The organism is Bradyrhizobium sp. WSM1417 (assembly GCF_000515415.1).
Taxonomy (GTDB): domain Bacteria; phylum Pseudomonadota; class Alphaproteobacteria; order Rhizobiales; family Xanthobacteraceae; genus Bradyrhizobium.
The window spans coordinates 3,783,828-3,839,154 of sequence record NZ_KI911783.1; the positions used below are offsets into that span (position 1 = coordinate 3,783,828).

Here is a 55,327-nt window from a genome sequence, read left to right on the forward strand (position 1 = left end):
CCGAAACGAGAACGTGTGACTCCTCGCACATTCTCTGTCACGCGCGCGGCGGTTCGGCGTGACTGATGACGCGCTTCACGCTCGGGAACGCGCGCCGCAACGCGCGTTCGATCGCGTCGACATGCTCGTGCACCCTGATCACGCTCATCGACGGCTCGGCGCGGCAGTGGAAATTGACGATCTCACCGGCGTCGGTGTTGCGGACGCGGACATTGTGGATGTCGTGAATCTCGCCGCCGGCGGCATACTCTGTCAGGGCGGCGGCGATGGCCTGCACCCGTTCCGACGCGGCGTCGACCCCGAACGGCAGTTCCGGTTCCAGCGGCTCGATGTGGACGTCGACCTCGACGTCCGCGCCGAACTCTTCCTGAATGTTGCATTCCAGCGTGTTGGCGACCTCATGGGCGGCGTCGAGCTGCATCCCGGCGTCGACCTCGAGGTCGATGCTGACGATCAGCTTGGCGCCGAGATCGTGCACGGTGACGTGGTGGATGGCGAGGCCCGAATTGTGGGCGATGACCATGATGCGGTCGCGCACGGTCTCGTTGTCGCGCGCCACGGGGACCGCGGTGAAGGTGAGGTCGGTATCGCCGAAGGCCTTCTCGACGGCTGCTTGCGCGTTGCGCTTGATGTCCTCGACCCGGTCGATGGGGTAAGTCCGCGGTACCTTTGCGATCGTGTCGATAAACGTGGTGGCACCGACCATGCGCACGCGGAGCCGCTCGATGTCGATCACACCCGGTACGCTGCGGATCGCGGCCGTGGCCGCCTCGTGCGCGCCTTCCGGAGCGCGGTCCACCAGGGTCTGCACGGTCGAGCCGGCCATGCGCAGGCCGAGCAGGGCGATCATCACGGCCACCGCGGCTGCGGCAGCCGCGTCGCCCCACCAGAAGCCGAGGCCGGCGAGGATCAGGCCCACGATCACGGCGAACGAGCCCATCACGTCGGAGGCGAAATGCAGCGCATCGGCGGCGAGCGCCTGGCTCCTGGTCTCCCGTGCGGCACGGTGCAGGGCACGGGCGCGCCAGAGATTGACGGCGATGTCGATCACCAGCACCACGAACGGCACGGCCGAAATGGTCGGCGGCGCGGTTCCCTCGCGCAGCCGGCTGTAGGACTCGACCAGGATGCCGCCGGCGAGCACGTAGAGCAGGGCGGTCACGCCCAATGCCGAGACGCTTTCGAGTTTGCCGTGGCCGTAATGATGCTCTTCATCCGCCGGCTTGTCGGACACCCGCACCACCGCCCAGGTGATGATGGTGGCGACCAGGTCGATCGAGGAATGCAGCGCCTCGGAAATCAGCGCCAGGGAGCCGATCGCGATGCCGACCGCGAACTTGGCCGCCGCCATGCCGCCACTGGCGAAGATCGAGATCGCTGCGACCGAGGTCTTGTTGTGCTGGGAGCTCATGGCGGGGGATTTAGCAGGCCACGGGTGAACATCAAGCGACGATCCACAGGCGTAGACGCTAGTGAGTTGCAGGAGCGGGATCCCCCTGGTTTTGTAGGGGGCAAAGGCGCGGAGCGCCGTGCCCACCATCTTTCGGGGACGCTGACGCATGCTGGGCACGCTTCGCTTTGCCCACCCGACTAGACTTGGGTCTTTGGCCCCAGGAATGTTACGGCAGCGTCACCACGATCTTGCCGAGGTGCTTGTTCGCCTCCATGTGGTCGAACGCCTTGTCGATGTCGTCGAAGGCAAACACCTTGTCGATCGGCAGCTGCAGTTTTCGCGACTCGACCGCGCCCCAGATGTCCTTGCGGACCTCCTCAAAAATCTCGCGGACCTCCTCGATGGTGCGGGTGCGGAAGGTGACGCCGACATAGTCGACGCGGCGGGCCGCGTGCAGGTCGAAGTTGAAATCGGCATGGGTGCCGCCGAGCCGGCCGACATTGACGATGCGGCCTTTTACTTCGTCGCGGCGAGGTTCTGGTTGGCGACCTTGCCGGAGACCTGGTCGACGATGAGGTCGACACCCTCGCCGTTGGTCGCCTTCAGCACTTCGTCGACCCATGTGGGATCGGAGGAATCGACCGCGAGGTCGGCGCCATACTCTTTCAGCCGGCCGCGGCGGGTGGCATCGGTCGAGGAGCCGATCACGAGTCTCGCGCCCTTGAGCTTCGCAATCTGCATCGCCATCAGGCCGACGCCGGAGCTTGCGCCCTGGATCAGCACGGCTTGCCCGGGCTGCACGCCGCCGATGGTGACGACGGCGTTGTGCATGGTCGCGAGCGCGACGGGTAGGGTGGCGGCTTCCTCGAAGTTCATGTTCGAGGGCGCGCGGAACAGCCGGCCGTGATCGGCCAGCGTGTATTCGGCAAACGCCGCGCCGCCCGAGCCCATGATACGGTCGCCGACCTTGACGCCCTTGGCATCCGGTCCGAGCGCGGCGACCTCGCCGGCCCATTCCATGCCGAGCACGGTGCCGGCGCCGCCGGCCGCACCATGGGCGTGGCCCTTGCGCATGCCGGTGTCGGCGCGATTGAGGCCACAGGCGCGGACCCGGACCAGCACCTGCGTGCCTTCAGGCTTTGGTAGAGCGACGTCGGAAATCGTAGCGCCACCAGGGCCGTAGACATAAGCCTTCATGTATTGCTCTCGCTTCTTGCAGTGATTATTCCGCAGCTTGCGCTGTCGGATGAACGATCATGCCTTCGAGCCGGCTGCGAATGATGGCCTCCGCTTCGCGCACGATGCGGGAGATCAGTTCGGCGCAGGTCGGGATGTCCTGGATCAGGCCCTGGACCTGACCCGCCGACCAGATGCCTTCGTCCGAGTTGCCGGTCGCGTAGACCATCTTGCCGCGCGCGCCCGCGACGAGCTCGCGAATGTCCTCGAACTTGGCGCCTTCCTTCTCCATCGCGACGACCTTGGTCGAGATCTCGTTCCTGGCGACGCGGGAGGTGTTGCGCATGGTGCGGAAGATCAGCTCGGTCTCGCGCTCGTCATTGGCGACGATCTTCTCCTTGATGAGCTGATGAATGGGGCTCTCTTTGGTCGCCATGAAGCGCGTGCCCATGTTGATGCCTTCGGCGCCCAGCGCCAGTGCGGCGACGAGGCCGCGGGCGTCGGCAAAGCCGCCGGAGGCGATCATCGGGATCTTGATCTTGTTGGCAGCGGCCGGGATCAGGATCAGGCCGGGGGTGTCGTCCTCGCCGGGATGGCCCGCGCATTCGAACCCGTCGATCGAGATGGCGTCGACGCCCATGCGCTCGGCCGAAAGCCCGTGGCGAACGCTGGTGCATTTGTGCACGACCTTGACACCGTGCTTCCTGAACTCGTCGACGTGCTCCTGCGGCTTGTTGCCGGCGGTTTCGACCACCTTGATGCCGCTCTCGATAATGGCGGCGCGGTATTCAGCATAAGGCGGCGGCTTGATCGCGGGCAGGATGGTGAGGTTGACGCCAAACGGCTTGTCGGTGAGATCGCGGCAGCGGGCGATCTCCTTCCTGAGGTCCTCCGGCGTCGGCTGGGTCAGCGCCGTGATGAAGCCGAGCGCTCCGGCATTGGCGACGGCGGCGACCAGCTCGGCGCGCCCGACCCATTGCATGCCGCCCTGGACGATCGGGTGCTCGACGCCGACGAGTTTGGTGAACCGTGTCTGCAGCATGATCTGTTTCCCCCGCCTGCGCGGCGCTCTGTTATCGTTTGATGGCGGCAGGATGCCGCCCGGGTCGGGAAAAGTCTATTGGGACGGCGTGCGGTGGAGGCGGGGCGATCATGCGGGGAATGGGGGGATTCCGCAGGATGGATAATTGAGGTGGTAGCACCGGGGTTGCGCGAGGGTGTTTGTGCGCCGCTGCTTCAATGGCGGAGGATGAGGAGCTTTCGGAGACCATCAACTTGCATTTCCGTCGCAAGGCATGCCTCCGCCCTCTCGCGGCGCATTCGCCCGAGCTTTGGCCGATCGCATCACCCTCGTCGTGACAAGGGCGCAGGGAAGGCCGGGCGCCGGCTGGCACCCGCAAGTCCGTGCGCCAAAGGAATGCACACGGGGTGGACCACAGGTTCGCCGGATCGCCCGGCCTTCCCTGCGCGATGGTTTTAACGTGTCCTTCGTGCTCTCCCCGGGGAGCGATGCACTTTTGCCCCCGTCGCCATGCAGATGACTGATGCGCGCGCCCGGTTGGACCGCCACATCACCGCAGGACTTGACGCACAGACCCCGGGCGTCAGGACCACACGACTTGTTCGTCCGCGCACGTCCTCGCTGGGACTTCGGGAGCTGGCGTGTGCTCGCACCCGAAACCATGCGAAGACGCTGTCGGCGCCGTGTCGTAGGCGCGAAAGCCTGTGCTCACGGTTTCCCGCCCTGCAAGGCTCGCCGCGCCCGACGCCGTCGCGTCCATCGCTGCCCAACCCGCGGTTCGTGACGATCGCGATCCGCCCCTTGTCCCGGGTCAGGGTATCGCGTACGTACGACAAATCCGAATTTCGGTAAAGTGGAATATTTTGGCGGACCGGGATTGACACGCGACGCGGGAATTTGCGCGGGTGTTTTGCCCGACGGGCAAGAAAGCTTCAGCTACTCCGCCGACAGCCGCACCATCTGGCGGCCGCCGTTCATTTCCTTGAGGCTGTTGACGAAGTTTTCGGGGCGCTGCCAGCGGTAGGGGACCTTCAATCCCATATACTCGGCGATGTCGCCGATGAAGCCGGTGCAATTGGTGGTCTCGGCATTCCAGATCGGCGAGCTCGCCTGCAATTTCTTGATATAGGCAAACACGCGTTTGGCGTCGGCTTCGTTCAGATAGACGCGGTAGTTCGCGGTCAGATAGTCCGGGTCGAGATCGCCATAGCTCGCGCCGGTCTCCGCCGGCACCCAGGTGAGGTGACCGAGCACATAGGCCCAGGTGTCGCCGGCCGGCGTGAGCCCTGCCACCTCGACGGCGCGCTCGCTGGTCTTGCCGTACCAGACGAAGGCGTGGCCCCAGCTCGCGGCCGTGCGGGCGCGGAAATCGACGTAGTACGGACCTTTCTCCGCGCGTGCGACCGCGCGTCGATTCGCTTGCGGCGCCAGCCGTGATGCGGTCTCGGTCGTGGCAAGCGCGTTTGCGTCGGCAACGCGCTTGTTCGATTCGTGGGCCGAGGCCGAGGGTGTCGTGCACGCGAGCATGGCCGCGAGCGCGAAGCCCGCGAGGATGCAGGGTCCCGATCGATCAGGTTTGTTCGTCACGCTATGCCTTCGACTGTCGGCCACTCACGCAGAGTCTACGCTTGTTTCTGCGTATTTCGCTGCGTGTCAGTAGCGCGCCGCGACGGGGCCGGGCGCCTTGCCGATCGGGGCCTTTCCAACCGGGCTCTTGCCAATCGGCATCTTGCCGATCGGCGCTTGCTCCGAATAGACGGGAACGGGCTGGCGGCGCGGCAGATCCGCAGCGTTCGCAGCCGTCACCAGAGCAAGCGTAGCACCCACGACAAATACAATCTTCTTCACAGTCATACCCCTAGAAGGTTTGGTCCAAACACGGCACCGCCGTGCCCCCAGACACGCCTCACAGAAGGGCGGCCGAATGCGACCACAGTGCGGCATCGGCGCGACATGTTGGCGGCATCTGCCGAGCGCGCCGAAATGTGATGTGTCTGAATGTTCGCCTTCGCGCCGCTCGTTGGTCAGTGATCGGCGCTGAGGCGGAAATGCATCTCGATCTTCGCCGGTGACGCATCGCCCGCCACGCGCCAGGGTGAAAAGCCAGGGGTGGGATCAGGATCGGAGGGGAGATCGATAGGCCAGCTTTGCGTCGGCGAACCCGGAAGCGTCAGGCTGACGGCGCGGTGACGCGTTTTGTACGTCAACGACGTGGAGGCAATGATCGCTTTGCGCTCGCCTTCATGCGCGCGCCAGTTCGGAGGCAAATCGGCATTGGCATAACCTGTCGCTTCCTCGACCTCGATGTGCACATCCTCCGCCTTGTCCGGCAGCGTCATGCCGGCGGGAAGGCGAAACTCGATGTGGAGCGTCATGTAGCCGTGACTGAGATAGGGCGAGCGGATGAGTTCGTACCAGCCCCAATAGCCAAGGATTGCCGCGATGAGCAGAACGGTGAGAGCAAAGGGCGCAGAGAGCCGCGTGGTGTGGTGAGGCGTAGTGTCGGAGGTTTCCGTGGGCGGCTGTGGCGTTGCATTCCGGACCAGGCCGAAGCGCACGAACAGCCAGATGCCGGCGATCAGGCCAACCACACTGCCGATCGGACCGATGTCGAAGAAGGCGCCCATGGCGATGCCGCCATCGCGGTCTGGCCCGGCCAGCGCGATCACCAGTGCGGCAAGGGCGGACCAGCCGGCGAGCGCGCCAAGCAGGGCGGAGAGGAGGCCGAGGATGAAGCGCATGTCCGGATTGGTCGCGCGGATCGGGATCGCGGTTCGAACCATCCCGACGGATCGGGTGCCTTCACCCGATCCGGTTCAGGCTGTTCCGGATCGTCGAGAAGATGCCGCCGATGTCTTTTCGCAAGCCGTCGAGCGCGTTGAAGTTGTCAAAGATGCGGGCGATGCGGTCTTCGACCTCGCGCTTGCTCTTGGTCAGCGCATCGACGCGCGAGGCGAGGGTGACGTCGCCGCTCGCCTCGATCTCGCCGACGGTTTTGGCGACGAGGTCGCGCGTGGTGCCGACGTCCGCGATCAGGGCCTCGATGCCGAACACGGGAGCCTTCAGCGGGACGAGGTCGGCCTGCGACTTCGACAGCTCCGTCTTGAAGGCGTTCAGCGTCGTCAGCGTCTCCTGTAACGCGCCGAGGCGCTGGCGCGACTGGAGAACAAAATCGTTCAGCGCATTCTGGCGGTCGGCAAGCGTTTTGCCGTCGGCGTCGGTCTCGACAGCGGCGAGGGAGCGGTCGAGCTGGGCCCGGCGCTGGCCGAGCTCTTCGAAGTCGAGCCCGATGCTTTTCAGGATGTGGAAGCTGTCGTCGATGCGGGCCAGGCGCTGCTCGATCTCGATCTTGTTCTTCGACAGCGTCTCGACGCGGGTGCCAAGCGGCGCTTCGCCGCCGGTTTCGAGCTCGTCGACGCTCTTGGCGAGGCGCTCATGACTGAGGCCCAGCTCGCCGATCAAGGCATTGAGGCCGGCGTCCGACGCGCGCAGCGGCACCAGCTCGGCGTGGGACTTCGCCAGATCTTCCTTGTACTGGTTCAGGGTCGCAAAGGTGTCCTGGACCGCGCCGACCCGCGACAGCAGCGTCGATACGTCGCGCGCGATGTCCTTGAGCCGGTCGGCGAGATTGTTCTTGCGGTCGTCGGTCTCGAGGTCGTGCAGTGAGCGTTCGATCTGGTTCTGGCGGTCGCGGATCTCGGTGAAAACCGGCTCGACCGCGCGGCGCTGCTCGGCGACCTTGCCGACCATGTCGCGCAGCTCCTGCTGGCGGCGGCGGATTTCGGCGAGCTGGTCGTGCATGTCGGTGGATTCGTTGCGGCCTCGCTGCAGCAGGGCGCGCTGCTCGGTCTCGCCCAGCTTGTCGTGGAGGGCGGAGACGGCCTCCCGGGGATCGCTCTCGATCAGGTGCTGGACGGTGGCGTCGAGGTGGTTCTGCAGGGCGTGGGCGACGACGACGTCCTCGCGGGTCTTCTTGAGGCGGTCGCGCAATGTGTCGAGGCGCCGGTCCTGGCGCGAGAGCCGCCAGGCGGAGGCACCGATCAGTGCCAGCGCCAGAGCCAGGATCGCGCCGGTCGCAATCCGCTGCGGGACAGGCAGGTCTCCGAACCAGGCAGGCAGGTGGCCGACATCGTAACCGAGCGCCTGCTGGGCGAAGATCGCGATGGCAGTGAGCAGAACAAACCAGGCAACCAGGAAAAACAGCCACATGGTGACTTCCTCACGCCGGCGCACATTATCGCCATAATTGCTATTGGAGAGCGGAACCGAGATCAAGGGCAGCGGGCGCTTACCAGAGGTTTCCGGCAGCGCGATCCACGGCTGAATGCGACAGCCGATCGGTGGAGGGCGGTGGAGGGTTGTCGGGGTTTCCCGAGGCGGGTGGGGCGCTGGCACCCTCCGCCGTCATTCCGGGGCGCGCGCAGTGCGAGCCCGGAATCAATTTATCTGCAGTCTCTGCCGCCGGTGGCTTCCGCCCGATGGATTCCGGGCTCGGCGCTACGCGCGCCCCGGAATGACGGATTGCGCTACAGCCGAAACTCGTTGGTCAGCTCGCCAATGCCGTCGATCGCGACGGTCACAATGTTCACCGGCTCTTTCATCACGCCGACGCCGACCGAGGTGCCGACGGCAATGAGGTCGCCGGGGAGCAGGGTCATGTCGTGGGAGATCCTGCTGACCAGCTCCTGCGCGGTGAAGATCATGTCCGATATCGGATAGTTCTGCCGCTCCGCGCCGTTGAGGATGGTGCGGACCACCAGCTTTGCCGGATCGAGACCGGTGGCGATGACGGGGCCGAACGGGCCGTAATCGTCGATGCCCTTGGCCCGCGCCCATTGCGGGAAAGTGGGATCGCTGGTCAGGATGTCGTTGGCAGTGATGTCGTTGACGCAGGTGTAGCCGAAGATGAAGCTGTCCGCTTCCGCCGGCGACACCCGGGCGCAGGTCTTGCCGATGACGATGCCGAGCTCGCCTTCGTACGTGGTCTTGCCATCGTAATAAGACGGACGGCGGATCACCGCGCCTGGCGTCGTGATGCTGGTGGTGGCCTTCAGGAGGTAGAGCGGCTGCGGCGGCTCGGGCTGGTTGAGCTTGGCCGCGAGCGCGTGAAAATTGTTCCAGAGCGCGACGATCTTGCTGGGCGCGCAGGGCGCGAGCAGTTCGACCTCCGACAGCGCCAGCGTCTTGCCGGTTGCCGCATGGCGGCCGAACATGTCGCCCTCATGCACGCTGATGCCTGACGAATTCAGCGTGCCGAAGCCGGTCGCACCGCTCTTGCGGAAGCGGAGCCATTGCTTGATCTCGCCAGCCATCACGCCACCGCCAGTGCGCGCGGATCCGATCGTGTCGAGATGCCGTCGTAGAGGCCGGCGATGCGGGCGCGCTGGGTCACCATCGCCAGCACTGAATCGAGCGCCGGGGTGGCGATGCCGGTGAGGCGGCCCATCTCCTGCACGACGGTGACGAGCGGGTCGATCTCCATCGGGCGGCCGCGCTCGAGATCCTGGAGCATCGAGGTCTTGTGCGCGCCGACCTTGCGGGCGCCTTCGATGCGGCGCTCGACATCGACTCGGAACTTGACGCCGAATGTTTCGGCGATGACTTGCGTCTCCATCATGATCGCGCGCGACAGCGCGCGGGTGGCCGGATCGGTGCAGATCACGTCGAGTGTTGCATGGGTGAGTGCGCTGATCGGGTTGAAGCAGACATTGCCCCACAGCTTGAGCCAGATCTCGTCGCGGATGCGGTCGAGCACCGGCGCTTTCAGCCCGGCTGCGACGAAGAGATCGGCGAGGCGTTGCACGTCCGGGGTGGTCTCGCCGGAAGGCTCGCCGAGCGGAAAGTTGTTGCCGTAGACGTGACGGATCACGCCGGGCGCCTCGATCTCGGTGGCGGGATAGACGATGCAGCCGATGGCGCGCTCGGCGCCGATTTCGCGCCACTGCCGTCCGCCGGGGTCGATGCTCTCCAGCGTCGAATTCTCGTACTGGCCGCCATGCTTGTAGAAGTACCAATAGGGGATGCCGTTGACGGCGGTGACGATGCGGGTGTGGGGGCCGAGCAGCGGCTGCATTGTCTCGATCACGCCGGTGATCGAGTGCGCCTTCAGCGTGATGATGATGTAGTCCTGCACGCCGAGCTCGGCCGGGTCATCTGTGCAGCGCGGATGCACGTTGTGCTTCTCCTCGCCCGCCAGCAGCGTCAGGCCGCGCTCGCGCATCGCGGCAAGGTGCGCGCCGCGTGCGACCAGGCTGACGTCCGCGCCCGCGCGCGCGAGCTGAACCCCGAGATATCCGCCGATTGCGCCGGCGCCGTAGATGCAGATCTTCATGGAATCCTCGCGAAGCAACGGAAGCCGGATTTCGGGACGAAAGATCCGGTCCGGCTCGGAAGGGTCCGAGCCGGGTCCGGTAGTCGCAGGGGAAGTGAGGCGCTTTAAGCTGCTTGCGGCGTGCCGTTGAGTGCTTCGTCGATGACGGCCGCGATGTCACGCATGCTGATGACCGAGACGAGGCTGTAATCGTCGATGACAGGCAGGTGCCGGATGTGATTCCGGTTCATCAGATGGCGGACGTGCTCGATCGTGTCGCTCGAGGTGCAGGACACGAGTTGCTGCACCGAGACGAGCTGCGAGACCTTGACGTTGACGGCATTGACGCCGTGCTCGGCGACCGCGCGCACGACGTCGCGCTCGGTGAACATGCCGACCGCGGTGTTACCCTCGGAGCGGACCACGTCCTTCACCACCAGTGCGCTGATATTGTTGGCGCGCATCAGCTTGGCGGCGATACCCACCGTTTCGTTCATTCGCACCGTGACAACGCGCGGTGTCTTCTTGCGCAGAATGTCTCCGACCAGCATTGCAACCTCCCTGGGTGAATGATGTGGCGAGTGTGGTATACATAATGCCAATCGTCAAGCATTCGGTTTGGCTGATCCGAAAATTCTTGCGGCAGCAATGCTGACATTTGTCGTGAGCCAAAAAGAAAGGGGCGCATCGCTGCGCCCCTGTCTCACCCGTGCAAGGTGCGTGTTCGTTATGCCGTCTCGGTCTTGGCGTTCCCCGTCGCGGCGTTGGCGCTCTCGGCTTCCTTGCCGAGGATGAAGGAGCGGCGCATCGGCTTGATCACGAACAGCGCCATCAGGGCCGCCGTCGCGTTCAGCGCCACCGCGACCACGAACACGGCCTTCCAGCCATACGTGGCCGAGATCACGCTTGCGAGCGGAACGAGCAGGGACGCCGTCCCCTTCGCCGTGTAGAGCATGCCGTTGTTGGTGGTCGCGAACTTCGAGCCGAAGGTGTCGCCGCAGGTCGCCGGGAATAACGAGTAGATCTCGCCGAACACGCCGAAATAGACCGCGGTGGCGAGCACGAAGACGACAGGCACGTGGCCATAGGCCGACAACGTCAGCAGCATCAGCGCGGCGGTGCCGAAGGCGATGAACATGGTGTGCTCGCGGCCGATCGTGTCGGAGACGAAGCCGAAGAAGGGCCGTCCGAAACCGTCGAAGATGCGGTCGAGCGAGATCGCGAACGTCAATGCGGCCATCTGGAAGCCGGCGAGCGTGACCGGCGTGTCGGCGATCTTGAAGTCGTGCGCGATCGGAGCGATCTGCGCCGCGGTCATCAGGCCGCCGGAGGCGACCATGACGAAAACGAGATACATCACCCAGAAAATAGGGGCGCGCAGCACCTGGGGCGGGGTGAAGTCGATCTTGGTCTGCGGCAGATTGAGCTGCTTCTTCTTCGGTGGGATCGAGATCCGCGGCGGCTGGATGAAGAAGGCGAGCACGAAGACGATCAGGCCCTGGCCGATGCCGAAGGTGAGGAACGCGTGCTGATAGCCGCTCGTTGCGATCATGGTCGCGATCGGCACGACGGTGAGGGCCGCGCCTGCACCGAAGCCGGCGGCGGTTGCACCGGCGGCCAGGCCCCGGCGATCGGGAAACCATTTCAGCGCGTTGCCGACGCAGGTGCCGTACACAGCGCCCGCGCCCATGCCGCCGATGATCGCGGCCGCGTAGAGCAAGGTGAGGCTATCGGCATAGGAGTTGAGAATCCAAGACAGCGCGATCATGACGCCGCCGAACATGATGACGATGCGCGGGCCGTATTTGTCGACGAACCAGGCCTCGATCGGCACCAGCCAGGTTTCGGTGACGACGAAGATGGTGAAGGCGAGCTGGATCGCGGCGCGTCCCCAATGGTGCGCGTGATCGATCGGATCGACGAACAGCGTCCAGCCGTATTGCAGGTTGGCGATCATCGCCATGCAGACGATGCCCATGACGAGCTGGAGCCAACGGAAACCTGTGCGAAGAGGCGCGGCCGTGACAGCGCCATCGGTGCTGGAAATCATCAAGAACCTCCCGAGCGCCTGTCTGGTTCGACACCGGCCGCAAGATGACCTGATGTCGCAATATTGTGGCTTATCGTCGCAAGCGCGATGGCGAGCTTGGTATACCATATTCCAGATTGCAAGCCTTTTCTCGGCGCGCCACCGACAAAATACGCGGGGTTCCGCTTGGGAACGGCGGACTCATGAAAACGTCGCGCAAAACGAAAACGCCCGGCCGTGGGGCCGGGCGTTTTGCACGAGAAGGCGCTTTTGGAGCGCGTCAGACGGTCGATTGCGCGACCACCACCTTGCGCCAGGGCTTGAGCACCGCGATCGCCAGCGCCGAGGCCAGGATGTTGGCGCCGGCCGCGATGATGAACACGTTGTCCCAACTGCCCGACGACTGCTGCATGTAGTTGCCGATCGGGACCAGCAGCGCGGCCGTACCCTTCGCGGTGTAGAGCAGGCCGGCATTGGTGGTCGCGAACTTGGCGCCGAATGTGTCGGTGCAGGTCGAGGGGAACAGCGAGTAGATCTCACCCCAGGCGAAGAACACGAAGCCCGAGAGCAGTACGAACCAGAGCGGATCGTGGCCCCAGAGGTAGAGCATCCAGATGCCGATACCTTCCATGCCGAAGGCGATGAACATCGTGTTCTCGCGGCCGATCATGTCGGAGATCCAGCCGAAGAACGGACGCGTCAGGCCATTGAGCACGCGGTCGATCGTGGCCGCGAAGGTCACCGCGGTCATGGTCACCGCCATCAGCGTGACCGGCACGTTGTCGATCTTCCAGTCGGCCGCGATCGGCTTCAAATTGGCCGTCACCATCAGGCCGCCGGCGCCGACGATCACGAACATGAAGTACATCAGCCAGAAGATTGGCTGACGCAGCACCTCGGTCGGCTGATAGTTGCGGCGGGTCTGTTGCAGATTGGCGTTCACGACCGCGTTCGGCACCTGGCCTGCTTTCGGCGCGAGCAGGAAGAAGGCGAGAATGCAGATAATGATGCCTTGTCCGAGGCCGAAATAGAGGAAGGTGGTCTGGAAACCGCTGTCCTTGATCATGGCCTGGATCGGCGCGACGGTCAGCGCGGAGCCTGCACCGAAGCCCGCTGCCGTGATGCCCGCGGCAAGACCGCGCTTGTCCGGAAACCACTTCAAGGCGTTGCCGACGCAGGTGCCGTAGACGCCGCCGGCGCCGATGCCTGCGATGATCATGCCGAGATAGTAGCCGTTGAGCGTGGTCGCCTGCGCGTTGATGGCCCAGCCGGCGGCACAGAGCACGCCGCCGACCAGCACGACGAGGCGCGGGCCGTATTTGTCGACGAACCATCCTTCGATCGGCACGAGCCAGGTCTCGAACAGCACGAACAGCGTAAAGGCCCATTGGATCGACGCGCGATCCCAGCCGAACTTCTTCTGGATGTCGGGGACGAAGAACGTCCAGCCGTATTGATAGTTGGCGATCATCACCATCGCCGCGACACCGACCGCCAATTGCGTCCAGCGATACGTGTCGCTAACGCGCGCGGCTGTCGGGGCGGTTGCTTGCACCATGTCCGTCATAAAGCCTCCCGTGGCGCCTCTCATTTTTCTGCGAGCGCTGGAACGGCATTCTTGTATGCATTATGCCAAGCTTCAAGCGCTGGTCCGGTCACCGTGCGCAAATGCCGCAGGACCTTGCCCGGTTGCGGCTGTGACTCAGGACAACACAAGTAGAAATGGCCCCGTGATCCGGGGCCATTCATCAAAAGTAGTATGCGGACTGATCTAAAACCGTCTCCCGCTGCGCGCGCGGGAGGCTGCCGGCCTATAGGCCGAAGCGCGGCAGGTCGCCGTTGTGATTCGAGATCTTGGCGCTCGCCATCAGGAGGCGGTCGATCGTGGCCATCAGGCGGGCGAACAGCGAGGCGGAGGGCGCGAGAGCGATGGAGGCGGTCTTGGACATCGGAAATCCCTTTCTTGAGACGGTCAGCAGTGCTGTCTCATTTCGAAAGGGAGTTTATGTATACCAGATGCCAATGTCTATGCATGTCATTGCATAGCAGCATTTAACTCTTCGCATTGCAGCATAATAATCCGTTAAATGGGCCGATTTGAGCGGGATATGCCCAAAACCGGCCGAAACTGAACCATTTGACCGTCGATGTCCAAAAACGGAGCCTTGGCAGCGGTAAACGAAGTCGCTAGTGGTCTGCCCCCTTCCAATCATCTGTCAGAGTGGTTCATGTCGAGCGCCTCGCCCGCCGTCTCGATCGGCATCGATTTTGGGACCAGCAACACGGTCGTGGCCCTTGCGGCGGACGACCGCCGGGTCGAGGCCATCCGCTTCGACCATGGCGGACAGCGCCACAGCGTCTTCGTATCGGCGCTCTGCTTCTGGGAGGACCGGCCGGGAGCCGGCGCCCAGGCCGAAGGCGGCCCGTGGGCGATCGAGCAGTTCCTCGAAGGCCGCCATGTCTACCGCTTCCTCCAGTCGTTCAAGACCTTCGCCGCGAGCTCCAGCTTCAACACCACCCAGGTGTTCCGGCAGCGCTACAAGTTCGAGGACATTTTGGCGGCGTTCCTGCGGACGCTGGCGCGCCATGGCGGCGATAAATTCGGCTTCGAGACGTCCACCGTCACGGTCGGTCGCCCCGTCCGCTTCGCCGGCGGCAATCCCGACGAGGCGCTGGCGATGCAACGTTACCGGGCCGCGTTCGAGCGCCTTGGGGCCGGTCACGCCCGCTACGTCTACGAGCCTGTCGGAGCCGCGTTCTCCTTCGCCCGCCGGCTGGAGCGCGATGCGACCGTGCTGGTCGCGGATTTCGGCGGCGGCACCAGCGATTTCTCGGTGATGCGGTTCTCGCGGGCCGGCGGCGCCTTGCGCGCCGAGCCGCTCGGCCATGCCGGCATCGGGATTGCGGGCGACACCTTCGATTACCGCATCGTCGATCACGTCGTCTCGCCGCGGCTGGGCAAGGGCTCGAGCTTCCGCTCATTCGACAAGGTGCTGCCGATCCCCACCGGCCACTACACCAATCTCGCGCGCTGGCATCAGCTCGCGATGATGAAGAGCAACGGCGACCTGCGCGAACTCCGAGAGCTAGCGCGCACCGCGGTGAAGCCGGCGCTGCTCGAGGATTTCATCACCATCGTCGATCTCGACCTCGGCTTTTCGTTGTACCGCGCGGTGTCCGACGCCAAAGTCGCGCTGTCGGCGCAGGATCAGGTGGACTTCCGTTTCAAAGGCGGTGGCGTCGACATCGGCTCGACCATCACACGGAAGAATTTCGAAGCCTGGATTGCCGACGATATCGCGAGGCTCGGGGCTACCGTCGACAAGGTGCTTGGCGAAGCCGGCATCACCGCGCGCGAGATCGAGAAGGTGTTCTTGACCGGCGGCACGTCCTTTGTGCCCGCCGTTCGAAAACTGTTCGCCGAGCGGTTCGGCAACGAACGGCTGATGTCGGGCGACCAGTTCGAGTCGATCGCCTACGGCCTTGCTTTGATCGGGCACAGCCCGGACCCCGACCGCTGGACCGCAAGCGGCGGGCTCCAGTCGAGGGCGGGCGCGTAGCCTACGGTTACGCGGCCGCCCCTAAGTCGCGTCCGGTCGCTATTGCTTGATCTCAGGCTCGACGAGCTTCGCCAGATTGCGCAGCGATTCCTGCCAGCCGAGATAACAAGCCTCCGGCGGGATGACGTCGGGGATGCCCGCCTGCGTGATATCCAGCTCGGTGCCGACGGATACTTTCTTCAGGATCACGGTGACTTGGATTTCGCCCGGTAGATTGGGGTCGTCGAACCTGTCGGTGTAACGGAGACGTTCGCCGGGGACGAGCTCGAGATATTCGCCGCCGAAGGCGTGGCTGTTGCCCGTCGTGAAGTTACGGAATGACATCTTGAACGTGCCCCCGACCGTCGGCTCGAAATGATGGACGGTGCAGGTGAAGCCGTTCGGCGGAAGCCATTTCGCCTGCGCATCCGCCTCCAGGAAGGCGCGATAGACTTTCTCCGGGCTGGTCGTGAGAACGCGGTGCAGGCGGACAGTGCTGGGCATGATCAGTCTTCCTCGTGAAGCGCCGGGCTCGACGTCAGCGTCTATTGCCCGTTCATGTGTAGATGACGGACGAGGTACCGCCGATCCGACGGGGCATCTCGAATTTTTTGATGGGTCCACGCATGTGGCGCTCGGCAGCGCTCCCAGAGCAGCTCGCCGGGGGCGAACGATGAGCGCCGAATAGCGCACGTCACGTACCTACCGCCGGGCTCCCGAGCCGTTAAATTCGGTCAAGCCTTGCAAATGGCGAGGATGAGGTATACGTTGAGGCTGTTCGTTCAGCCGCTGTGCCTTGTTGAATGCGCCCGCGGGCTCCTTTTCCATAGACATCGACGAATAGAATTTGTTCTGCGTGACTATCACGCGGAACCTGCGCGTATGCGCTTTGGAGAAGAAAATGACGACAGGTACTGTGAAGTGGTTTAACGGCCAGAAGGGCTTTGGATTCATTCAGCCGAACGACGGCGGCAACGATGTGTTCGTTCACATCAGCGCGGTCGAGCGGGCTGGTCTTGCAGGTCTCGCTGAAGGCCAAAAGGTCAACTTCGAGCTCAAGACCGACAAGATGCGGGGCAAGGTCAGCGCTGAGAATCTCTCGCTGGCCTAAAGCCTTGGTGCCGTTTCACGGATGTACTGAAACGGCCATGCCACCCGCTCGATCCCAGGATTGAGCGGGTTTTTGTCCGTTGCAGAGCAGGGTGAATAATGAGCGCCAAGAGACCGGCCGAACCGTCACCCGAAAGCATCGCGCGTTCTAACCGTCAGCGTTTGGCTGCTGAGGAAGGCGCCCGGGCGATGGTGGATGTTGGAAAGCAAGCCGTCGATGTTCGCAAGAACATGGCGCGGCTCCGAGAGCTGCGCGAAGCCAAGGAAGCGGCAGACGCCGCCCTTCAGGCTTCCTTGCCCGCAGCCACTCCGACGAAGCGCAAGAAGAAGGTGACGCCATAGCTGCCTTCCATTGCGCCGAAGACAGCTCGGTGAGGACCGATCACATGCCCAAGGGTGCGGGTCGTGCCTAGAATCAAGTCGGATGGCGGTGGCACCATCACTTTCTTTCTCGCGCTTGGCGCGGGCCGACAGATGTGCCGTCTTGCGACGACGTTCCTGACGCAGAAGCAGGCTTTCAGTTATCTTCGCAAGAACCGGACCGAGTTCGAGCGCATGGCGCGGGCGCAGCTCGCTTCTGGTGCAGTCGAAGACGGAATCGTCGTGCTCTCGATGCTGTAAGGCAGGCGCAGATCCGCGGTCGGAGTCTGGGACCCGACGCTCTTATTCGGAGCCGCTTCCCGGCTTCGCCTCCCGAGCCAATCGCTCCGCTTTCAGCCGCTCGCGATTCTCGTTGAAGGAGTTCTGGTCCTTCGCATAGTCATTGATCGGCTTCTGCGTTGTCGCAGGCTTGAACGCCTTGTTGGCTTCACGCTTGGCGCGATCAGAGGATTGATCTTTCGACATTTAAGCCCTCAATTTGATCAACGAGCGTGGTCCGGGCGAATGCCGGACGCGACGCCGCCCGTGCCTGAACTGAAAGGCCGACTTGCCACCTTCGGAAGCGAAGGCGACCAGTGCTTCAGCGTGGGGCAGGGTCTTTGCGAGGCGTGCTGCACTCGCCGTGGAGATGGCATGCTGGCATTTCCGGGCCTGCTCGCATTCCCGGGAGCACGCCGGTCGAGGGAGCAACGGCCGGCCACCGCGTCTGTTCCTCGCAGACCAATCTTTAATCCAGCCTTCGCGGCGCGGCAAGCGGGCCGATCGTGCGATGCAGCCCTTCCGCCTCAACAAAAAAGGCCGCCGAAGCCGGCGGCCTTTCGCGTCGTGAGATAAGCCCGCTTACTCGGCGGCCTGCTTTTGCGGCGGATCGAGTGCGCCGGACTTGTGGATATCGGCGACCTGATGGTCCGAGAAGCCAAGCACCGTGCGCAGGATCTCGTCCGTGTGCTCGCCGAGCAGCGGGGAGCGCTCCACCTCGCTCGGGGAGTCCGACAGCTTGATCGGGTTGCCGACCGAGATGTACTTGCCGCGGGTGGGGTGGTCGACCTCGACCACGGTGCCGGTCGCGCGCAGCGACTGGTCCTCGGCGATCTCCTTCATCGACAGGATCGGGCCGCAGGGGATGTCGTCCTTGTTGAGGATTTCCATCGCCTCGAACTTCGTCTTCGTCATCGTCCACTGTTCGATGCGGCCGAAGATCTCGTTGAGGCGCGGTAGGCGGACGGCCGGCTTGGCGTAGTTCGGATCGGTCTTCCAGGATGGCTCGCCGATCACGTCGCAGATCTTCTCCCAGACCGGGGCCTGGGTGATGAAGTAGATGTAGGCGTTGGGATCGGTCTCCCAGCCCTTGCACTTCAGGATGCGGCCGGGCTGGCCGCCGCCGGAATCGTTGCCGGCGCGCGGCACGGCATCGCCGAACGGAATGCCTTCGCCGAACTGGCTGTATTCCTTGAGCGGACCATGGGCGAGGCGCTGCTGGTCGCGCAGCTTGACGCGCGCGAGGTTGAGCACGCCGTCCTGCATCGCGGCCGTCACCTTCTGGCCCTTGCCGGAATGGGTACGCTGATAGAGTGCGGTGACGATGCCGAGCGCCAGATGCAGGCCGGTGCCGCTGTCGCCGATCTGCGCGCCGGTCACGAGCGGCAGGCCGTCGCGGAAGCCGGTAGTGGAGGCGGCGCCGCCGGTGCACTGTGCGACGTTCTCATAGACTTTGCAGTCTTCGTACGGTCCGGGACCGAAGCCCTTGATCGAGGCGACGATCATCTTCGGGTTGATCGCCTGGATCTTCTCCCAGGGGAAGCCCATGCGGTCGAGCACGCCGGGACCGAAGTTCTCGACCAGCACGTCGCACTTTTTGATCAGCTCGGTGAGGACTTCCTTGCCCTTGGGGTTCTTGGTGTCGAGCGTGATCGAGCGCTTGTTGTGGTTGAGCATGGTGAAATACAGGCTGTCCACGTTCGGGATGTCCTGCAGCTGGCCGCGGGTGATGTCACCGACACCTGGACGTTCCACCTTGATCACGTCGGCGCCGAACCATGCGAGCAACTGCGTGCAGGTCGGCCCGGACTGGACGTGGGTGAAGTCGAGAATGCGAACGCCCTCGAGCGCTTTTGTCATCGTGTTGCTCCGTACTCTGATCTACCCCTGCACCCGCAGGGACCTTATGGGTTGAAGGGGAGTGCTTACTTCTTCTTCTGCAGAACGCTCTGCGGATTGAGATTGCCGATGCGGCCGCTCTCGGAACCGGCGGCGGGATCGATCACGGCGTTGATGAGCGTCGGCTTGCCCGAAGCCATGGCTTCGTTGACGGCGCGCTTGAGCTCGTCCGGCGAGGTCGCGTTCACGCCGATGCCGCCGAAGGCTTCCATCATCTTGTCGTAGCGGGCGCCCTTGACGAACACGGTCGTCGCCGGATCGGCGTTGACGCTGTTGACGTCGGTACCGCGATAGATGCCGTCATTGTTGAAGATGACGACGCAGATCGGCAAATTGTAGCGGCAGATGGTCTCGACCTCCATGCCGGAGAAGCCGAAGGCCGAGTCGCCTTCGACCGCGAGTACGGGATGGCCGGTCTCGAGGGCCGCCGCGATCGCCTGGCCCATGCCGATGCCCATCACGCCCCAGGTGCCGACGTCGAGACGCTTGCGTGGGCGATACATGTCGATGACGCCGCGGGCGAGGTCGAGCGTGTTGGCGCCCTCGTTGACGAGGATCGCCTCGGGATGATCCTTGATGACGTTCTTCAGCACGCCGAGCGCGCCGTGATAGTCCATCGGCGATTTGTTGTTCATGAGCTTCGGCGCCATCTTGGCGACGTTCTCTTCGCGCTTGGTCGAAATCGCCTTGGTCCATTCGGCCGGCGGGGCGGTCCAGCCCGAAGCCATCGCCTGGTTGAAGGCGGAGACGACCGAGCCGATGTCGCCGACGACGGGCGCGACGATCTCGACGTTGGAGTCCATTTCCCTGGGCTCGATGTCGACCTGGATGAACTTCTTGGGCGCTTCGCCCCAGTTCTTGCCTTTGCCGTGCGAGAGCAGCCAGTTCAGCCGGGCGCCGATCAGCAGCACGACGTCGGATTCTTTCAGCACCGTCGAGCGGGCAGCGCCTGCGCACTGCGGATGGGTGTCGGAGAGGAGGCCCTTGGCCATGCTCATCGGCAGGAAGGGAATGCCGCTCTTCTCGACGAAGGTTTTGATCTCCTCGTCGGCCTGCGCGTAGGCCGCGCCCTTGCCGAGGATGATGAGCGGACGTTTTGCGCCCTTCAAAACATCAAGCGCGCGCTTGATCGAAGCGGGCGAGGGGATCTGCGCGGGAGCCGCGTCGATCACCTTGACCAGCGACTTCTGGCCGGCATCGGCGCTCATCACCTGACCGAACAGTTTTGCCGGCAGGTCGAGATAGACGCCGCCCGGACGACCGGAGACGGCGGCACGAATGGCGCGGGCAAGGCCGATGCCGATGTCCTGCGCGTGCAGCACGCGATAGGCTGCCTTGCACAGCGGCTTGGCGATCGCGAGCTGGTCCATCTCTTCGTAGTCGCCCTGCTGGAGGTCGACGATCTCGCGCTCGGAGGAGCCCGAGATCAGGATCATCGGGTAGCAGTTGGTGGTGGCGTGCGCGAGCGCGGTGAGACCGTTGAGGAAGCCGGGCGCGGAAACGGTGAGGCAGATGCCGGGTTTCTTGGTGAGGTAGCCGGCGATGCCCGCCGCATAACCGGCGTTCTGCTCGTGGCGGAACGAAATCATGCGAATACCGGCCGCCTGGGCCATGCGGCCCAAATCCGTGATCGGGATGCCCGGCACATTATAGATGGTGTTGATGCCGTTCAGCTTGAGCGCGTCGATGACGAGATGAAAACCATCCGTCAATTCCTGCTCGGTGCCCGGTGCTTCGGACTTGGTCGCGGTATTCAGCATGGGCCTTGTCTCCCTGGTCTCAAGATGCCGTTTCAGGCTTTAGGGGCGATGCCTCGCCCTTCTGGTGAACGTTGCTGGCTAGAAGAGTTCCTGACCATGCGCTTCGACGTAAGCGGCAAGGCCAAGGGTGTGATCACGGGCGCGCTTCTCGGCGAGCTCGGTATCGCGCGCCTCCAGGGCCTCGATCATGCCGAGATGCTCGGGGAGCGAAGTCGCGGTGCGGTCCTTGCGTCCGATGGTCAGTTGCCGATAGCCGCGCACGTGCAGCAGCAGGTCGTTGGTGAGATCGACCAGCACCGGTGATTCCGACAGCGAGATCAGCGCCTGGTGGAAGGCGATGTTGGCGCGCGAATATTCCTCGACGTGATCCTCGGGCAGGCGATCCTTGCCAAATTCCCTGAAGTAGTCGCGGAGCGCAGTGATGTCTTTCTTGCGCGCGGTAGCGGTGATGAGGCGGGCCGCCATGCTCTCCAACGCCGCCCAGGCGCGGATCATGTCGACGATCTCGCTCTTGGTCCTCCGCACCACCATGATGCCGCGGCGCGGAACCGTCTTCACGAAACCGTCCTGCTCGAGCATCGCGATGGCTTCGCGGATCGGCGTGCGGCTTACGCCCAGGCGTTCGGACAACGCGCGCTCGTCGAGCATCACCGGCTCGGGCGTCGAGTAGATGTCCATCTTGAGGATGGCTTCCTTCAAGGCGTCGTACGCCTTGTTCTTGAAGCTCGACTCCGGGGCAATACGAACGATTGCGATATCTGCCTCGGCCATGTTCGGCAACGCCTTGGTTGGTTTCCGCAGTGACACGACGAATCTCCTCCAGTGGGAGTCGTCTTTTACAGGATTATTAACGGGAAAGTTTTTGGCATACCAAATACCAGAATGTCAAGCTGCCTATTTTTTGCAGCGTTCTAAGGTGCGCTGCAGCTTGACAAGTTGGCTTCTGGCATACCAAATGCCATCGCCAGCCATTTTTGATCCAAGCCGGCGGAGTAACCTCGGCTTTATGCCACTCCGTTCCGCGACATGGAACAGAGCGCGGCGAATGGAAAGCATCACGGGCAGCCGCAACACGCGCGCGCTTTGAGAACGCAAGAACCAAGGTCAAGGGAGAAGCCACATGTCCAATTCCAAAGATGCCGTCCGCAAGGTGCTTGACCAGGTCAAGGCGGACAAGCGCACCAGCCTGACCGCGCCGGAAGGCAAGCTGGTCTGCGACGCCTACGGCATTGCGGTGCCGAAGGAGGGGGTGGCGAAGTCGGCCGGCGAGGCCGGCAAGATGGCCGCCTCGATGGGCTTCCCGGTGGTGATGAAGATCGTCTCGCCGGACATTCTCCACAAGACCGAAGCCGGCGGCGTCATCGTTGGCCTCAAGTCGGCCGAGGACGCCGAGAAGGCCTACGAGACGATCCTGTCGAATGCCAGGAAATACAAGTCCGATGCCAAGATCGAGGGTGTCCAGGTGCAGCAGATGCTGGCCGGCGGCACCGAAGTGATCGTCGGCTCGATCACCGACGCCTCGTTCGGCAAGCTGGTTGCCTTCGGTCTCGGCGGCGTGCTGGTCGAAGTCCTGAAGGACATTACGTTCCGCCTCGCGCCCGCGACCAAGCAAGATGCGCTGTCGATGCTCGACGGCATCCAGGCGCATGAAATTTTGAAGGGCGTTCGCGGCGGCGAGCCGGTGAACCGCACGGCGCTCGCCGATGTCATCGTCAAGGTCTCGCAGCTCGTCACCGATTTCCCCGAGATCGTCGAGCTCGATCTCAACCCGGTGTTCGCGACGGCCAAGGACGCGATCGCGGCCGACGTCCGCATCGTCGTCGACTTTGCTTACGTGCCCAAGCCGAAGCCGCGCCCGACCGAAGAGATCGTCGCGGCCATGAGCCGCATCATGCAGCCGAAGGCGGTTGCCGTGGTCGGCGCTTCGGCCGAAGACGGCAAGATCGGCAATTCCGTGATGAAGAACCTCATCAATGGCGGCTACAAGGGCGACATCTACCCGATCCATCCCAAGGCCGCCGAGATCCTCGGCTATAAGGCGTATAAGAGCGTCAAGGACGTGCCCGGTGTGATCGACACCGCGGTGTTCGCAATTCCCGCGAAGTTCGTGGCCGCGGCGCTCACCGAATGCGGCGAGAAGAAAATTCCCGGCGCGGTTCTGATCCCGTCGGGCTTCGCGGAAGCCGGCGCGCCGGAGCTCCAGGCCGAGATCGTCGAAGTCGGCAAGAAGTACGACATCCGCCTGATGGGACCGAACATCTACGGCTTCTATTATACGCCTGCCAACCTCTGCGCGACCTTCTGCACGGCCTATGATGTCAAGGGCCACGCGGCACTGTCTTCGCAATCGGGCGGTATCGGCATGGCCATCATCGGCTTCTCCCGTTCGGCCAAGATGGGCGTGTCGGCGATCGTCGGCCTCGGCAACAAGTCCGACATCGACGAGGACGATCTGCTCGCCTTCTTCGAGCAGGACCCGAACACGAATCTGATCGCGCAGCACTGCGAAGACCTCAAGGACGGCCGCGCGTTTGCTGAAGCCGCAAAGCGCGTCTCCAAGAAGAAGCCTGTCATCGTGCTCAAGGCCGGTCGCACCTCGGCCGGTGCGAAGGCGGCCTCGTCGCACACCGGCGCGCTCGCCGGCAACGACAAGATCTACGAGGATGTCCTGGCGCAGTCCGGCGTGATCCGCGCCCGTAGCTTGCGGCAGCTGCTCGAGTTCGCGCGGGGCGTGCCGGTGCTGCCGACGCCGAAGGGCGAGAACGTGCTGATCATCACTGGCGCCGGCGGCTCGGGCGTGCTGCTGTCGGACTCCTGCGTCGACAACGGCCTGTCGCTGATGGCGATGCCGGCGGATCTGGATGCGGCCTTCCGCAAATTCATCCCGCCGTTTGGCGCGGCCGGAAATCCCGTGGACATCACCGGTGGCGAGCCGCCGATCACCTACGTCAACACTGTGAAGCTCGGCCTGACGGACGAGCGCATCCATTCGCTGATCCTCGGCTACTGGCACACCATCGTCACGCCGCCAATGGTGTTCGCCCGCAACATGGTTGAGGTGAAGAAGGAGATGGAGGCCAAGGGCTTCGTGAAGCCGATCGTCGCCTCGCTCGCCGGCGACGTCGAGGTCGAGGAAGCCGCCGAATATCTCTACCAGAACGGCATTCCGGCCTATGCCTATTCGACCGAGCTGCCGGTCGAGGTCCTCGGCGCCAAGTACAAATGGGCGCGCGGAGCAGGGCTGCTCTGAGCTTGCGTTTGCCTCTCCCCGCTTGCGGGGAGAGGTCGAATTGCGAAGCAATTCGGGTGAGGGGGACTCTCCCCGAGTCTGACTGTCACCGCCCTTGCGGAGACTCCCCCTCACCCTAACCCTCTCCCCGCAAGCGGGGAGGGAAAAAAGAACAGGGCGAGGGAGAACAGTCAGGTCGCGATGAGCAGGAACGTGATCCGGCGTAAACCGCTCGAGCCCCGCTCGCCATCGGAGGCCGACAACGAGGTGCGCGACGGCGGCGTGCAATCCGTCGACCGCGCGCTGTCGATCCTCGAGACATTGTCCGAAGACGACGAAGGCTATCGCCTCAGCGATCTCGCTGTGCGCACCGGGCTCTCCGCCTCGACCGTGCACCGCCTGCTCGCGACGCTGGAAAGCCGCCGCTTCGTGCAGTTCGACCGCGCCGAATCCAAATGGCATGTCGGCGTGCGCAGCTTCACGGTGGGGGCGAGCTTTGCGCGGCGGCGCAATTTCAGCGCCCAGGCTATTCCTTATTTACGCAAGCTGCGTGATCTCACCCGCGAGACTGCCAATCTTGCCATGGTCGACGACGAGTTCATCATCGTGCTGACCCGCATGGAGAGCCGCGAGATCATGCGCTCGCTGACCCAAGTGGGCGGCCGCGTCCCGATGGTGACCTCCGGCGTCGGCAAGGCGGTGCTCGCGACCTATTCCGACGAGGACGTCGGCGCCGTCATCCGCCATCACGGCATGCCACGCCTGACCGAGAAATCCATCGTGCGACCGAGCGACCTGTTCAAGGAGCTCGAGAAAATTCGCAAGCAGGGCTACGCGCTGGATGATGAAGAGGCCTCCATGGGCCTGCGCTGCGTTGCCGCGGTGGTCTATAACGACTGCGCCGAGCCGCTTGCGGCGATTTCGGTGTCCGGCATGACCAGTCGGCTGACCGATCAGCGGTTACCGGAAATCGGGCAGATCGTCCGTGATGTTGCTGCCGAACTGACGGCTGCGCTCGGCGGGGCAGTTCCGACACCCCGCTGATCGGAAACCCGGGGTATGTCACTGGACAGTGTCGGCCGTTTTGGCTGATATGCGACCAAACGACACGATGCGGCAAACGTCCGCATGAGCCCGGAGACGTCCCATGTTTCAACTTCCCGCGCGCCTCGTCGGCGCAGCCGTCGCGCTGACCCTTGCGGCAGCCACGCCGGCCTTTGCCCAGCAGCTCGAGCTCAAGCTGATGGCGCCGGCGGCACCGGGCGGTGGTTGGGACCAGACCGCCCGCTCGATGCAGCAGGCGCTGGTCGCCGCCGGCGTTGCACGCAGCGTGCAGGTCACCAACGTTCCCGGCGCAGGCGGCAGCGTCGGCATCGCGCAGTTCGTCAACGGCGCCAAGGGTGACGGCAACCAGCTGATGGTCAACGGCTTCGTCATGGTGGGCGCGCTCGCCATGAACAAATCACCCGTCACGCTCGAGCAGGTGACGCCGATCGCCCGCCTCACCGAGGAAATCCAGGTGATCGTGGTGCCGGCGAATTCACCGATCAAGACCGCGCAGGATCTGGCCGCCGCGGTGAAGGCCGATATCGCCAAGGTAACCTTCGCCGGCGGCTCGGCCGGCGGCGTCGATCATGTGATGGCGGCATTGTTCGCCGGCGCCGTTGGCGCCGACGCGAAGAAGATCAATTACATCCCGTTCTCGGGCGGCGGGGAGTCGCTCGCCGCCATTCTCGGCGCGAAGGTCACTGCCGGCATTTCCGGTCTCAGCGAATATGACGGGCAGATCAAGTCCGGCAAGCTGCGCGCGATCGGCGTGACCTCGGAGAAGCGCATTCCAGGGAGCGACATCCCGACCTTCAAGGAGCAGGGCATCGACCTCGTGATCGCCAACTGGCGCTCGGTGGTCGCGCCTCCCGGAATCACGCCGGAGCAGCGCAAGACGCTGAGCGAGGCGGTCGAGAAGATGGTGAAGTCGGACGCCTGGAAAGACATCCTCAAGCAGAAGGGCTGGGAGGATGCCTATCTCGGCGGCGACGCCTTCGCCGACTTCCTGAAAAAGGAAACCGTGCGTGTCACCGACGTGCTGAGATCAGTCGGCCTGGTCAAGTCATGACCACAGGCGATCCGGTCCAGCCGCCGCGGCTTGTCGATCGCGCCGGCATCGTGATTGCCGCGCTGCTCGCAGGTCTTGCCGCGGTGCTGGTCTGGGACGCGCGCGGCCTGCAATCGACCACGATGTACGGGATGGGGCCGGAAGCCATGCCGGTCGTGATCGCCTCCGGCCTCGCGCTGCTCGCGATCGGCAATCTCGTCGACGCGCTGCGCGGTAGTCTGCCGGCGCGCGAGAGCGCCGATCCCGTGCCTGTGGTCTTGATCCTCGCCGGCCTTGCGCTGCTGATCGGCATCATTGGCTTCGGCGGCGGGTTCATCCTGGCGACGTCGGCGCTGTTCGTCACGACCTCGGCGGCATTTGGGCGCCGCGCGGTCCTGGTCGATTCCGCCATCGCCCTCGTGATGTCGACCCTCATTTACCTCGCGTTCGACCGGTTGTTGACGTTGAGCCTTCCCGCCGGCCCCCTGGAGCGACTGCTGTGATGGACACCTTCGCCGCGTTGGCGCATGGCATGGCGGTCGCCGTCCAGCCGATGAATCTTCTCTACGCCCTGATCGGCGTGTTCCTCGGCACCGCCGTGGGCGTGCTGCCCGGCATCGGCCCAGCGTTGACGGTCGCGCTGCTGCTGCCGGTCACGTACAAGCTCGATCCCGGCGGTTCGCTGATCATGTTTGCCGGCATCTATTACGGCGGCATGTATGGCGGATCGACCACGGCCATCCTGATCAACACGCCCGGCGAGAGCGCCTCGATGGCGACGGCGCTCGAAGGCAACAAGATGGCCAAGGCCGGCCGCGGCGGGCCGGCGCTCGCAACCTCTGCGATCGGGTCCTTCGTCGCGGGCACCATCGCCACCATCGGGCTTGCCTTTCTCGCGCCGTGGCTGGTCGATTTTGCCGTGCGCTTTGGCCCGGAGGATTATTTCGCGCTGATGTGCGTCGCCTTCGTCACGGTGTCGGCGACCTTCGGCGATTCCCCGATCCGCGGCCTGACCAGCCTGTTCATTGGTCTGACGTTGGGGCTCGTCGGCATCGACAAGCTGACGGGGCAGGCGCGGCTTGCGTTCGGCGTGCCCGAGCTGCTCGACGGCGTCGAGGTGACGACGCTCGCGGTCGGCCTGTTCGCGGTGGGCGAGGCACTCTACGTCGCATCGCGCCGTCACCACACCGAGGAGAAGCTCGAGCCGGTGCGCGGCTCGCTGTGGATGACCAAGGAAGACTGGAAGCGATCGTGGAAGCCGTGGCTGCGAGGCACCATGTTCGGCTTCCCGATCGGTGCGCTGCCTGCCGGCGGCGCGGAGATCCCGACCTTCCTGTCCTATTCCTGCGAGAAGCGGCTGACCAAATACCCCGAAGAATTCGGCAAGGGCGCGATCGAAGGCGTCGCAGGACCGGAGGCCGCCAACAACGCTTCGGCCGCGGGCACCTTGGTGCCGCTCCTGACGCTGGGATTGCCGACCTCCGCGACGGCCGCGATGATGCTGGCGGGCTTCCAGCAATACGGCCTCAACCCGGGGCCGCTGCTGTTCGCCGAGCGGCCCGACCTCGTGTGGGGCCTGATCGCGAGCCTGTTCATCGCCAATTGCATGCTGCTGGTGCTCAATCTGCCGCTGGTTGGCCTGTGGGTGCGGCTGCTGGCGATCCCGCAGCCGTGGCTCTATGCCGGCATCCTCGTGTTCGCGACCATGGGCACCATCGCCGCAAAGCCGTCGGTGGTCGAACTGTCGATGCTGGCCGGCTTCGGCGTGCTCGGCTTTCTGATGCGGCGGTTCGATTTTCCGATCGCGCCCGTCGTCGTCGGCCTGATTCTCGGCCCGATCGCCGAGAGCCAGCTGCGCCGCGCGCTCGCGATCAGTCTCGGCGATCCCATGACGCTGCTCCAGAGCCCGATCTCGGCGACGCTGCTTGCGCTGGCGTTGATCGCGCTGCTGGCACCTTTCGTGCTGAAAGGGATGGGACGATTCAAGGCGAACGAGGACTAGCCATCCCGACGCGAGCGTCTTCTAATGCTACGTTCATCTCGTGGGAAAAGTCATGCCGTCAGAGCTCCGTTCGCCCCGTCTCGCTGTCCTGATTGATGCCGACAATGCTTCGGCAAAGATCGCCGATGGACTGTTCGAGGAGATTGCAAAGATCGGCGAGGCCAGCGTTCGCCGCATCTACGGCGACTTCTCCAATGCCAGGTCGAGGGGCTGGGCCGACATCCTGTCGAAACACGCCATCATCCCGCAGCAGCAGTTCGCCTATACGACAGGGAAGAATGCGTCGGACATCACCCTGGTCATCGACGCGATGGACCTGCTTCACAGCGGCCGCTTCGACGGCTTTTGCCTGGTGTCGTCGGACAGCGATTTTACCCGTCTCGCCGCCCGGATCCGGGAGCAGGGCATCGATGTCTTTGGCTTCGGCGAACAGAAGACGCCCGAGAGTTTCCGGCAGGCCTGTCGAAGGTTCGTCTACACGGAGAACCTGCTGCCCGCGCCGGCGAACACCCAGGATGCCGCCTCGCGATCGAAATCGCTTCAGCCGCTTGATGCCGCAACCCCCATCATCAAGAAGGTCATCACCCAGATGGAGAGCGAGGACGGCTGGGTGACGCTCGGGGAGGTCGGTCGCCAGCTCGCCAATCTCGCGTCCGATTTCGATCCGAGAACGTTCGGCTTCCGCAAACTGAGTGACCTCGTGCGAAAGACGAATGCGTTCGAGATTGACGAGCAGAACGGGAGGTCGATGCGGATTCGCGTCAAGGCCGCTGCCGCACCGGCCCCGCGACGACGGAACTCGCGCAGACCCGCGAGGTCAGGGGCGGCAGGCGGTTCGCCGCCTAAGGCGTAAGCAGGGCGTGCCGTTATATTTGCGCTTGCCCGGTCCGGCGCGGAGCGTAACCATCGCAGGGTCATAACGCCACGCGAGGGTCCCGATGACCAAACTTACCCGCTTCGCCGTCGCACCGTTGCATTTGATGACCCGGCGTCTCGCCGATGTGGCCTCCGCGCGTGTCGCGCCGGATCTCGTCGTCACCGGCGCGCGGGTGCTCTCGACCTATTCGGAGCGTATCCACGCGAACCGCGAAATCTGGATCACCGGCGGCCGCATTGCTGCGGTGAAGCCGGCCGGTGCTGCGAAGAAAGTCTTTGGCAACGTGCCGGTTTACGACGCGGCCGGCGGCATCATTGCGCCCGGGCTGGTCGATCCGCACATCCACATTGAATCCTCGATGGTGACGGCCTGCGCCTATGCCGAAGCGGCCTTGCTCAACGGCACCACCACGATCTTCTGCGACAGCCACGAGATCGGCAACGTGATGGACGTCGCCGGCGTCGAAGCCATGCTGGAGGACGCGCGCGAGGCGCCGCTCTCGATCTTCCTGACGGTGCCGAGCACGGTGCCGGCCACCTCAGCCGCACTGGAGACTGCGGGCGGCGACCTCACGCCGGACAAGATCGCCGGTCTGTTCGACCGCTGGCCCGAAGCCGTCGCGCTCGGCGAGAAGATGGATTTCGTGCCTGTCACCATGGGCGACGAGCGCAGCCACGCCATCCTCGCCGCCGCCCTGAAGCGCGGGCGCCCGGTGTCCGGTCATGTCTATGGCCGCGAATTCGTTGCTGCCTATGCGGCCAGCGGCGTCACCGACACCCATGAGGCGATCGATCGCGACATCGCCGACGATCTGCTCGATGCCGGCGTCTGGGTGTTCTTGCGCGGGGGACCGCCGACCACGCCCTGGCACTCGCTGCCGCAGGCGATCCGGACCATCACCGAGCTCGGGGCCTCGCACAAGCGCACCGCGGTGTGCACTGACGATCGCGATGCCGACGATCTCCTGCTGTTTGGGCTCGATTGGGTGGTGCGCGAAGCCGTGAAGGCAGGGATGTCGCCGGAGCAGGCTTGGTCGATGGGCTCGCTGCATGGCGCGACGCGCTTCAACATGGACAGCGATATCGGCGGGCTCGGCGGGGGGCGCCGCGCCGATCTCGTGCTGATGGATGATAATCTCAAGCCGCAATCGACCTGGTACGGCGGCGAGCTGGTCGTGGAAAACCGCAAGATCACGCCGAAGCTCGATCAGGCGCTGTCGCAGCGCTATCAATACCCGCAGGCGGCCTACGCGACTGTGAAGCTGCCGGAGAAGCTGAAGCTGACGCCGGAGCTGCCGGCGAAGGCCTGCACTGTCAACGCCATCAAGACCGCGCTGCCCGGCATCACGCTGATCCATGAGAGGATCGCGATCGAGCCGGCCAAGGATTGGCCGGAATTGTTCGCGCGCTACGGCCTGTGCTTCGTCACGGTGGTCGAGCGCCATGGCAAATCGGCCGGCAATGTCGCCTACGGACTTTTGAAGGATTTTGGTCTCAAGCGCGGCGCGGTCGCCTCCAGCGTCGGGCACGACAGCCACAACATCATCGTTGCCGGCACCAACGAGGCCGACATGCAGGTCGCGGTCGCCGCCATCAAGGAGCAACAGGGCGCCGTCTGCCTCGTCGCTGAGGGCAAGGTGAGGGCGCTGGTGCCGCTGCCGATCGCCGGCCTGCTGTCCGACAAGCGCGTTACCGAAGTGGCCGAAGAGGTCAAGGCGCTGAAGAAGGAATGGGCGGAAGCCGGCTGCACCATCCCCTACATGGGCTTCAATTTGATTCCGCTATCGGTCATTCCGGAAATTCGTATCACCGACAAGGGTCTCGTGCTGGTGCCGCAGATGGAGCTGGCGCCGCTGTTCGAGTGAGCGCTTTCACGCGTGTCTCGATCTAACTGACTGAAGCTGCCGCGATTTTTCCGCGGCTGCCGCATCGTGGAAAATAAAATCGATCTCGTTGAGTGAAGCCCTCGCGGGCCTGATGATCTCACTCGCCAATGCAACTCAAGCGAGGTCCGATATGGCGAAGATGCGAGCCATCGATGCTGCCGTGCGAATTCTGGAGAAGGAAGGTATCTCGACTGCTTTTGGCGTTCCCGGGGCGGCGATCAATCCGCTTTACTCAGCGCTGAAGAAGCGCGGCTCGATCCGCCATATCCTGGCGCGGCATGTCGAGGGCGCCTCGCACATGGCCGAGGGCTATACGCGGGCCAAGGCCGGCAATATCGGCGTCTGCATCGGAACCTCAGGGCCCGCGGGCACCGACATGATCACCGGGCTCTATTCGGCGATCGCCGATTCCATCCCGATCCTCTGCATCACCGGGCAGGCGCCGCGCGCGCGGCTCTACAAGGAGGATTTCCAGGCCGTCGATATCGAGTCGATCGCAAAGCCCGTGACCAAATGGGCGGTGACCGTGCGCGAGCCGGCGCTGGTGCCCCGCGTGTTCAGCCAGGCGTTTCACGTGATGCGCTCGGGAAGGCCCGGCCCAGTCCTGATCGACATGCCGCTCGACGTGCAGCTCGCCGAAATCGAGTTCGACGACGAGACCTATGAGCCACTGCCCGTCTACAAGCCGACCGCGACCCGCAAGCAGGTCGAGAAGGCGCTGGAGATGCTCAATGCGGCCGAGCGTCCGCTGATCGTCGCGGGCGGCGGCGTGATCAATGCCGACGCCTCGGATCTGCTGGTGGAATTCGCCGAGATCGCCAACGTGCCGGTCGTGCCCACGCTGATGGGGTGGGGGGCCATCCCCGACGACCACGTGCTGATGGCCGGCATGGTCGGTCTTCAGACCAGCCATCGTTACGGCAATGCCACCATGCTCGAATCCGATTTCGTGCTCGGCATCGGCAACCGCTGGGCAAACCGCCACACCGGCTCGGTCGAAACCTACACCAAGGGACGCACCTTCGTGCATGTCGACATCGAGCCGACGCAAATCGGGCGCGTGTTCAATCCCGATCTCGGCATCGTCTCGGACGCGAAGGCGGCGCTCGAACTGTTCGTCGCCGTCGCCAGAGAGTGGCGCCGGTCAGGCAGGTTGCGCGAGCGCCAGGCGTGGCCCGCTTCCTGCCGCGACCGCAAGAAGACGATGTTGCGCAAGAGCCATTTCGATAACGTCCCGATCAAGCCCCAGCGCGTTTACGAGGAGATGACCAAGGCGTTTGGCCGTGACACCTGCTACGTCTCCGTGATCGGCCTGTCGCAGATCGCCGGCGCGCAGTTCCTGGGCGTCTACAAGCCGCGCAACTGGATCAATGCCGGGCAGGCGGGGCCGCTCGGCTGGACCCTACCTGCGGCTCTCGGCGTGCGCGCGGCGTGCCCGGATCGCGATATAGTCGCGCTCTCGGGCGACTACGACTTCCAGTTCCTGATCGAGGAGCTCGCGGTCGGAGCGCAATTCAACCTGCCCTACATCCACGTCGTTGTGAACAATTCCTATCTCGGCCTGATCCGCCAGGCCCAGCGTGGCTTCGACATGGACTATCACGTCCAGCTCTCCTTTGAGAACATCAACGCGCCGGAGCTCGGCGGCTACGGCGTCGATCACGTCGCCGTCGCCGAAGGGCTCGGCTGCAAGGCGATCCGCGTCACCGATCCCAAGGACGCGCAGGCCGCGTTCGCCACCGCACGCGAATGGATGGCGAAGTACCGCGTGCCCGTGATGGTCGAGTTCATCCTCGAACGCGTCACCAACATCGCGATGGGTACCGAGATCGACAACATCGTCGAGTTCGAGGAGGTGCTGGATCTGCCGCTCGACGAGGTCGCGACAGCGCGGCCGGGCGTGCTGCAGCCGGCGGAATAGGGAACAGCAACATGCCGAAATTCGCCGCCAACCTCACCATGCTCTTCAACGAGATGCCGTTCATGGACCGCTTCGCCGCGGCCAAAGCGGCGGGCTTTTCCGGGGTCGAGTACCTCTTCCCCTATGAATTCGAGAAGGCGCAGTTGCGCGAGCAGCTCGACAGCCATGGGCTGACGCAGGTGCTGCACAATCTGCCGGCCGGCAATTGGGCCGCGGGCGAGCGTGGCATCGCGATCCTGCCGGATCGTGTCAGCGAGTTCAGGGACGGCGTGTTTCGCGCCATCGAGTATGCCAAGGCGCTCGATTGCGAGCAGCTCAATTGCCTCGTCGGCATCGCGCCTGTCGATGCCGATCCGCGTGAGCTCAACGAAACGCTGGTCGGGAATCTGCGCTTTGCGGCGTCGACCCTGGCGCGGGAGAACATCAAGCTTCTGGTCGAGCCGATCAACACGCTCGACATCCCCGGCTTCTTCCTGAACGGCACCGAGCAAGCCGTGCAGTTGATCTCCGAGGTGCGCTCGAACAATCTGTTCATCCAGTACGATATCTACCACATGCAGATCATGGAGGGCGATCTCGCCCGTACCATGCAGGAATATCTCCCGCAGATTGCGCACATCCAGCTCGCCGACAATCCCGGCCGCCACGAGCCCGGCACGGGCGAGATCAATTATCCCTTCCTGTTCCGCCATCTCGACGCGATCGGCTATCGCGGCTGGATCGGTTGCGAATACAAGCCGCGCACCACGACGCTGGACGGCCTGTCCTGGCACGCGGCGCAGACTTTCGAGACCTGAGGAAACTTTGACATGATCGACATCGGCTTTATCGGACTTGGCACCATGGGACGGCCGATGGCCGGTCATCTTCTGGCCGCAGGCCATCGCGTTCTCCTGCACGATGTCGGGCCGGTCGCACCCGAGCTGATCGCCGCCGGCGGCGTTGCCTGCAAATCAAGCAAGGAGGTTGCGGAGGAGGCGGATGCGGTCATCATCATGGTGCCCGATACGCCGCATGTGGAGGCCGTGCTGTTTGGCAAGGACGGCGTCGCGGGCGGCATTTCCAAGGGCAAAATCGTGGTCGACATGAGCTCGATCTCGCCGCTGGCGACCAAGGAGTTTGCGAAGAAGATCGAGGCGCTCGGCGCGGATTATCTCGACGCACCGGTGTCAGGCGGGGAGGTCGGTGCCAAGGCGGCAAGCCTCACCATCATGGTCGGTGGCCCCGAGCGCGCCTTCAACACCATGAAGCCGATCTTCGACAGGATGGGAAAGAACGTCACCCGGGTCGGCGCCAATGGCGACGGCCAGACCACGAAGGTCGCCAACCAGATCATCGTCGCGTTGACGATCGAGGCGGTCAGCGAAGCGCTGCTGTTCGCGTCGAAAGCCGGTGCGGATCCGGCGCTGGTGCGGCAGGCCCTGATGGGCGGCTTTGCGTCTTCGCGGATTCTCGAAGTGCATGGCGAACGCATGGTGAAGCGCAATTTCGATCCCGGCTTCCGCATCGAGCTGCACCAGAAGGATCTCAACCTCGCGCTTGAAGGCGCCCGCGCGCTCGGCCTGTCGCTGCCGAGCACCGCAGTGGCGCAGCAACTGTTCTCGTCCTGCACTGCGCATGGCGGCAAGGGCTGGGATCATTCGGCGATGGTGCGCGCGCTGGAACTGATGGCGGGGCACGAGATCGCCGCGGCCTGAACTGTTACTGGGTAACAGTCTCCGTTGTGGTTCTGCCTAGATGGGGCGAGGGAACCGGAACAATGATCCGGCCCGGCGGTTGAAGGCGCACAACAATCACTGGAGACATAAGCACATGAAAACCCGTCTTGCGATTTCGTTGGCTGCCGCGTCGCTGCTGGCGTCGAGTGCGGCCTTTGCTCAGTCGACGACCGAAGAGGGCGCCAGGAACGGCGCACGCGCGGGCGGCGACATTGGCGGTCCGGTCGGTGCGATGGTCGGTGGTACCGTCGGTGCGGCCGTGGGCGCTGGCCTTGAAATCCCGAACGCGATCCTGGGCGGAATTCCGCGCGATGATTCCGTCGTGGTCCACGAGCGCGTTGTGGTCGGCGAGCCACTGCCGCCGACCGTGGTGCTGCGGCCCGTCCCGAACTACACCGAATACCGTTATGCGGTCGTAAACGATCGCCGCGTGATCGTGGAGCCGCGCACGCGCCGCGTTGTCAAGATCATCGACTGATCGATCGCAGCGAGAGCTTTGAAGAGACGGGCCCTGCGGAGCATCACTCCGCGGGGCCTTGGCTCGTCAGGGCCGAATTCGCGCGAAACCGCGTCAAGGCCCAATCGGCGACGGCCGCGAGCGCGAAGCCGATGCAGGTGGTGCCGGCATCGACCAGAAAGTCCTCCAGCCGCGCATGTCGTCCCGGTGCCCAGAATTGCATCAGTTCGAGCAGGCCAATCAGCACCACGGCGATGGCTGTCGCCGACAGGCGGCGGCGCGGATAGGCGAGGCCGAAGGCTAGTCCCACCAGGACGAAGGCGAGGGCGTGTTCACCGTCCTGGCCAAGGTCGGAATGGGGCCGCAGGCCGGGCGGGCCGAGGGTTGCAAAGGCGACGGCGGCGGCAAGCAGCCAGGCAGAGGAGCGAACCAAAATTGACATCCGCACCGCTTAGCATGGATTGCAGCAGCCTGCCGAGGGGCCGGGATCAGATCGCCGTGTAGTTAATGACGAAACGTTAAAGCGGCTCGCGCACGCCAAGGCCGTGCATGAAGCGTTCCCGGATTTGTACGGGATCGCGTCGGGTGGCGCCGACGCCCGGCTTGTCATCGATACGAACGGCGATAAGGCTCGGATCGCCGGCCGACATGGCTTCCTCGACCAGACGCTCGAAATCCTCCTCGTCCGCGGCCCAGGCGCTGTTGGCAAGCCCGGAGCCGGTCGCGATGGCGACGATGTCAGCCACGTTCGCGGCCGGTGTCGGCTGCGCGCCGGTGATCTGATAGATGCCGTTGTCCATCACGATCATGACGAGGTTCTTCGGCTTCAACGCCGCAATCGTCGAGAGTGCGCCGAGCTGCATCAGCAGCGAGCCGTCGCCTTCGAGCGCGAAGACGCGCCGGTCCGGCTGCGCCAGCGCCACGCCCAGCGCGATCGGGAAGGCGAGCCCCATGCTGCCGAGCATGTAGAAATTCTGCGGACGGTGGCCGGCGGCCCAGAGGTCGAAATTGGTGTTGCCGATGCCGCCGATCACGGCTTCCTCGTGCTTGAGTTTCGCGATCAGGCGCGAGGTGACGTCGAAGCGGTTCATTACTTTGGTGTTGCGCGCGTCTGTATTCATTTGGGCCGGCCTCACTTGTCGAACACCTTGCCGCCGGTGAGCAGCGGGTTGAGGATCAGCGCGACCGGCGCCTGCGTCGTGACGGCCTGCTTGATCGAACGGTCGGCAATGAATTCGAGCTCGTCGAGCCGGGTAATGGTGTGATGCTCCAGCGCCAGCGAATCCAGCACCGGACGCATGGTGCGGCAGACCAGTGACTGGCCGTAGTTGAATTCGCCGAGCGTGCCGCGCTCGGACACGAACATGATCAGTGGAATCTGGTAGGGCACCGCGAGCGAGGCCAGCACGTTGGCGAGCGTCGCAAAGCCCGAGGTCTGCATCAGCACCGCGCCCCGCCGTCCGCCCATCCAGGCGCCCGAGATGATGCCGACGGCCTCCTCCTCGCGGGCGGTGGCAAAGGTGGTGAAGAACGGATCGGCGTGCAGGTTCTTGATCAGCGGCGTCAGCACGCGGTCGGGCACGTAAGGGACGAGGCTGATCTCGTTCCGCTTCAGGGTTTGCAGGACGATGCCGTGCCAGCTCTTGTCACCGGAGGTTTGCGCCGCCTCGGACGAGGTTTGTTGCTCCGCAATCACCATTGCGTTCTCCCTTCGGCCGCACGCTTGTCTGGCCGGCACGGCGGTCTGCCGAACTTGACGCAGGCAGCGGGATTGTCAACATGTCCGGGCTGCACCGTGATCTGCGCCAGACGGCCTGCCGCGGCCGGTGCCGCCGTGTCATAAGCGGCAATAACAAGAGAACGGAGGAACGCATGACAGGAGCGCACGAAGCGCTGGCCCTGCGGATCTCCTGGAGAGAGCCGGAAGGGTCCTGATGTCCGTCAACAGCAAGCGCGTCTTCTACGTCAAATATCTGGCCAATCCGATCTATATCGACATTCTGAAGGCGCGACCCGACGTCCGGCTCGATCGCATCGAGAACGAGAGCTCCGAAGACTTCTACGCGTCGATCATCGGAGCCGCTCATGTTTACCAAATCGGCGCCGCCCGCGACGAACTGGCCCCGCACTTCCATGTCGATGCTGCCTTCCTGAAGCGCGCGCCGAACCTGCTGCTCGTCTCCAGCAACGGCGCGGGATTCGATCCTGTCGACGTCGAGGCCTGCACCGATGCCGGCGTGTTGGTCGTCAACCAGTCCGGCGGCAATGCCCATTCCGTCGCCGAGCACGCGCTGGCGATGATGCTGACGCTGTCCAAGCGCATCATCCAGTCCGACCGCAAGCTCCGCAGGGAGTCCAACGTCAACCGCAACGAACTCGTCGGCAACGAGATCGAGCACAAGACCGTCGGCATTATCGGCCTCGGCAATGTCGGTCGCCGCATCGCCGCGCTGTGCAAGGGCCTGTTCGGCATGAAGGTGCTGGCCTACGATCCGTACCTGACGGCCGAGGTGATGGCCGAGCGGGGCGGCGAGAAGGTCGAGCTCGACGAGCTCTTGCGCCGCGCCGACTTCGTCTCGATTTCCTGTCCGCTCGACAAGGGCAGCCGCAACATGATCAGCGTGCGCGAGTTTGGGTTGATGCAGCCGCATGCGTACTTTATCACCACGGCGCGTGGCTTCATCCACGATGAAGATGCGCTGCTCCAGGCGTTGCGTGACAAGCGCATTGCGGGCGCCGGTCTCGACGTCTGGTCCAAGGAGCCGCCACCACCGGAGCATCCGCTGCTCCAGCTCGACAACGTGCTGGCGAGCCCGCATACCGCGGGCGTCACCATCGAGGCGCGGCAGAACATGGGCCGCATCGCCGCCGAGCAGGTGCTGCAGACGCTCGACGGCAAGCGCCCGCCGCGCATCATCAATCCCGAGGTCTGGCCACGCTATGCGGAGCGATTCAAGCAGGCGTTTGGCGTGACGCCGGCGTAGTCGACGGTCGCTTTGTCCTTCCGGGCTGCGATGCTCCTGCTGCCCAACGTCCCGGTTAGCGCTGCGCGCCACCGAATGATCGGCGGGCGGGAACCGCGCCCGACTTTGATCCGCGTCAAAATCTCCCTCCCGCAATCCGGCTAAATGGGATTAGAGTGAGCGCCGCCGGGGCAGGCAGGAGGTCCCATGTCAACTTATGTGGTCAGGTTCATGAAGGACGTGCTCGGCCAGTACGGCCGGCAGATCGAGGTGTGCCAGGGCACGCTCGAGGTCGACGCTTCCGACGAGGACGAAGCCAGAGAGCGGGCGAAGGCAAGGTTTTGCGAGGACCAGGCGTTGCACCACTGGTCGTTGCATGCCGACCGCATCCAGGTCAGACCGGCCGACTTTCCGTCGTGAGGCCTGGCGCTGGGCGCCCTGAGGTGACGCCGCCGAACGGATCGCTGCACCGTCTCAGTCGAGCAGCTTGTCCAGTGTGATCGGGAAGTGGCGGATGCGCTTGCCGGTGGCATGATAGACGGCGTTTGCGATCGCCGCCGGGACGCCGACAATGCCGATTTCGCCAATGCCCTTGATGCCGAGCGCGTTGATGTGCGGGTCCGGCTCGTCGACGAAGATCACGTCGATGTCGTGAACATCTGCATTCACGGGGATGTGGTACTCGGCGATGTTGGCGTTCATGATCCGCCCAAAGCGGTGATCCATCACCGTCTCCTCATGGAGCGCCATCCCGATCCCCCAGACCACGCCGCCCATGATCTGGCTGCGGCCGGTCTTGGTATTCAGAATCCGCCCGGCCGCGACGGCGCTCACGACCCGCGTCACGCGAATGACGTTTAGCTCTTCGTCGACCTTGACCTCGGCGAAGACGGCCGAATGGGTATTGCGCGCGTGCTTCTTGTCCTCGCCGAATTGGTTGAGCTTTTCCTTCTCGATGCGTTCGACCCCGCCATGGCGCATCACGTCGGCGATCGAGACCGCGCGGCCGTTGTCGCTGGCCTCGGCAATGCTGCCGTCGATCAGGGCCGTATCGACCAATTCGGCGCCGGCGAGCGGCGAGCCTGGCATCTTCCCGGCCAGTCGTAACAGCTCCTTGCGCACTTCCTCGGCGGCTGCGAGCACCGCATGTGCGCTCGAGGCGGCCATCCAGGAGCCGCCCTCAACTGGCGCCTGCGGCAAGGTCGAATCGGCAAGCCGGACGCCGATGTTCTCGATCGGCAGGCCCAGCGCATCGGCCGCGACCTGCGCCACGATGGTATAGGTGCCGGTGCCGATGTCGGATGCGGCGCAGGACACCTCGGCATGTCCGTTCGACGTCAGCACGATACGGACGGCGACCGGCATCTGCAGTGCTTCCCACACGCCCGTCGCCATGCCCCAGCCGACCAGATCCTTGCCGTCGCGCATCGAGCGCGGCGCAGGATTGCGGCCGCTCCAGCCGAAGGCGTCCGCGCCGCGCGTGTAGCATTCCCGCAATTGCTTGCTGGTGTAGGGGAGGTTCTCGCTCTGGTCGTGATCCGAATAGCACTTCAACCGTAGTTCGATCGGGTCGAGCTTGAGCGCGACGGCGAGCTCGTCCATGGCGCATTCGAGCGCGCAGACGCCCGACGCCGCGCCCGGTGCGCGCATGTCGCAGGGCGTGGAGACGTCAAGGTGAACCAGCTTGTGGGAGAAGCGGCTGTTCGGGCTTTTGTAGAGCTGCTCGGCCCAGCCGGTATCGTTGCGTGCAAAATCCTCATAGCGCGAGGTGACGGCAATGGCCTCGTGCGTGACCGCATCGAGCGTACCGTCGGATTTTGCGCCCAGCGCGACGCGCTCGATGGTCATCGGCCGGTAGCCGAGCCCATACATCTGCTGCCGCGTCAGCACGACGCGAACGGACCGCTTCAGCGCGAGCGCGCCGAGCGTTGCCAGGACCACCTGATATTGCGGCCGCAAGCCGGAACCGAAGGCGCCGCCGACGTATGGCGAGATCACCCGAATGTCCTCCGGCTTCTTGTCGAACACGCCGCAGAGAAATTTGTGGACGTTCTGGACGCCTTGGGTCTTGTCGTAGATCGTGAGCTTGCCATTGTTGTCCCAGACCGCCGTAGTCGCATAGAGCTCCATCGGGTTGTGATGCTCGGTCGGTATCACGTAGTCCGCCTCGTGGCGCACATCGGCTCCTGCAAGGGCGGCTGCGGCGTCGCCGCGGGGCTTATGCGGCTTGTCCTTCTCGGCAGCGTTGCCGCGCTCGCCTTCGAGGTCGGTCGCAAAACTATGCTGCTCATAGTCGACCCGCACGAGCGTCGCGGCGAATTTCGCGATTTCCCAGTCCTCCGCGACGACCAGTGCGATCGGCTGACCGTTGAACTTGATCGTGTCGTCATAAAGCGGACGGAAGGGCGACCCATCCGGTGCGACCTCGTCCTTCCAAGCCTCGTCCTCGTCGGCCAGCGGCGGACGGTTCGCATGCGTGAGCACGTCGAGCACGCCCTCGACCTGCAGCGCCGCATCGGTGTCGAGGCGAGCAATGCGCCCGCATGGAATGGTGGCCTCGACGACGAAGCCATGGAGGAGCCTGTCGGCCGGGAATTCGCCGGCGTATTTGGCGGCCCCGGTGACCTTGGCCCGTCCGTCGACACGCGACGTCGGCGTTCCCACATAAGCGTTCATAGGGTCCTCACGCGATCTTCTTGTGGGCCTGGGATTGCGGCGTGGCGTTCGCCGCCTGTGTGAGCGTCCGCACGATGGCGCGGCGTGCGAGCTCGACCTTGAAGCCGTTATGTGAGCGGGCCGTTGCTCCCTGGAGCAAGAGATCCGCGGCGTGCGAGAAGTGATCGGGCGTCGCGGCCTGGCCGCGCAACGCAGCTTCGGCTTCGAGGCTGCGCCAGGGCTTGTGAGCCACGCCGCCGAGCGCCAAGCGTGCCCCGATGATCGCGTTGCCCTCCAATTCCAACGCGGCGGCGACCGAGACCAGAGCAAAGGCATAGGACATGCGGTCGCGAATTTTGAGGTAGCTGTAGTTTTGAGCAAAGCCGCGCGGCGGCAGTTCGATCGCCGTGATGATCTCGCCGGTGCCGAGGTTGGTATCGACATGAGGCTTGTCGCCGGGCAGCCGATGGAAATCGGTCACCGCGATGGTGCGTTCGCCGGAGGGACCCGCGACGTGCACGAGCCCGTCGAGCGCGGCCAGCGCCACGCTCATGTCGGATGGATTGGTCGCGATGCAGGATGCGCTCGTGCCCAGGATCGCATGGTTGCGGTTCAGCCCGTCCATCGCCGAGCAGCCGCTGCCGGGATGTCGCTTGTTGCAGGGCGTGGCCGTGTCATAGAAATAGGCGCAACGCGTTCGCTGCATCAGATTGCCGCCAACGGAGGCCATGTTGCGCAATTGCGCCGAGGCGCCGGCCAGAATGGCGCTGGCGAGCAGGGGATAGCGTTGCTCGATCAATGGATGGTAGGCGAGGTCCGAGTTCGGCACCAGGGCGCCGATGCGCAAGGACCCGTCCGCCGTCTCCTCGACCTCGCGGAGCGGCAGGCGGGAAATGTCGATGAGCCGGGTGGGGCGTTCGACATTCTCTTTCATCAGGTCGATCAGATTGGTGCCGCCGGCAATCAGTTTGGCGCCGGGATCGGCGGCGAGCAGGCGGATCGCGTCGGCGATATCAGTGGCTCGGGCGTACTGGAAGTTGTTCATGGCTGGCCCATTGCCTGCTGGATGGCGGCGACGATGTTCGGGTAGGCGCCGCAGCGGCAGAGGTTTCCGCTCATCAACTCCCGGATCTCGTCAGTATCTTTGGCACGGCCTTCGGCGAGCAGTCCGGCCGCCGAACATATCTGTCCCGACGTGCAATAGCCGCATTGGAAGGCGTCATGGTCGATGAACGCCTGTTGCAGGGGATGCAGCGCGCCGTCTTTGGCAAGGCCTTCAATGGTCGTGATCTCCGCGCCGTCCTTCATGACGGCGAGCGTGAGGCAGGAATTGACGCGCCGGCCGTCCACCAGCACGGTGCAAGCGCCGCACTGACCATGGTCGCAGCCCTTCTTGGTGCCGCTCAGCGCGAGATGGTCCCGCAAGGCGTCGAGCAGCGTGGTCCATGGCACGAGATCGAGCGTGTGACTGACGCCGTTGACGACAAGCTGGATCGGAATGCGTTCGGAAATCTGATGCGTGAGATCGGCCATGTCCTGCTCCCTGCGACGGCGACGAGGCCGGACGTCAACCGTGTTGACGCGGGGGCACGCCTCCGCCGGCCAATAGCGCCCAACGGACCACCGACCGGTTGGTTCCTTGCAGCAGTTCGCCTTTCCGAGAGGTTGCGGTCAGCGCTTTGTTTCGCCGAACACCACATTCGGCACGGCGCGGTTGACAACTTCGCGCAGCGCGAAGCTCGATTGTACCCGCGCGACGCGCGGCAGGCGCGACAGCTCCATGCGGTGGATGCGCTCGAAATCCTGGATGTCGCGGGCGAGCACGATCAGTATGTAGTCGTCGGTCCCCGACATCAGGAAGCAGCGCACGACGGACGGGCATTTCACCACCTCCGCCTCGAATGCCTTCAACGCCTCGTCGCTCTGGCTTTCCAGCGCGATACGAACCAGCACCGTGGTGGTGAGGCCGAACTGCGCGAGGTCGAGCGTGGCCTGATAGCCCTGGATATAGCCGTCGTCTTCCAGCGCCTTCTGCCGCCGCGCGAGCGCGGTGCTTGATAGCCCAACCTTGTTGGCGAGCTCGGTGTGGCTGGCCCGCGCGTTGGTCGTGAGTTCCGCGAGGATGGCGAGATCTTTCCGGTCGAGGGCCAAAGTTTCGTTTCCAGCGTGAAAGGGCGTTTGCGCGCCGGAAACCGGCGCAGGGAGGCCAAAGCTAGCGGATATTTGCACGAAACCAAACCGGGCACGTCGCTACGATCATGAGGTGAATCCAAAGGAGGCCCGGGATGCGCGTCGGTGTGCCCAAGGAAATCAAAGTGCAGGAATATCGCGTCGGGCTCACCCCGGGTGCGGTCCGCGAATATGTCGCGGCGGGGCACGAGGTGACGGTCGAGACCGGTGCGGGCGGCGGCATCGGCGCGTCCGACGAAGTCTACCGGCGGGCAGGGGCCGCCATTGCCGAGAGCGCGCGCGACATCTTCGCGAAGTCCGACATGATCGTGAAGGTGAAGGAGCCGCAGAAAAGCGAGTGGGTCCAGCTCCGCGAAAGCCAGATCCTGTTCACTTATCTCCATCTCGCGCCGGATCCCGAACAGGTCAGGGGTTTGCTCACCTCCGGCTGTACTGCGATCGCCTATGAAACCGTCACCGACGCGGCCGGTCACCTCCCCCTGCTTGCGCCGATGAGCGAAGTCGCCGGCCGCCTCGCCATCGAGGCCGCCGGCGCCGCGCTCAAGCGCTCGGCTGGCGGGCGCGGGCTGCTGCTTGGCGGCGTCCCTGGCGTGCAGCCGGCGCGGGTTGTCGTGCTCGGCGGAGGGGTGGTTGGGACGCAGGCCGCGCGCATGGCCGCAGGCCTTGGCGCCGAAGTCACCGTGATCGACCGCTCTATTCGTCGGTTGCGGGAGCTCGATGATCTCTTCGCCGGGCGCGTACGCACCCGTTTCTCCACCATCGAATCAGTTGAGGAGGAGGTGTTCGCTGCCGACGTCGTGATCGGCGCGGTGCTGGTGCCGGGCGCGAGCGCGCCCAAGCTCGTCACGCGTGCGATGTTGACATCGATGCGACCGGGCGCCGTGCTGGTCGACGTCGCGATCGATCAGGGCGGCTGCTTCGAGACCTCGCACCCGACCACGCATGCCGATCCGACCTATCTGGTTGACGGCATCGTGCATTACTGCGTCGCTAATATGCCGGGCGCGGTGCCGGTGACGTCGAGCCAGGCGCTGAACAACGCGACGCTGCCGTTCGGCCTGATGCTCGCGAACAAGGGCTTCGCGGCGGTGCTGGAAAATCCACATCTTCGCAATGGGCTGAATGTGCACCGCGGCCGCATCGCCAACAAGGCGGTGGCCGAAAGCCTCGGGCTGGAGTTTGCTCCGGTAGGGAGCGGGCTGGCGGCGTAGCGTTGCTGCTCATACCGGCTTGCGATGGCGGCTGCCGAGCGCGGCCTCGACCGTCTCGGGCTTCTCGATGCGCGCGATCAGCATGTCGATGCGATCGCCGCCCCAGAACAGCTCGCCGTTGAACACCATGGTCGGCACGCCGAACACGCCGAGCGCTTCGGCCTCGTCGATGATGCGGTCGTGTTCGGCGCGGGCAGGGCCGTGGACGTAAGCTTCGAACTCACTGGCTGAACCACCGCAGGACGTGATGACGTCGGTGATTGCGGCGAGATCGTCGATCTCGAGCTCATGGCTCCAGAACCGACGAAACACCATGTCGTGATACGCACGGAAGAAGCCGTGCTGTTGGGCGAACAGCATGCCGACGCTGGAATAGAACGCGTCGTAGATCCGCCGGGGCCCTTTCATGACGAGCCCTTGCGCATTGGCATAGCGCCGCGCGTCCATATAGGCGTAGCGCACCTTGCGCCAGAAATGCGGCGTGCGCTCTTCCACGGTCCCCATGAATTCGGCAACGCGCAGCGTATAGGGCAGCCATTCGATCTCGACGCCGTGCGTCTCCTGCAGTTCGAATAGGCGCTTGTTGGCCACGAACGCGTAGGGGCTCTTGTAGTCGGTGTAGACGCGCACGCGGGGGTTTGGCATTGGCAGATTCCTTTCATACGCGCGGCGCTACCTGCTAGCCGTGGCGCCGGTGCTCAAATAGGCCGGAAGAAGAAAACTATTGCCCCGGGCCCGTCGGGCGAAAGGAGTTTCCCCTCCGGGAGGTAAAAAAGCCAATCGCTTCCATTGCTGTTTGGGGCCGAAACGACGACATTTCCATCAGAAATTGATGGATTGACTGCTATGGAACGCACCAGGTTTGAGCCTTTCGGCGAGCAATTGGTGTCCGCAACGGACACCCAGCCGCGCTCGCGCGGGTCAAAGCTGCTGCTGCGGGTTGGGACCGGCCTGTTCTGGTCGCTGGTTGCCGGCATCGTGCTGGCGCGTGCCGCCTTCTTCGAGCCCGGCGTCTACGACGGCTTCAGCCGCGTCGCCTCGCTGGCCAAGAGCCTGATCTTCTAAGGCGCGCCTGATCTTCCGAGGCGGATTATTCCGGGCTGAGGATAGAACTTCCCTCTGCCCTGATATGTCGAAAACTTATTTCCCAATCGGATGGCGCTGCGTATAAATCCTTCTCCTTGGGGAGAGATTTGTGTCGCAGAATCAAGCATCCAGCCCGGCCGACGCCAAGCCGACCACGGCCACTGGCCGCATCGTCGCGCTGATTCCCGGAATCCTCCTTTGCATCGCCGTGGCCGGCGTTTCGGCCCTGCTCGAACGGGCGGAATTGGGCGTCTTCGAACATCCCTATGTCGAGGCGCTGGTGATGGCGATCTTGCTCGGCATGGCCGTGCGCAGCTTCTGGAAGCCCGCGCCGCGCTGGCAGTCCGGCATCGCCTTCAGCGCCAAGCAGCTGCTCGAAGTCGCCGTCATGCTGCTGGGGGCCTCGATCAGCTTCGCCGCAATCGCGGCGTCCGGCGTCGCGCTGTTGGCCTCGATCGCGGCGGTCGTCGTGATTGCGCTCAGCGTCTCCTTCGGCATCAGCCGCCTGCTCGGTCTCTCGACGCGGCTCTCGATCCTGATCGCCTGCGGCAACTCGATTTGTGGCAACTCGGCGATTGCGGCGGTAGCGCCGATCATCGGTGCCAACAATGACGAGATCGCATCCTCGATCTCCTTCACCGCGATCCTCGGCGTGATGATGGTGCTCGGCCTGCCGCTGCTGATCCCGCTGCTGCAGCTATCGGCCACGCAATACGGTATCCTCGCCGGCCTCACCGTCTATGCCGTGCCGCAGGTGCTGGCCGCCACGGTCCCGGCCGGGCTCGTCTCGACGCAGATCGGCACGCTCGTCAAGCTGATGCGTGTGCTGATGCTCGGGCCGGTGGTCGTCGGCCTCTCGCTGACGGCCTCGCGCTGGCACAGCGACGCCAAGAAGACCAGTGTCGGCTTTTTCCGCCTGGTCCCATGGTTCATCCTCGGCTTCCTTGCGCTGGCGACCCTGCGATCCCTGGAGATCGTGCCGGGCACGGTGGTTGGTCCGGTGACGAAGATCACCAGCTTTCTCACGGTGGTGTCGATGGCGGCGCTGGGCCTGGGTGTCGACGTGCGCGTGCTGGCCAATGTCGGGGGCAGGGTGACGGCGGCCGTGACGTTGTCGCTGCTGCTGCTGCTCGGCATCAGCATCGCACTGGTGCACTGGTTCAAGTGAGGCAAGCTGCTGCCGCACACTCCGCTTCCTTCTCCCACAACGGGAGAAGGTAAATCAGCGCCAAGCCTCGAGAATCCCTAAATCACATCCGCGAGCGAATGCCCGTGCAGCTCGATGTTCAGCCCCTGCATGCCCATGTCGTTGAGCTCGCCGCCCATCGCCTTGATGCTCTCCTCGCGGATCAGCGACATCAATCCGCGGCGCAATGCCAGGAATTCCGACGACATCATCATCGACTGCTGCCGCGGCCGCTCCAGCGGAATCGGTATCTCCGCCTTGATCGAGCCGGGGCGTGCGGTCATGCAGTAGACGCGGTCGGACAGGAAGATCGCCTCGTCGATGTCGTGGGTGACGAACAGCACCGAGATCTTCAGCCGCTGCCACATGTTGGTGAGGATCTGCTGCATGATGACGCGGGTCTGCGCATCGAGCGCGCCGAACGGCTCGTCCAGCAGCAACACTTTGGGTCCCGTCGCGAGCGCGCGGACGATGCCCACGCGCTGCTTCATGCCACCTGAGAGTTTTTCGGGGTAATGCTTTTCGAAGGCTTCGAGGCCTGCGAGTCCCAGCAGCGTGCGCGCGGCGCGCTCGCGCTGCGAGCGCGGCATGCCGCGCATCTTCAAGCCGAATTCGACGTTCTCCCGCACGGTCTTCCAGGGAAACAGCGAATATTGCTGAAACACCATGCCGCGCTCCGCGCTGGGGCCGTTCACCTTCTCGCCGTCGACGGTGACGATGCCCGTGGTCGGCTTGAGGAAGCCGGCGACCGCGTTGAGCAGCGTCGACTTTCCGCAGCCGGAGGGTCCGACGATCGAGACGAACTCGCCAGGCTTCACATGAATCTGCGTATCGGTGACGGCTTCGACCGGCCCCTCGATGCTGTCGTAGCTGAGGGAGAAATTCTTGACCTCGATATGGCCCTGCGGTGCCTTGACAACGATCTCACTCATCTTGACCTCCACGGCATCACCAATTGTCCGGCGCCTCGGATCAACATGCTCGATCCCAGGCCGAGCACGCCGATCGCGATCATGCCAAGCGCGATGTCGGCATACTGAACCAGCGAATAGGCCTCCCAGGTAAAATAGCCGATGCCGTACTGCCCCGAGATCATCTCGGCGGCGATCAGCGACACCCAAGCCACGCCCATGCCGACGGTGAGGCCGGTGAAGATGTGCGGGAGCGAGGCCGGAAAATACACATCGCGGAAGATCGAGCGCTCCCGCGCGCCGAGACATTGCGCGGCGCGCACCAGCACGGGATCGACCAGGGACATGCCGTGTAGCGTGTTGACCAGGATGGGGAAGAACGAGCCGAGGAACGTGATGTAGACGATGCTCTGCTCGTTGGTCGGCCACAGCATGATCGCCATCGGCACCCAGGCAATCGCCGGGATCGGCCGCAGCACCTCCGCTACTGGGAAGATGATCTCGTGGATCAGCTTGAAGCGGCCCATGATCAGGCCGAGCGGCACGGCGACGATTGCCGCGAGCGAGAAGCCGAAGAAGATGCGCCGGCAGCTCAAGAGGACGTGCAGCAGGAATTTCGGATCGTGGATCGCCTTGGTGAAGCTCGCATAGACCGCGAGCGGCGAGGGCACGTTGGTGAAGCGCACGAAGAACACGACGCGATAGGTTGTCAGCAGATGCCAGACCAGCAGAAAGGCCAGCAGCGAGATGATGCCGATCGCGGTCGCGCGCAGCCCGCCCCGGTTGAGCCGGTACCAGCGCAGTGCGAGCGTGCCGAAGGAGGGTGGGGACGCGGGTGGCGTGGAGGCGGGCATGGCGCTTGCCTCCGCGATTGCACTTGCCGGCATGCTGTCCTCGGAATGTCTGAGGAGGGCGGGACTGCTCACGTCTTGCCCCCGCCGACCGCCGCCTTCACCGCGTCGTCGAAGCCGAGCACCTTGCCGCTGATCTTGGCGGCATAGGCCTCGGCATCCTTCTTCAGCAGGAACGGCGCAACCTCACCATTGCCGACCGCGAAGAAAGCCTGGTCTGCGAACAGCTTGATGCCGCGGGTGGTATCGAAGACGTAGGCGACGTTGATCTTCTTGCCCTTGGCCTTGTAGTCGGCGTAGGCGCCGAGCGTGCAGCTAGCTGACGAGAAGGGCATGATGCCTGCCTCGTCGACCCAGACCTCGCCGGCCTTGCGCGGATCTGCGATCGGCTTCTTGCAGAAGGAATCGTGGCCGGAGATCTCGTAATTCTTGGTGCTCGCAAGCTGCTCGTCATAGTCGAGCTTCATCTCGGAATAGGCTTTGCGGATGTAGCTGTCGTCGACCCATTTCTTCGGGTCGAACTCCTTCATCCGGCCGAGGTTCTGCAGCACCTTGACGTCGGCCGTGGCGGCGTCGATCAGCGCCGGCTTCACCGAGGGATCGGTGGTCATGTTGCCGCTGGGGCCGAGGAAGATGTAGACGACCTCCTTGTTAATGCCGGTCCATTCCTGGATTTTCTCGGCGGCGAGCTTGGGATCGTCGCGCAGCCATTGATTGGCGGCGATCAGCGCCTTGAAATATGCGACGACGACTTCGGGGTATTTCTCGGCGAAATCGGTGCGGACCACGATGCCGTGGAAGGTCGGGAGATTGGTCTCGACGCCGTCAAAGATCTTTCGCGCAAAACCGCGGAACGGCAGCAACTCGGCGAACGGAACGAAGTCGGCATGAGCGTCGATCTTCTTCTCCTGGAGATTGGTCGAGCCGACCTCCGGGCTTTGGCTGACCAGCTGGAAGAAGTCCGATGGATAGCCGCGGTCCTGCATCGCCTTCAGCACCATGCCGTGCGCGGCAGAGCCGAACGGCACGCTGACGAGCTTGCCCTTGAGATCAGCGAGATCGTAGTAGGGCGAATCCTTGTGAACGACGATGCCGTTGCCGGAGCCCGACAGGCTGTAGGCGGCGATGCCGATCAGCCGGCTCTTGCTCTCCGGATTGCTGTCGAACGTGAAGCCGTTCACGATCAGCGGATAGTCGCCCATCATGCCGATCTGCAGCTTGTTCGCCATCATCGCGTTGGTAACAGGCGGACCGGAGGTGAAATTCTGCCACTCCAGCTCGAACTTGATGTTGGCGTATTTGCCGTCCTTCGGCAGATATTTCTCAAGGAGATGGAGCTGGCGGATGACGACGCCGGCGGTCACCGTGTTGGTCGTGGTGTCCTGCGTTCCAATGCCGAGCGTAACGGTTTCCGCCGCGGCCGGCTGCGCGAGGAGAAGCGCCAGCGACGTCACCGACATCGCGATCGAGAGCGTGGGAAGACGGCGGACCATTCTCATCCTCATTCGGTTGGATGTGCTGTGGTTGCCATGATTGGGTGAGGGCGTGGGCAGGGCAAATCCGGAATGAGCGCCACAGTCGATTAGTTGCCGGGAAAAGTTGATTGCATACTCCTTGGGCAGTCCTGCACTATAAAGCTGCTTGCATGGGCACCGGCCCTAGTCAGACCCTTGCCCTCGCATCTCTTCCAGCACGTCGGGCCGGCAGACCACGATCTGCGAGCGCTTGGTCAGCACGATTCCCTTCTCCTGCATGCGCTTCAGGCTGATCGTGACCCATTGCCTGGTGGCGCCGACCATGTGGGCGATATCGGCATGGGTGAAGGCGGCCGCGATCACCCGGCCGTCGGCGTCATCGACGCCATAGAGGTCGACGAGATGCAGCAACAGATGCGCAAGGCGCTGTGTGATCGAGCGCGTTCCCAGCATCTGGGCCAGCGCCGAATAGCACTTGCCCTTGAAGGTCAGACCTTCGATCAGGCCGATCGCGAGGTTCGGAATCTCGACCGCAAGGGATCGCAGCTCCTTTCCGGGCAGATGCACCACGCTGCAATTGCTGGATGCAACGCCGGACCATTGATGCACGGTGCCTTCGAACACTTCCGGCCCGCCGACGAAATTGCCGACATGCCAATAGGCCAGCGTGATCTCGCGGCCGAGCGGGGAGGTGTAGAACACCCGGATACGGCCGCTCTCGATCAGCCAGATACCGTCATGCTTGCCACCCTGGCTGAACAGCGTCTGGCCGCGGTTGAGCACTTTTCGGCGGCCCTGCTTCAGCACCAGCTCCCGCTCGCGCTGGCTGAGCTTGTCCATCAACGCCGGCGGTCCGCCGATCCATTGCTGGTTCTCGGTGAGCAGCAGCGAGGAGCCGCCGGCAGGCCGGACCGTTGCGGGAACCGTCCCGCGAACCACATTGGCCGCTGCCTGCAACATCACCTGCCTCCGGAACGTTCAAACCGTTCTAAAGAGGAGCAATGTCCGTGCCAGATGGCTGCGTTCTCCCTGTCATCGTCCGCGAAAGCGGGCGATCCAGTATTCCAGAGGCGTCAGTGGGAGATGGTGAGGGCGCGGCGTACTGGATTCCCCGCTTTCACGGGGAATGACAGCGGAGTTTGTGGCCGCTGTGGTGCCAATCTACGGCTGCGTCGTGCCTACCGCCCCGCCAGGCTCAACAAATACGGCCTCGGGTAAATCCCCCGATTATGCCCATCCGAAAACGAGATGTTGAGCCCGTAACCGAGATCGCCGATCTCGGTGATCGCGATGCCTGGAAACTGCTCGGGGAAGCGGCCGTCGAAGCGGGCGCGGGTGCAGTGGGCGCATTTGCAGGAGAGGCGGAGCGTTTCCGCCGGCAAGTCCAGCGTGTCGTCCTCAGCGGTGCGGACGCGGAGCGTCGCGAGGTCGGCGCTTGCTTCGTAGTCTGCCACGGTCGGTGCCACCAAGGTCATGACGTGCCTCCGACCCCTCTCTACGTTCCGCAGCGCTGCCGCGATAGCAACTAATTGCCAGGCGCAGGTGCGCGGCGCTGATCTTCGCTGCCTGCTGTTCGATCATCGCCCACGAAATGTGAAACTAATCGACCGGGAATTTCAGTTCGGCGTTGCCGGATTCCTGTCTCTCCGAAACCTTGTGCGCAATCGAGGTCAGGAGAGACAATGAGCACATTTCAGAAGGAAACGGTTCTGTCGGTCAGGCACTGGACCGATAGCCTGTTCAGCTTCACCGCGACGCGCGATCCGGGCTTCCGCTTCCAGAACGGCCAGTTCGCGATGATCGGGCTGGAAGTCGAGGGCAAGCCGTTGCTGCGGGCCTACAGCATGGCGAGCGCCAATCACGAGGAGGCGCTCGAGTTCTTCTCGATCAAGGTGCAGGACGGCCCGCTGACCTCGCGCCTTCAGAAGATCAGGGAGGGGGACGTCATCCTGGTCGGCCGCAAGGCCACGGGCACGCTGATCACCGGCAATCTCATTCCCGGCAAACGCCTGCTGCTGCTCTCGACCGGAACGGGACTCGCGCCGTTCGCAAGCCTGATCAAGGACCCCGACGTCTACGAGAATTACGAGACCATCGTGCTCGCCCATGGCTGCCGCCAGGTCTCCGAGCTCTCCTATGGCGAGCACCTGGTCGAAGGCCTGCGCAATCACGAGTTCTTCGGGCCGCTGATCCGTGACAAGCTTGTCTACTATCCCACCGTTACCCGCGAGCCGTTCAGGAATCGGCGCCGCATCTCCGACCTGATCGCGTCGAACCAGCTCTTCGACGACATCGGTCTATCAGGCCTCGATATCGAGACCGACCGCATCATGCTGTGCGGCAGCCCGGCGATGCTGGAGGAACTTCCCGCGATGTTTTCCGCACGTGGCTTTGTCGAGGGCAACCACAGCCGGCCCGGCCATTTCGTGATCGAAAAGGCCTTTGTCGAGCGCTGAGGCGCAAATCGCAGCCCGGCGACAACTAATTGCTATCGCCGGGACGCCTGCTGAACAAATCTGATGCAAAGGCGCCGGATCTGCCGGCGGACCAGGAGCAAGCGATGTCACTAGATCAGATCGTCGACGGACTTTCGGAGGTTTCCTGCGACGTGCTCGTCATCGGCGGCGGCACGGCCGGCCCGATGGCGGCGTTGAAGGCGAAGCTAAAGAATCCGAAGGCCAACGTCGTCCTGCTCGAGAAGGCCAACGTCAAGCGCTCCGGAGCGATCTCGATGGGCATGGACGGCTTGAACAACGCCGTCATTCCCGGCTACGCGACGCCGGAGCAGTACACCAAGGAAATCACCATCGCCAATGACGGCATCGTCGATCAGAAGGCGGTCTACAAATACGCGCAAAACTGCTACTCGATCATCGAGGAACTCGACAGTTTCGGCATTCGCTTCCTGAAGAACGAGAACGGCGACTACGCCGTCAAGAAGGTGCACCACATCGGCACCTACGTGCTGCCGATGCCGAACGGCGAGACCGTGAAGAAGGCGCTGTATCGCCAGCTCCGCCGCGCCCGCATCCTGATCTCCAACCGCTACATGGCGACGCGGCTGCTCAAATCCGCCGACGGCCGCATTGCCGGCGCGATCAGCGTCAACACCCGCACCGCCGAGATGCTGGTGATCAAGGCCAAGGCCGTCATCCTGTGCATGGGCGCCGCCGGCCGTCTCGGCCTGCCGACTTCCGGCTACATGTTCGGCACCTACGAGAACGCGGCCAATTCCGGTGACGGCTATTCAATGGCCTATCACGCCGGTGCGGCACTGGCGAACCTCGAATGCTACCAGATCAATCCGCTGATCAAGGACTATAACGGCCCGGCCTGCGCCTATGTCGCCGGTCCCTTCGGCGCCTTCACCGCCAACAACGAGGGATCGCGCTTCATCGAATGCGATTACTGGTCCGGCCAGATGATGCTGGAATTCTACAACGAGCTGCTGTCCGGCAAGGGCCCGGTGTTTCTCCAGCTCAAGCATCTTCACCCCGACACCATCTCGGAGATCGAATCGACGCTGCACAAGGTCGAGCGTCCCACACGCGGCCTGTTCCAGCAGGGGCGCGGGGTCGACTACCGCAGCGAGTCGATCGAGATGCATATCTCCGAGATCGGCTTCTGCTCCGGTCACAGTGCGTCAGGCGTGTTCGTCGACGACAACGCGCGCACCACCGTGCCGGGCCTCTATGCCGCCGGCGACATGGCGAGCGTGCCGCACAATTATATGCTCGGCGCCTTCACCAACGGTTCAGTCGCCGGTATCGACGCGATGGAATTCGCGGACAATCACGACTTCGCGGAATTCGACGCGGCCGATGTCGCCAGCGAACGTGACCGCGTGATGGCGCCGACCAAACGCGAGGACGGCATTCCGCCGAACCAGATCGAGTACAAGACCCGGCGTCTCGTCAATGACTATCTCCAGCCGCCGAAAGTCACGCGCAAATACGAGCTTGGCATGCGCCGGCTCGCTGAAGCGAGGGAAGACATGCAGGAGCGCATGATCGCGCGCAATGCGCACGAACTGCTCCGCGCGCTCGAAGTCCAGTCGATCATGGATTGCGCGGACATGGCCGTGCATGCCTCGCTCTACCGCGAGGAAAGCCGCTGGGGCCTCTATCACTGGCGGACGGATTTCCCGGAGAAGGACAACGAGAACTGGTTCTGCCACACGCTGCTCAGCAAGCAGGACGGCAAGATGACCAGCGAGAAGCGTGCCGTGGAGCCCTATATCGTACCGATCGCCGACGATGAGAAGGACCTCTACGACAAGCAGCGCATCCGCGCGACAGCCTGACCCGCCGCACGAATAACAGGAGACATGCGATGCCTCTCGCTTCCTATCAGACATCGGTTCCGGTGGTCGTCGACGACGCCAAATGCATCGCGGACAAGGGCTGCACCGTTTGCGTCGACGTCTGCCCGCTGGACGTGCTGCGGATCAGCGATATGACCAACAAGGCCTACATGGCCTATGACGAATGCTGGTACTGCATGCCCTGCGAGGCGGATTGCCCGACCGGCGCCGTCACCGTCAACATTCCATATCTCCTGAGGTAGTCATGTCGAGCCCGTTCGAATCCTACGACGATCTCGAAGATGCCGACGAGCGGCTCCAGGCCGCCGATCCAGGGGAGCGCCGCGTCGCCATCATCGCGCTCGGCCATTCCGGCGATCCCGCCGCGGTCGGCCATCTCGCCAAAATGGTTGCCGATCCCGATTCCGGCGTGCGCCAGCAGGTCGCGATGGCGCTCGGCGAGTTCGACGGGCCGGAGGCCGCCAGCGCGCTGGTCAAGCTGCTGGTCGATCCTGAGAGAATCGTTGCGTCCGCCGCGGCCGACAGCATGGCGGAGTTCAAGGATCCGGCTTGTGCCGAAATCATCCTGCCGCTGGTCAAGCATGCCCACGCCTTCGTCCGCATGGGCGCGTTGCGTGCGCTGAAGGAGCTGCGTTGCAAGGACACGCTGAAGCCGGCGCTGGAAGCGCTCCAGGATTCCGACGCCGCCGTGCGGGTGCAGGCGATCGGCGTGATCGGGTTCCTCAAGCTGGAGGAGTCGATTCCAGCGCTGACCGCGCTGATCAACGATCCCGACGCGCATGTGCGCCGTGCCGCCGTCAGCGCGCTCGCCTTCTCGCAGATGAAGCCCGCGGCCGAGATGATCACGCGCGCGTTGAAGGATTCGGACTGGATGGTGCGGGAGATGGCCGCGGAAACGCTGGGCCTCAACGTCAATGGCTCGATCGCCGCCGACCAGCTCATCGCTTCGCTCAGTGACGAATTCTGGCAGGTGCGTCTGAAGGCAATCCGCAGCCTTGGCCGGATGAAGATCGAGCGCGCGGTTCGCCCGATTGGCAATTGCGTCAACCATGAGCAGGCCAATTTGCGGAAAGAGGCGGCTGCTGCGCTCGGCGAGATCGCCCACCACGACGGCGAAGCGTTCCTTGCCGTCATCGCCGACGATCCCGATCCCGAGGTGCGCAAGAACGCGCGCTGGGCGCTTCAGCAGATCGCGGCCCGAAAAGCGCGGGCGGGGGCATAGGAGCGCGGCGGGGAGCCGCGCTGGACTTCCCGTCCCAGACGTTTATTGGTCTTCGCCAATGTGATAGGCCTCCGCGAGCGAGGTCGATCCGAAAAGAGCGAGGATGCGCCCATGACGACATTGACGGTTAAGGACCTTCTCCCCGAGGACGGCACGCGGGGAACGCTTGTCGGCCGCGTCTGGCTGCCGCAGG

The 55,327-nt window shown here is 64.0% G+C and carries 55 protein-coding genes and 1 pseudogene (1 of these 56 running past the window's edge); 25 read left to right on the forward strand and 31 right to left on the reverse strand.

All coding sequences use genetic code 11. The features are described 5' to 3' along the window. Window positions 1–37: 37 nt before the first annotated feature. The 13 genes and pseudogenes from BRA1417_RS0118100 to BRA1417_RS44825 form a co-directional block, all read right to left on the reverse strand. The gene (locus tag BRA1417_RS0118100; protein WP_027516986.1) at window positions 38–1,411 is read right to left on the reverse strand and encodes a cation-efflux pump; all 1,374 of its coding nucleotides are present in this window, start codon (window positions 1,409–1,411) and stop codon (window positions 38–40) included. A gap of 208 nt (window positions 1,412–1,619) precedes the next feature. Further along, window positions 1,620–2,590 (reverse strand): annotated as a pseudogene (locus BRA1417_RS40575) (zinc-binding alcohol dehydrogenase family protein). 25 nt (window positions 2,591–2,615) lie between these two features. Beyond that, window positions 2,616–3,611, reverse strand: coding sequence for a nitronate monooxygenase family protein (locus tag BRA1417_RS0118110; protein ID WP_007593350.1), 996 nt, complete (start codon window positions 3,609–3,611; stop codon window positions 2,616–2,618). Between the two features lie 915 nt (window positions 3,612–4,526). Then, window positions 4,527–5,177, reverse strand: coding sequence for a hypothetical protein (locus BRA1417_RS0118115; protein WP_027516987.1), 651 nt, complete (start codon window positions 5,175–5,177; stop codon window positions 4,527–4,529). Between the two features lie 66 nt (window positions 5,178–5,243). Further along, window positions 5,244–5,444, reverse strand: a complete 201-nt coding sequence (locus BRA1417_RS0118120) for a hypothetical protein (protein ID WP_035968629.1) — start codon at window positions 5,442–5,444, stop codon at window positions 5,244–5,246. 170 nt (window positions 5,445–5,614) lie between these two features. Continuing rightward, window positions 5,615–6,373, reverse strand: coding sequence for a hypothetical protein (locus BRA1417_RS0118125; protein ID WP_027516989.1), 759 nt, complete (start codon window positions 6,371–6,373; stop codon window positions 5,615–5,617). A 19-nt stretch (window positions 6,374–6,392) separates the two neighbouring features. Beyond that, a complete protein-coding gene (locus tag BRA1417_RS0118130) occupies window positions 6,393–7,799 on the reverse strand; it encodes a hypothetical protein (protein ID WP_027516990.1) in 1,407 nt (468 codons plus the stop codon). Between the two features lie 317 nt (window positions 7,800–8,116). Further along, entirely contained in the window at window positions 8,117–8,902 is a 786-nt protein-coding gene (locus tag BRA1417_RS0118135) for a fumarylacetoacetate hydrolase family protein (RefSeq protein WP_035968631.1), read from the reverse strand. Next, complete coding sequence (locus BRA1417_RS0118140) at window positions 8,902–9,921, reverse strand: 2-dehydropantoate 2-reductase (protein WP_027516992.1); 1,020 nt, start codon at window positions 9,919–9,921, stop codon at window positions 8,902–8,904. Before BRA1417_RS0118140 ends, BRA1417_RS0118135 begins: the two co-directional genes overlap by 1 nt. Window positions 9,922–10,025: 104 nt before the next feature. Next, the gene (locus BRA1417_RS0118145) at window positions 10,026–10,451 is read right to left on the reverse strand and encodes a CBS domain-containing protein (protein ID WP_027516993.1); all 426 of its coding nucleotides are present in this window, start codon (window positions 10,449–10,451) and stop codon (window positions 10,026–10,028) included. A 176-nt stretch (window positions 10,452–10,627) separates the two neighbouring features. Continuing rightward, on the reverse strand, window positions 10,628–11,950 hold the full coding sequence (gene oxlT / locus BRA1417_RS0118150) for an oxalate/formate MFS antiporter (RefSeq protein ID WP_027516994.1): 1,323 nt from the start codon (window positions 11,948–11,950) through the stop codon (window positions 10,628–10,630). Between the two features lie 259 nt (window positions 11,951–12,209). Next, window positions 12,210–13,496 carry an oxalate/formate MFS antiporter gene (gene oxlT / locus BRA1417_RS0118155; protein ID WP_027516995.1) on the reverse strand — a complete coding sequence of 429 codons (1,287 nt, stop codon included), beginning with the start codon at window positions 13,494–13,496 and terminating at the stop codon, window positions 12,210–12,212. Between the two features lie 244 nt (window positions 13,497–13,740). Next, complete coding sequence (locus tag BRA1417_RS44825; protein ID WP_198034839.1) at window positions 13,741–13,878, reverse strand: hypothetical protein; 138 nt, start codon at window positions 13,876–13,878, stop codon at window positions 13,741–13,743. A 279-nt stretch (window positions 13,879–14,157) separates the two neighbouring features. On the opposite strand from BRA1417_RS44825, the gene BRA1417_RS0118165 reads away from it, so the two are divergent. Beyond that, window positions 14,158–15,489, forward strand: a complete 1,332-nt coding sequence (locus BRA1417_RS0118165; RefSeq protein WP_027516996.1) for an Hsp70 family protein — start codon at window positions 14,158–14,160, stop codon at window positions 15,487–15,489. A 39-nt stretch (window positions 15,490–15,528) separates the two neighbouring features. On the opposite strand, the gene BRA1417_RS0118170 is transcribed toward BRA1417_RS0118165, so the two are convergent. Then, a complete protein-coding gene (locus BRA1417_RS0118170; protein WP_027516997.1) occupies window positions 15,529–15,972 on the reverse strand; it encodes an SRPBCC family protein in 444 nt (147 codons plus the stop codon). Between the two features lie 397 nt (window positions 15,973–16,369). Between BRA1417_RS0118170 and BRA1417_RS0118175 the strand changes: the two genes are divergently transcribed. From BRA1417_RS0118175 to BRA1417_RS0118185, 3 genes are all read left to right on the forward strand, one after another. Continuing rightward, the gene (locus BRA1417_RS0118175) at window positions 16,370–16,579 is read left to right on the forward strand and encodes a cold-shock protein (RefSeq protein ID WP_007593324.1); all 210 of its coding nucleotides are present in this window, start codon (window positions 16,370–16,372) and stop codon (window positions 16,577–16,579) included. A 98-nt stretch (window positions 16,580–16,677) separates the two neighbouring features. After that, window positions 16,678–16,920, forward strand: a complete 243-nt coding sequence (locus BRA1417_RS0118180) for a hypothetical protein (protein ID WP_027516998.1) — start codon at window positions 16,678–16,680, stop codon at window positions 16,918–16,920. Window positions 16,921–16,974: 54 nt separating this feature from the next. Next, on the forward strand, window positions 16,975–17,199 hold the full coding sequence (locus BRA1417_RS0118185; RefSeq protein ID WP_026233616.1) for a hypothetical protein: 225 nt from the start codon (window positions 16,975–16,977) through the stop codon (window positions 17,197–17,199). 42 nt (window positions 17,200–17,241) lie between these two features. Here BRA1417_RS0118185 and BRA1417_RS0118190 read toward each other — a convergent pair whose 3' ends face one another. The 4 genes from BRA1417_RS0118190 to BRA1417_RS0118205 form a co-directional block, all read right to left on the reverse strand. Continuing rightward, entirely contained in the window at window positions 17,242–17,424 is a 183-nt protein-coding gene (locus tag BRA1417_RS0118190; RefSeq protein WP_007608360.1) for a hypothetical protein, read from the reverse strand. A gap of 375 nt (window positions 17,425–17,799) precedes the next feature. Then, window positions 17,800–19,077: a formyl-CoA transferase gene (frc, locus tag BRA1417_RS0118195; protein ID WP_007608365.1), complete on the reverse strand. Its 1,278-nt coding sequence runs from the start codon at window positions 19,075–19,077 to the stop codon at window positions 17,800–17,802. Between the two features lie 65 nt (window positions 19,078–19,142). Next, window positions 19,143–20,876 (reverse strand): oxalyl-CoA decarboxylase, encoded by a 1,734-nt coding sequence (oxc, locus tag BRA1417_RS0118200; RefSeq protein ID WP_027516999.1) that lies wholly within the window; start codon window positions 20,874–20,876, stop codon window positions 19,143–19,145. 78 nt (window positions 20,877–20,954) lie between these two features. After that, a complete protein-coding gene (locus BRA1417_RS0118205; protein ID WP_198034925.1) occupies window positions 20,955–21,647 on the reverse strand; it encodes a GntR family transcriptional regulator in 693 nt (230 codons plus the stop codon). A gap of 349 nt (window positions 21,648–21,996) precedes the next feature. On the opposite strand from BRA1417_RS0118205, the gene BRA1417_RS0118210 reads away from it, so the two are divergent. The 11 genes from BRA1417_RS0118210 to BRA1417_RS0118260 all read left to right on the forward strand — a co-directional run bounded on the left by BRA1417_RS0118210 (window position 21,997) and on the right by BRA1417_RS0118260 (window position 35,081). Next, window positions 21,997–24,126: an acetate--CoA ligase family protein gene (locus BRA1417_RS0118210; protein WP_027517001.1), complete on the forward strand. Its 2,130-nt coding sequence runs from the start codon at window positions 21,997–21,999 to the stop codon at window positions 24,124–24,126. A 180-nt stretch (window positions 24,127–24,306) separates the two neighbouring features. Further along, window positions 24,307–25,149, forward strand: coding sequence for an IclR family transcriptional regulator (locus tag BRA1417_RS0118215; RefSeq protein ID WP_027517002.1), 843 nt, complete (start codon window positions 24,307–24,309; stop codon window positions 25,147–25,149). 103 nt (window positions 25,150–25,252) lie between these two features. Continuing rightward, window positions 25,253–26,221, forward strand: a complete 969-nt coding sequence (locus BRA1417_RS0118220) for a tripartite tricarboxylate transporter substrate binding protein (protein WP_027517003.1) — start codon at window positions 25,253–25,255, stop codon at window positions 26,219–26,221. After that, the gene (locus tag BRA1417_RS0118225; RefSeq protein WP_027517004.1) at window positions 26,218–26,703 is read left to right on the forward strand and encodes a tripartite tricarboxylate transporter TctB family protein; all 486 of its coding nucleotides are present in this window, start codon (window positions 26,218–26,220) and stop codon (window positions 26,701–26,703) included. The genes BRA1417_RS0118220 and BRA1417_RS0118225 overlap by 4 nt, the downstream gene beginning before the upstream one ends. Continuing rightward, window positions 26,703–28,202 carry a tripartite tricarboxylate transporter permease gene (locus BRA1417_RS0118230; protein ID WP_027517005.1) on the forward strand — a complete coding sequence of 500 codons (1,500 nt, stop codon included), beginning with the start codon at window positions 26,703–26,705 and terminating at the stop codon, window positions 28,200–28,202. The genes BRA1417_RS0118225 and BRA1417_RS0118230 overlap by 1 nt, the downstream gene beginning before the upstream one ends. A 52-nt stretch (window positions 28,203–28,254) precedes the next feature. Continuing rightward, a complete protein-coding gene (locus BRA1417_RS0118235; RefSeq protein WP_027517006.1) occupies window positions 28,255–29,055 on the forward strand; it encodes an NYN domain-containing protein in 801 nt (266 codons plus the stop codon). An 85-nt stretch (window positions 29,056–29,140) separates the two neighbouring features. Next, window positions 29,141–30,943: an adenine deaminase gene (locus tag BRA1417_RS0118240; protein WP_027517007.1), complete on the forward strand. Its 1,803-nt coding sequence runs from the start codon at window positions 29,141–29,143 to the stop codon at window positions 30,941–30,943. 151 nt (window positions 30,944–31,094) lie between these two features. Then, the gene (gcl, locus tag BRA1417_RS0118245; RefSeq protein ID WP_027517008.1) at window positions 31,095–32,885 is read left to right on the forward strand and encodes a glyoxylate carboligase; all 1,791 of its coding nucleotides are present in this window, start codon (window positions 31,095–31,097) and stop codon (window positions 32,883–32,885) included. Window positions 32,886–32,896: 11 nt separating this feature from the next. Next, window positions 32,897–33,682, forward strand: coding sequence for a hydroxypyruvate isomerase (hyi, locus tag BRA1417_RS0118250; protein ID WP_027517009.1), 786 nt, complete (start codon window positions 32,897–32,899; stop codon window positions 33,680–33,682). Window positions 33,683–33,694: 12 nt separating this feature from the next. Continuing rightward, entirely contained in the window at window positions 33,695–34,582 is an 888-nt protein-coding gene (locus tag BRA1417_RS0118255; protein ID WP_027517010.1) for a 2-hydroxy-3-oxopropionate reductase, read from the forward strand. A 115-nt stretch (window positions 34,583–34,697) separates the two neighbouring features. Next, complete coding sequence (locus BRA1417_RS0118260; protein ID WP_007593296.1) at window positions 34,698–35,081, forward strand: DUF1236 domain-containing protein; 384 nt, start codon at window positions 34,698–34,700, stop codon at window positions 35,079–35,081. Between the two features lie 43 nt (window positions 35,082–35,124). Here the strand turns inward: BRA1417_RS0118260 and BRA1417_RS0118265 are convergent, their stop codons facing one another. From BRA1417_RS0118265 to BRA1417_RS0118275, 3 genes are all read right to left on the reverse strand, one after another. Continuing rightward, the gene (locus BRA1417_RS0118265; protein WP_027517011.1) at window positions 35,125–35,502 is read right to left on the reverse strand and encodes a VanZ family protein; all 378 of its coding nucleotides are present in this window, start codon (window positions 35,500–35,502) and stop codon (window positions 35,125–35,127) included. A gap of 76 nt (window positions 35,503–35,578) precedes the next feature. After that, on the reverse strand, window positions 35,579–36,181 hold the full coding sequence (locus tag BRA1417_RS0118270) for a thiamine pyrophosphate-dependent enzyme (RefSeq protein ID WP_027517012.1): 603 nt from the start codon (window positions 36,179–36,181) through the stop codon (window positions 35,579–35,581). A gap of 11 nt (window positions 36,182–36,192) precedes the next feature. Beyond that, window positions 36,193–36,759 carry a thiamine pyrophosphate-binding protein gene (locus BRA1417_RS0118275; RefSeq protein ID WP_027517013.1) on the reverse strand — a complete coding sequence of 189 codons (567 nt, stop codon included), beginning with the start codon at window positions 36,757–36,759 and terminating at the stop codon, window positions 36,193–36,195. A 235-nt stretch (window positions 36,760–36,994) separates the two neighbouring features. Between BRA1417_RS0118275 and BRA1417_RS0118280 the strand changes: the two genes are divergently transcribed. Then, window positions 36,995–38,044 (forward strand): hydroxyacid dehydrogenase, encoded by a 1,050-nt coding sequence (locus BRA1417_RS0118280; RefSeq protein WP_027517014.1) that lies wholly within the window; start codon window positions 36,995–36,997, stop codon window positions 38,042–38,044. 186 nt (window positions 38,045–38,230) lie between these two features. After that, window positions 38,231–38,443 (forward strand): hypothetical protein, encoded by a 213-nt coding sequence (locus BRA1417_RS44830; protein WP_027517015.1) that lies wholly within the window; start codon window positions 38,231–38,233, stop codon window positions 38,441–38,443. Between the two features lie 54 nt (window positions 38,444–38,497). Here BRA1417_RS44830 and BRA1417_RS0118290 read toward each other — a convergent pair whose 3' ends face one another. The 4 genes from BRA1417_RS0118290 to BRA1417_RS0118305 form a co-directional block, all read right to left on the reverse strand. Continuing rightward, window positions 38,498–40,699, reverse strand: coding sequence for a xanthine dehydrogenase family protein molybdopterin-binding subunit (locus BRA1417_RS0118290; protein ID WP_027517016.1), 2,202 nt, complete (start codon window positions 40,697–40,699; stop codon window positions 38,498–38,500). 7 nt (window positions 40,700–40,706) lie between these two features. After that, the gene (locus tag BRA1417_RS0118295) at window positions 40,707–41,723 is read right to left on the reverse strand and encodes a xanthine dehydrogenase family protein subunit M (protein ID WP_027517017.1); all 1,017 of its coding nucleotides are present in this window, start codon (window positions 41,721–41,723) and stop codon (window positions 40,707–40,709) included. Then, the gene (locus tag BRA1417_RS0118300; protein ID WP_027517018.1) at window positions 41,720–42,211 is read right to left on the reverse strand and encodes a (2Fe-2S)-binding protein; all 492 of its coding nucleotides are present in this window, start codon (window positions 42,209–42,211) and stop codon (window positions 41,720–41,722) included. The genes BRA1417_RS0118295 and BRA1417_RS0118300 overlap by 4 nt, the downstream gene beginning before the upstream one ends. A gap of 138 nt (window positions 42,212–42,349) precedes the next feature. Next, window positions 42,350–42,829: an Lrp/AsnC family transcriptional regulator gene (locus BRA1417_RS0118305; protein WP_027517019.1), complete on the reverse strand. Its 480-nt coding sequence runs from the start codon at window positions 42,827–42,829 to the stop codon at window positions 42,350–42,352. Window positions 42,830–42,963: 134 nt separating this feature from the next. On the opposite strand from BRA1417_RS0118305, the gene ald reads away from it, so the two are divergent. Then, window positions 42,964–44,079, forward strand: coding sequence for an alanine dehydrogenase (gene ald, locus BRA1417_RS0118310; RefSeq protein ID WP_027517020.1), 1,116 nt, complete (start codon window positions 42,964–42,966; stop codon window positions 44,077–44,079). A gap of 9 nt (window positions 44,080–44,088) precedes the next feature. Here the strand turns inward: ald and BRA1417_RS0118315 are convergent, their stop codons facing one another. Continuing rightward, window positions 44,089–44,724, reverse strand: a complete 636-nt coding sequence (locus tag BRA1417_RS0118315) for a 2-hydroxychromene-2-carboxylate isomerase (protein ID WP_027517021.1) — start codon at window positions 44,722–44,724, stop codon at window positions 44,089–44,091. A gap of 240 nt (window positions 44,725–44,964) precedes the next feature. Between BRA1417_RS0118315 and BRA1417_RS0118320 the strand changes: the two genes are divergently transcribed. Both BRA1417_RS0118320 and BRA1417_RS0118325 read left to right on the forward strand, forming a co-directional pair. Beyond that, a complete protein-coding gene (locus tag BRA1417_RS0118320; protein WP_231171117.1) occupies window positions 44,965–45,144 on the forward strand; it encodes a hypothetical protein in 180 nt (59 codons plus the stop codon). 130 nt (window positions 45,145–45,274) lie between these two features. Then, window positions 45,275–46,333 carry a YeiH family protein gene (locus BRA1417_RS0118325; protein ID WP_027517022.1) on the forward strand — a complete coding sequence of 353 codons (1,059 nt, stop codon included), beginning with the start codon at window positions 45,275–45,277 and terminating at the stop codon, window positions 46,331–46,333. 77 nt (window positions 46,334–46,410) lie between these two features. Here the strand turns inward: BRA1417_RS0118325 and BRA1417_RS0118330 are convergent, their stop codons facing one another. The 5 genes from BRA1417_RS0118330 to BRA1417_RS0118350 form a co-directional block, all read right to left on the reverse strand. Further along, window positions 46,411–47,283, reverse strand: a complete 873-nt coding sequence (locus tag BRA1417_RS0118330; protein WP_027517023.1) for an ABC transporter ATP-binding protein — start codon at window positions 47,281–47,283, stop codon at window positions 46,411–46,413. Continuing rightward, window positions 47,280–48,188 carry an ABC transporter permease gene (locus tag BRA1417_RS0118335; protein ID WP_027517024.1) on the reverse strand — a complete coding sequence of 303 codons (909 nt, stop codon included), beginning with the start codon at window positions 48,186–48,188 and terminating at the stop codon, window positions 47,280–47,282. Before BRA1417_RS0118335 ends, BRA1417_RS0118330 begins: the two co-directional genes overlap by 4 nt. Then, window positions 48,185–49,606: an ABC transporter substrate-binding protein gene (locus BRA1417_RS0118340; protein WP_027517025.1), complete on the reverse strand. Its 1,422-nt coding sequence runs from the start codon at window positions 49,604–49,606 to the stop codon at window positions 48,185–48,187. The genes BRA1417_RS0118335 and BRA1417_RS0118340 overlap by 4 nt, the downstream gene beginning before the upstream one ends. 165 nt (window positions 49,607–49,771) lie before the next feature. Continuing rightward, window positions 49,772–50,548: a Crp/Fnr family transcriptional regulator gene (locus BRA1417_RS0118345; protein WP_027517026.1), complete on the reverse strand. Its 777-nt coding sequence runs from the start codon at window positions 50,546–50,548 to the stop codon at window positions 49,772–49,774. 218 nt (window positions 50,549–50,766) lie between these two features. Beyond that, window positions 50,767–51,063, reverse strand: a complete 297-nt coding sequence (locus BRA1417_RS0118350) for a gamma-butyrobetaine hydroxylase-like domain-containing protein (protein WP_027517027.1) — start codon at window positions 51,061–51,063, stop codon at window positions 50,767–50,769. Between the two features lie 207 nt (window positions 51,064–51,270). Between BRA1417_RS0118350 and BRA1417_RS0118360 the strand changes: the two genes are divergently transcribed. The 5 genes from BRA1417_RS0118360 to BRA1417_RS0118380 form a co-directional block, all read left to right on the forward strand. Continuing rightward, on the forward strand, window positions 51,271–52,044 hold the full coding sequence (locus tag BRA1417_RS0118360) for a ferredoxin--NADP reductase (RefSeq protein ID WP_027517028.1): 774 nt from the start codon (window positions 51,271–51,273) through the stop codon (window positions 52,042–52,044). Between the two features lie 104 nt (window positions 52,045–52,148). Beyond that, window positions 52,149–53,891 (forward strand): fumarate reductase/succinate dehydrogenase flavoprotein subunit, encoded by a 1,743-nt coding sequence (locus tag BRA1417_RS0118365; RefSeq protein WP_007608408.1) that lies wholly within the window; start codon window positions 52,149–52,151, stop codon window positions 53,889–53,891. Window positions 53,892–53,920: 29 nt separating this feature from the next. Continuing rightward, a complete protein-coding gene (locus tag BRA1417_RS0118370) occupies window positions 53,921–54,154 on the forward strand; it encodes a ferredoxin family protein (RefSeq protein WP_007593252.1) in 234 nt (77 codons plus the stop codon). A 2-nt stretch (window positions 54,155–54,156) separates the two neighbouring features. Beyond that, the gene (locus BRA1417_RS0118375; RefSeq protein ID WP_027517029.1) at window positions 54,157–55,134 is read left to right on the forward strand and encodes a HEAT repeat domain-containing protein; all 978 of its coding nucleotides are present in this window, start codon (window positions 54,157–54,159) and stop codon (window positions 55,132–55,134) included. Between the two features lie 111 nt (window positions 55,135–55,245). After that, window positions 55,246–55,327: the start of a fumarylacetoacetate hydrolase family protein gene (locus tag BRA1417_RS0118380; RefSeq protein WP_027517030.1), read on the forward strand. 1,091 nt of this gene lie beyond the right edge of the window; 82 of the gene's 1,173 nt are visible here — the first part of the coding sequence; the start codon lies at window positions 55,246–55,248; its stop codon lies off the right edge, out of view.

What these genes read in the sequence shown, in the direction of transcription:
- BRA1417_RS0118100 (WP_027516986.1), bottom strand. Translation starts at nt 1,411, where the DNA reads ATGAGCTCCCAGCACAACAAGACCTCGGTCGCAGCGATCTCGATCTTC.
- BRA1417_RS0118110 (WP_007593350.1), bottom strand. Translation starts at nt 3,611, where the DNA reads ATGCTGCAGACACGGTTCACCAAACTCGTCGGCGTCGAGCACCCGATC.
- BRA1417_RS0118120 (WP_035968629.1), bottom strand. Translation starts at nt 5,444, where the DNA reads ATGACTGTGAAGAAGATTGTATTTGTCGTGGGTGCTACGCTTGCTCTG.
- BRA1417_RS0118125 (WP_027516989.1), bottom strand. Translation starts at nt 6,373, where the DNA reads ATGGTTCGAACCGCGATCCCGATCCGCGCGACCAATCCGGACATGCGC.
- BRA1417_RS0118130 (WP_027516990.1), bottom strand. Translation starts at nt 7,799, where the DNA reads ATGTGGCTGTTTTTCCTGGTTGCCTGGTTTGTTCTGCTCACTGCCATC.
- BRA1417_RS0118135 (WP_035968631.1), bottom strand. Translation starts at nt 8,902, where the DNA reads ATGGCTGGCGAGATCAAGCAATGGCTCCGCTTCCGCAAGAGCGGTGCG.
- BRA1417_RS0118140 (WP_027516992.1), bottom strand. Translation starts at nt 9,921, where the DNA reads ATGAAGATCTGCATCTACGGCGCCGGCGCAATCGGCGGATATCTCGGG.
- BRA1417_RS0118145 (WP_027516993.1), bottom strand. Translation starts at nt 10,451, where the DNA reads ATGCTGGTCGGAGACATTCTGCGCAAGAAGACACCGCGCGTTGTCACG.
- oxlT (WP_027516994.1), bottom strand. Translation starts at nt 11,950, where the DNA reads ATGATTTCCAGCACCGATGGCGCTGTCACGGCCGCGCCTCTTCGCACA.
- oxlT (WP_027516995.1), bottom strand. Translation starts at nt 13,496, where the DNA reads ATGACGGACATGGTGCAAGCAACCGCCCCGACAGCCGCGCGCGTTAGC.
- BRA1417_RS44825 (WP_198034839.1), bottom strand. Translation starts at nt 13,878, where the DNA reads ATGTCCAAGACCGCCTCCATCGCTCTCGCGCCCTCCGCCTCGCTGTTC.
- BRA1417_RS0118165 (WP_027516996.1), top strand. Translation starts at nt 14,158, where the DNA reads ATGTCGAGCGCCTCGCCCGCCGTCTCGATCGGCATCGATTTTGGGACC.
- BRA1417_RS0118170 (WP_027516997.1), bottom strand. Translation starts at nt 15,972, where the DNA reads ATGCCCAGCACTGTCCGCCTGCACCGCGTTCTCACGACCAGCCCGGAG.
- BRA1417_RS0118175 (WP_007593324.1), top strand. Translation starts at nt 16,370, where the DNA reads ATGACGACAGGTACTGTGAAGTGGTTTAACGGCCAGAAGGGCTTTGGA.
- BRA1417_RS0118180 (WP_027516998.1), top strand. Translation starts at nt 16,678, where the DNA reads ATGAGCGCCAAGAGACCGGCCGAACCGTCACCCGAAAGCATCGCGCGT.
- BRA1417_RS0118190 (WP_007608360.1), bottom strand. Translation starts at nt 17,424, where the DNA reads ATGTCGAAAGATCAATCCTCTGATCGCGCCAAGCGTGAAGCCAACAAG.
- frc (WP_007608365.1), bottom strand. Translation starts at nt 19,077, where the DNA reads ATGACAAAAGCGCTCGAGGGCGTTCGCATTCTCGACTTCACCCACGTC.
- oxc (WP_027516999.1), bottom strand. Translation starts at nt 20,876, where the DNA reads ATGCTGAATACCGCGACCAAGTCCGAAGCACCGGGCACCGAGCAGGAA.
- BRA1417_RS0118205 (WP_198034925.1), bottom strand. Translation starts at nt 21,647, where the DNA reads ATGGCCGAGGCAGATATCGCAATCGTTCGTATTGCCCCGGAGTCGAGC.
- BRA1417_RS0118210 (WP_027517001.1), top strand. Translation starts at nt 21,997, where the DNA reads ATGTCCAATTCCAAAGATGCCGTCCGCAAGGTGCTTGACCAGGTCAAG.
- BRA1417_RS0118215 (WP_027517002.1), top strand. Translation starts at nt 24,307, where the DNA reads ATGAGCAGGAACGTGATCCGGCGTAAACCGCTCGAGCCCCGCTCGCCA.
- BRA1417_RS0118220 (WP_027517003.1), top strand. Translation starts at nt 25,253, where the DNA reads ATGTTTCAACTTCCCGCGCGCCTCGTCGGCGCAGCCGTCGCGCTGACC.
- BRA1417_RS0118225 (WP_027517004.1), top strand. Translation starts at nt 26,218, where the DNA reads ATGACCACAGGCGATCCGGTCCAGCCGCCGCGGCTTGTCGATCGCGCC.
- BRA1417_RS0118230 (WP_027517005.1), top strand. Translation starts at nt 26,703, where the DNA reads ATGGACACCTTCGCCGCGTTGGCGCATGGCATGGCGGTCGCCGTCCAG.
- BRA1417_RS0118235 (WP_027517006.1), top strand. Translation starts at nt 28,255, where the DNA reads ATGCCGTCAGAGCTCCGTTCGCCCCGTCTCGCTGTCCTGATTGATGCC.
- BRA1417_RS0118240 (WP_027517007.1), top strand. Translation starts at nt 29,141, where the DNA reads ATGACCAAACTTACCCGCTTCGCCGTCGCACCGTTGCATTTGATGACC.
- gcl (WP_027517008.1), top strand. Translation starts at nt 31,095, where the DNA reads ATGGCGAAGATGCGAGCCATCGATGCTGCCGTGCGAATTCTGGAGAAG.
- hyi (WP_027517009.1), top strand. Translation starts at nt 32,897, where the DNA reads ATGCCGAAATTCGCCGCCAACCTCACCATGCTCTTCAACGAGATGCCG.
- BRA1417_RS0118255 (WP_027517010.1), top strand. Translation starts at nt 33,695, where the DNA reads ATGATCGACATCGGCTTTATCGGACTTGGCACCATGGGACGGCCGATG.
- BRA1417_RS0118260 (WP_007593296.1), top strand. Translation starts at nt 34,698, where the DNA reads ATGAAAACCCGTCTTGCGATTTCGTTGGCTGCCGCGTCGCTGCTGGCG.
- BRA1417_RS0118265 (WP_027517011.1), bottom strand. Translation starts at nt 35,502, where the DNA reads ATGTCAATTTTGGTTCGCTCCTCTGCCTGGCTGCTTGCCGCCGCCGTC.
- BRA1417_RS0118270 (WP_027517012.1), bottom strand. Translation starts at nt 36,181, where the DNA reads ATGAATACAGACGCGCGCAACACCAAAGTAATGAACCGCTTCGACGTC.
- BRA1417_RS0118275 (WP_027517013.1), bottom strand. Translation starts at nt 36,759, where the DNA reads ATGGTGATTGCGGAGCAACAAACCTCGTCCGAGGCGGCGCAAACCTCC.
- BRA1417_RS0118280 (WP_027517014.1), top strand. Translation starts at nt 36,995, where the DNA reads ATGTCCGTCAACAGCAAGCGCGTCTTCTACGTCAAATATCTGGCCAAT.
- BRA1417_RS44830 (WP_027517015.1), top strand. Translation starts at nt 38,231, where the DNA reads ATGTCAACTTATGTGGTCAGGTTCATGAAGGACGTGCTCGGCCAGTAC.
- BRA1417_RS0118290 (WP_027517016.1), bottom strand. Translation starts at nt 40,699, where the DNA reads ATGAACGCTTATGTGGGAACGCCGACGTCGCGTGTCGACGGACGGGCC.
- BRA1417_RS0118295 (WP_027517017.1), bottom strand. Translation starts at nt 41,723, where the DNA reads ATGAACAACTTCCAGTACGCCCGAGCCACTGATATCGCCGACGCGATC.
- BRA1417_RS0118300 (WP_027517018.1), bottom strand. Translation starts at nt 42,211, where the DNA reads ATGGCCGATCTCACGCATCAGATTTCCGAACGCATTCCGATCCAGCTT.
- ald (WP_027517020.1), top strand. Translation starts at nt 42,964, where the DNA reads ATGCGCGTCGGTGTGCCCAAGGAAATCAAAGTGCAGGAATATCGCGTC.
- BRA1417_RS0118315 (WP_027517021.1), bottom strand. Translation starts at nt 44,724, where the DNA reads ATGCCAAACCCCCGCGTGCGCGTCTACACCGACTACAAGAGCCCCTAC.
- BRA1417_RS0118330 (WP_027517023.1), bottom strand. Translation starts at nt 47,283, where the DNA reads ATGAGTGAGATCGTTGTCAAGGCACCGCAGGGCCATATCGAGGTCAAG.
- BRA1417_RS0118340 (WP_027517025.1), bottom strand. Translation starts at nt 49,606, where the DNA reads ATGGTCCGCCGTCTTCCCACGCTCTCGATCGCGATGTCGGTGACGTCG.
- BRA1417_RS0118345 (WP_027517026.1), bottom strand. Translation starts at nt 50,548, where the DNA reads ATGTTGCAGGCAGCGGCCAATGTGGTTCGCGGGACGGTTCCCGCAACG.
- BRA1417_RS0118350 (WP_027517027.1), bottom strand. Translation starts at nt 51,063, where the DNA reads ATGACCTTGGTGGCACCGACCGTGGCAGACTACGAAGCAAGCGCCGAC.
- BRA1417_RS0118360 (WP_027517028.1), top strand. Translation starts at nt 51,271, where the DNA reads ATGAGCACATTTCAGAAGGAAACGGTTCTGTCGGTCAGGCACTGGACC.
- BRA1417_RS0118365 (WP_007608408.1), top strand. Translation starts at nt 52,149, where the DNA reads ATGTCACTAGATCAGATCGTCGACGGACTTTCGGAGGTTTCCTGCGAC.
- BRA1417_RS0118370 (WP_007593252.1), top strand. Translation starts at nt 53,921, where the DNA reads ATGCCTCTCGCTTCCTATCAGACATCGGTTCCGGTGGTCGTCGACGAC.
- BRA1417_RS0118375 (WP_027517029.1), top strand. Translation starts at nt 54,157, where the DNA reads ATGTCGAGCCCGTTCGAATCCTACGACGATCTCGAAGATGCCGACGAG.